Origin of the sequence: Catonella massiliensis (assembly GCF_016651435.1) — a bacterium.
Lineage (GTDB): Bacteria > Bacillota > Clostridia > Lachnospirales > Lachnospiraceae > Catonella > Catonella massiliensis.
This window is the reverse complement of sequence record NZ_JAEPRJ010000001.1, coordinates 1,901,823-1,959,493: the sequence shown is the minus strand read 5'-3', so window position 1 is coordinate 1,959,493 and position 57,671 is coordinate 1,901,823. Positions and strand designations below refer to the sequence as shown.

49 protein-coding genes (1 of these 49 only partly in view) are annotated in these 57,671 nt (G+C 41.3%); 46 read left to right on the top strand and 3 right to left on the bottom strand.

What is annotated here, in order from left to right; genetic code table 11:
- The 14 genes from JJN12_RS08845 to JJN12_RS08780 all read left to right on the top strand — a co-directional run.
- Positions 1 to 649, top strand: partial view of a TPM domain-containing protein gene (locus JJN12_RS08845; RefSeq protein WP_208429339.1) — the 3' portion only. The gene continues 191 nt to the left of window position 1, outside the view; only the last 649 of its 840 coding nucleotides appear in the window; the start codon falls outside the window, past its left edge; the stop codon is at positions 647 to 649.
- Positions 650 to 787: 138 nt separating this feature from the next.
- On the top strand, positions 788 to 3,400 hold the full coding sequence (locus JJN12_RS08840) for a translation factor GTPase family protein (protein ID WP_208429338.1): 2,613 nt from the start codon (positions 788 to 790) through the stop codon (positions 3,398 to 3,400).
- A gap of 14 nt (positions 3,401 to 3,414) precedes the next feature.
- A complete protein-coding gene (locus JJN12_RS08835) occupies positions 3,415 to 4,491 on the top strand; it encodes a hypothetical protein (RefSeq protein WP_208429337.1) in 1,077 nt (358 codons plus the stop codon).
- A gap of 12 nt (positions 4,492 to 4,503) precedes the next feature.
- Positions 4,504 to 5,862 carry a TPM domain-containing protein gene (locus JJN12_RS08830; RefSeq protein WP_208429336.1) on the top strand — a complete coding sequence of 453 codons (1,359 nt, stop codon included), beginning with the start codon at positions 4,504 to 4,506 and terminating at the stop codon, positions 5,860 to 5,862.
- Between the two features lie 214 nt (positions 5,863 to 6,076).
- Positions 6,077 to 7,009, top strand: coding sequence for a cysteine synthase A (cysK, locus tag JJN12_RS08825; RefSeq protein WP_208429335.1), 933 nt, complete (start codon positions 6,077 to 6,079; stop codon positions 7,007 to 7,009).
- A gap of 274 nt (positions 7,010 to 7,283) precedes the next feature.
- The gene (locus JJN12_RS08820; RefSeq protein ID WP_208429334.1) at positions 7,284 to 8,423 is read left to right on the top strand and encodes a DUF4317 domain-containing protein; all 1,140 of its coding nucleotides are present in this window, start codon (positions 7,284 to 7,286) and stop codon (positions 8,421 to 8,423) included.
- A gap of 39 nt (positions 8,424 to 8,462) precedes the next feature.
- Positions 8,463 to 10,325: an O-antigen ligase family protein gene (locus JJN12_RS14205; protein WP_208429333.1), complete on the top strand. Its 1,863-nt coding sequence runs from the start codon at positions 8,463 to 8,465 to the stop codon at positions 10,323 to 10,325.
- Positions 10,306 to 12,192: a polysaccharide biosynthesis protein gene (locus JJN12_RS08810; RefSeq protein ID WP_208429332.1), complete on the top strand. Its 1,887-nt coding sequence runs from the start codon at positions 10,306 to 10,308 to the stop codon at positions 12,190 to 12,192. The genes JJN12_RS14205 and JJN12_RS08810 overlap by 20 nt, the downstream gene beginning before the upstream one ends.
- A gap of 4 nt (positions 12,193 to 12,196) precedes the next feature.
- Positions 12,197 to 12,580 (top strand): hypothetical protein, encoded by a 384-nt coding sequence (locus JJN12_RS08805; protein WP_208429331.1) that lies wholly within the window; start codon positions 12,197 to 12,199, stop codon positions 12,578 to 12,580.
- Positions 12,581 to 12,955: 375 nt separating this feature from the next.
- Positions 12,956 to 13,669 (top strand): response regulator transcription factor, encoded by a 714-nt coding sequence (locus JJN12_RS08800; protein WP_208429330.1) that lies wholly within the window; start codon positions 12,956 to 12,958, stop codon positions 13,667 to 13,669.
- Positions 13,659 to 14,942: a sensor histidine kinase gene (locus tag JJN12_RS08795; protein ID WP_208429329.1), complete on the top strand. Its 1,284-nt coding sequence runs from the start codon at positions 13,659 to 13,661 to the stop codon at positions 14,940 to 14,942. Before JJN12_RS08800 ends, JJN12_RS08795 begins: the two co-directional genes overlap by 11 nt.
- A gap of 12 nt (positions 14,943 to 14,954) precedes the next feature.
- Positions 14,955 to 17,105, top strand: coding sequence for a hypothetical protein (locus tag JJN12_RS08790; protein WP_208429328.1), 2,151 nt, complete (start codon positions 14,955 to 14,957; stop codon positions 17,103 to 17,105).
- Positions 17,105 to 18,022, top strand: a complete 918-nt coding sequence (locus JJN12_RS08785; protein ID WP_236013750.1) for an ABC transporter ATP-binding protein — start codon at positions 17,105 to 17,107, stop codon at positions 18,020 to 18,022. Before JJN12_RS08790 ends, JJN12_RS08785 begins: the two co-directional genes overlap by 1 nt.
- A 2-nt stretch (positions 18,023 to 18,024) precedes the next feature.
- Entirely contained in the window at positions 18,025 to 18,897 is an 873-nt protein-coding gene (locus JJN12_RS08780; RefSeq protein ID WP_208429327.1) for an ABC transporter permease, read from the top strand.
- On the opposite strand, the gene JJN12_RS08775 is transcribed toward JJN12_RS08780, so the two are convergent.
- Positions 18,866 to 19,675 carry a hypothetical protein gene (locus tag JJN12_RS08775; protein WP_208429326.1) on the bottom strand — a complete coding sequence of 270 codons (810 nt, stop codon included), beginning with the start codon at positions 19,673 to 19,675 and terminating at the stop codon, positions 18,866 to 18,868. The two genes, JJN12_RS08780 and JJN12_RS08775, sit on opposite strands and share 32 nt — an antisense overlap.
- A 324-nt stretch (positions 19,676 to 19,999) precedes the next feature.
- On the opposite strand from JJN12_RS08775, the gene JJN12_RS08770 reads away from it, so the two are divergent.
- From JJN12_RS08770 to JJN12_RS08635, 28 genes are all read left to right on the top strand, one after another.
- A complete protein-coding gene (locus JJN12_RS08770; RefSeq protein ID WP_208429325.1) occupies positions 20,000 to 20,806 on the top strand; it encodes a cell wall hydrolase in 807 nt (268 codons plus the stop codon).
- 172 nt (positions 20,807 to 20,978) lie between these two features.
- Entirely contained in the window at positions 20,979 to 21,689 is a 711-nt protein-coding gene (locus JJN12_RS08765) for an RluA family pseudouridine synthase (protein ID WP_208429324.1), read from the top strand.
- Positions 21,689 to 24,226, top strand: a complete 2,538-nt coding sequence (locus JJN12_RS08760; RefSeq protein WP_208429323.1) for a hypothetical protein — start codon at positions 21,689 to 21,691, stop codon at positions 24,224 to 24,226. The genes JJN12_RS08765 and JJN12_RS08760 overlap by 1 nt, the downstream gene beginning before the upstream one ends.
- A 10-nt stretch (positions 24,227 to 24,236) precedes the next feature.
- Positions 24,237 to 25,376, top strand: a complete 1,140-nt coding sequence (gene glf, locus JJN12_RS08755) for a UDP-galactopyranose mutase (RefSeq protein WP_208429322.1) — start codon at positions 24,237 to 24,239, stop codon at positions 25,374 to 25,376.
- Positions 25,376 to 26,392 carry a glycosyltransferase family 2 protein gene (locus tag JJN12_RS08750; protein ID WP_208429321.1) on the top strand — a complete coding sequence of 339 codons (1,017 nt, stop codon included), beginning with the start codon at positions 25,376 to 25,378 and terminating at the stop codon, positions 26,390 to 26,392. Before glf ends, JJN12_RS08750 begins: the two co-directional genes overlap by 1 nt.
- A 15-nt stretch (positions 26,393 to 26,407) precedes the next feature.
- Positions 26,408 to 27,028 carry a methylated-DNA--[protein]-cysteine S-methyltransferase gene (locus tag JJN12_RS08745; RefSeq protein WP_208429320.1) on the top strand — a complete coding sequence of 207 codons (621 nt, stop codon included), beginning with the start codon at positions 26,408 to 26,410 and terminating at the stop codon, positions 27,026 to 27,028.
- 10 nt (positions 27,029 to 27,038) lie between these two features.
- The gene (locus tag JJN12_RS08740) at positions 27,039 to 27,308 is read left to right on the top strand and encodes a hypothetical protein (RefSeq protein WP_208429319.1); all 270 of its coding nucleotides are present in this window, start codon (positions 27,039 to 27,041) and stop codon (positions 27,306 to 27,308) included.
- Positions 27,309 to 27,404: 96 nt separating this feature from the next.
- A complete protein-coding gene (locus tag JJN12_RS08735; protein ID WP_208429318.1) occupies positions 27,405 to 27,767 on the top strand; it encodes a hypothetical protein in 363 nt (120 codons plus the stop codon).
- 144 nt (positions 27,768 to 27,911) lie between these two features.
- Positions 27,912 to 29,054, top strand: coding sequence for an exonuclease SbcCD subunit D (locus JJN12_RS08730; RefSeq protein WP_208429317.1), 1,143 nt, complete (start codon positions 27,912 to 27,914; stop codon positions 29,052 to 29,054).
- Between the two features lie 3 nt (positions 29,055 to 29,057).
- The gene (locus JJN12_RS08725; RefSeq protein WP_208429316.1) at positions 29,058 to 32,243 is read left to right on the top strand and encodes an AAA family ATPase; all 3,186 of its coding nucleotides are present in this window, start codon (positions 29,058 to 29,060) and stop codon (positions 32,241 to 32,243) included.
- 9 nt (positions 32,244 to 32,252) lie between these two features.
- Positions 32,253 to 33,752 (top strand): glycerol kinase GlpK, encoded by a 1,500-nt coding sequence (glpK, locus tag JJN12_RS08720; protein ID WP_208429315.1) that lies wholly within the window; start codon positions 32,253 to 32,255, stop codon positions 33,750 to 33,752.
- Positions 33,753 to 33,915: 163 nt separating this feature from the next.
- A complete protein-coding gene (gene gmk / locus JJN12_RS08715; RefSeq protein WP_208429314.1) occupies positions 33,916 to 34,536 on the top strand; it encodes a guanylate kinase in 621 nt (206 codons plus the stop codon).
- 50 nt (positions 34,537 to 34,586) lie between these two features.
- Entirely contained in the window at positions 34,587 to 34,838 is a 252-nt protein-coding gene (gene rpoZ / locus JJN12_RS08710; protein WP_208430366.1) for a DNA-directed RNA polymerase subunit omega, read from the top strand.
- 103 nt (positions 34,839 to 34,941) lie between these two features.
- The gene (priA, locus tag JJN12_RS08705; protein ID WP_208429313.1) at positions 34,942 to 37,167 is read left to right on the top strand and encodes a replication restart helicase PriA; all 2,226 of its coding nucleotides are present in this window, start codon (positions 34,942 to 34,944) and stop codon (positions 37,165 to 37,167) included.
- Positions 37,168 to 37,249: 82 nt separating this feature from the next.
- Positions 37,250 to 37,777 (top strand): peptide deformylase, encoded by a 528-nt coding sequence (def, locus tag JJN12_RS08700; RefSeq protein ID WP_208429312.1) that lies wholly within the window; start codon positions 37,250 to 37,252, stop codon positions 37,775 to 37,777.
- Complete coding sequence (gene fmt / locus JJN12_RS08695; RefSeq protein WP_208429311.1) at positions 37,777 to 38,703, top strand: methionyl-tRNA formyltransferase; 927 nt, start codon at positions 37,777 to 37,779, stop codon at positions 38,701 to 38,703. The genes def and fmt overlap by 1 nt, the downstream gene beginning before the upstream one ends.
- Positions 38,704 to 38,705: 2 nt before the next feature.
- Positions 38,706 to 40,064, top strand: a complete 1,359-nt coding sequence (gene rsmB / locus JJN12_RS08690) for a 16S rRNA (cytosine(967)-C(5))-methyltransferase RsmB (protein ID WP_208429310.1) — start codon at positions 38,706 to 38,708, stop codon at positions 40,062 to 40,064.
- A 1-nt stretch (position 40,065) separates the two neighbouring features.
- Positions 40,066 to 41,115, top strand: coding sequence for a 23S rRNA (adenine(2503)-C(2))-methyltransferase RlmN (rlmN, locus tag JJN12_RS08685; RefSeq protein WP_208429309.1), 1,050 nt, complete (start codon positions 40,066 to 40,068; stop codon positions 41,113 to 41,115).
- Between the two features lie 100 nt (positions 41,116 to 41,215).
- The gene (locus JJN12_RS08680) at positions 41,216 to 41,938 is read left to right on the top strand and encodes a Stp1/IreP family PP2C-type Ser/Thr phosphatase (RefSeq protein ID WP_208429308.1); all 723 of its coding nucleotides are present in this window, start codon (positions 41,216 to 41,218) and stop codon (positions 41,936 to 41,938) included.
- Between the two features lie 4 nt (positions 41,939 to 41,942).
- Positions 41,943 to 44,033 carry a Stk1 family PASTA domain-containing Ser/Thr kinase gene (gene pknB, locus JJN12_RS08675; protein WP_208429307.1) on the top strand — a complete coding sequence of 697 codons (2,091 nt, stop codon included), beginning with the start codon at positions 41,943 to 41,945 and terminating at the stop codon, positions 44,031 to 44,033.
- Positions 44,033 to 44,905, top strand: coding sequence for a ribosome small subunit-dependent GTPase A (rsgA, locus tag JJN12_RS08670; RefSeq protein ID WP_208429306.1), 873 nt, complete (start codon positions 44,033 to 44,035; stop codon positions 44,903 to 44,905). The genes pknB and rsgA overlap by 1 nt, the downstream gene beginning before the upstream one ends.
- 1 nt (position 44,906) lies before the next feature.
- A complete protein-coding gene (rpe, locus tag JJN12_RS08665; protein ID WP_208429305.1) occupies positions 44,907 to 45,581 on the top strand; it encodes a ribulose-phosphate 3-epimerase in 675 nt (224 codons plus the stop codon).
- Positions 45,544 to 46,233, top strand: a complete 690-nt coding sequence (locus tag JJN12_RS08660) for a thiamine diphosphokinase (protein ID WP_208429304.1) — start codon at positions 45,544 to 45,546, stop codon at positions 46,231 to 46,233. The genes rpe and JJN12_RS08660 overlap by 38 nt, the downstream gene beginning before the upstream one ends.
- 12 nt (positions 46,234 to 46,245) lie before the next feature.
- The gene (locus tag JJN12_RS08655) at positions 46,246 to 46,854 is read left to right on the top strand and encodes a hypothetical protein (RefSeq protein ID WP_236013748.1); all 609 of its coding nucleotides are present in this window, start codon (positions 46,246 to 46,248) and stop codon (positions 46,852 to 46,854) included.
- Between the two features lie 10 nt (positions 46,855 to 46,864).
- Positions 46,865 to 49,162 carry an ATP-dependent helicase gene (locus JJN12_RS08650; RefSeq protein ID WP_208429303.1) on the top strand — a complete coding sequence of 766 codons (2,298 nt, stop codon included), beginning with the start codon at positions 46,865 to 46,867 and terminating at the stop codon, positions 49,160 to 49,162.
- A 62-nt stretch (positions 49,163 to 49,224) separates the two neighbouring features.
- Positions 49,225 to 49,509, top strand: a complete 285-nt coding sequence (locus JJN12_RS08645; protein ID WP_208429302.1) for a hypothetical protein — start codon at positions 49,225 to 49,227, stop codon at positions 49,507 to 49,509.
- A 6-nt stretch (positions 49,510 to 49,515) separates the two neighbouring features.
- Entirely contained in the window at positions 49,516 to 50,157 is a 642-nt protein-coding gene (locus JJN12_RS08640; RefSeq protein WP_208429301.1) for a DUF1836 domain-containing protein, read from the top strand.
- Entirely contained in the window at positions 50,154 to 51,227 is a 1,074-nt protein-coding gene (locus JJN12_RS08635; RefSeq protein WP_208429300.1) for an endonuclease/exonuclease/phosphatase family protein, read from the top strand. The genes JJN12_RS08640 and JJN12_RS08635 overlap by 4 nt, the downstream gene beginning before the upstream one ends.
- A gap of 210 nt (positions 51,228 to 51,437) precedes the next feature.
- Here JJN12_RS08635 and aguB read toward each other — a convergent pair whose 3' ends face one another.
- Together aguB and aguA are read right to left on the bottom strand one after the other, a co-directional pair.
- Complete coding sequence (gene aguB / locus JJN12_RS08630; RefSeq protein WP_208429299.1) at positions 51,438 to 52,310, bottom strand: N-carbamoylputrescine amidase; 873 nt, start codon at positions 52,308 to 52,310, stop codon at positions 51,438 to 51,440.
- Positions 52,310 to 53,446, bottom strand: coding sequence for an agmatine deiminase (gene aguA / locus JJN12_RS08625; RefSeq protein ID WP_236013747.1), 1,137 nt, complete (start codon positions 53,444 to 53,446; stop codon positions 52,310 to 52,312). The genes aguB and aguA overlap by 1 nt, the downstream gene beginning before the upstream one ends.
- Positions 53,447 to 53,715: 269 nt before the next feature.
- On the opposite strand from aguA, the gene JJN12_RS08620 reads away from it, so the two are divergent.
- The 4 genes from JJN12_RS08620 to JJN12_RS08605 all read left to right on the top strand — a co-directional run bounded on the left by JJN12_RS08620 (position 53,716) and on the right by JJN12_RS08605 (position 57,622).
- Complete coding sequence (locus JJN12_RS08620; protein ID WP_236013746.1) at positions 53,716 to 55,065, top strand: DegT/DnrJ/EryC1/StrS family aminotransferase; 1,350 nt, start codon at positions 53,716 to 53,718, stop codon at positions 55,063 to 55,065.
- A gap of 58 nt (positions 55,066 to 55,123) precedes the next feature.
- Positions 55,124 to 55,402, top strand: coding sequence for a helix-turn-helix domain-containing protein (locus JJN12_RS08615; RefSeq protein WP_236013745.1), 279 nt, complete (start codon positions 55,124 to 55,126; stop codon positions 55,400 to 55,402).
- Positions 55,403 to 55,606: 204 nt separating this feature from the next.
- Positions 55,607 to 57,085 carry an ATP-dependent Clp protease ATP-binding subunit ClpX gene (gene clpX, locus JJN12_RS08610; RefSeq protein ID WP_208429298.1) on the top strand — a complete coding sequence of 493 codons (1,479 nt, stop codon included), beginning with the start codon at positions 55,607 to 55,609 and terminating at the stop codon, positions 57,083 to 57,085.
- 99 nt (positions 57,086 to 57,184) lie between these two features.
- Complete coding sequence (locus tag JJN12_RS08605) at positions 57,185 to 57,622, top strand: hypothetical protein (RefSeq protein WP_208429297.1); 438 nt, start codon at positions 57,185 to 57,187, stop codon at positions 57,620 to 57,622.
- The last annotated feature ends 49 nt before the right edge of the window (positions 57,623 to 57,671 follow it).

The window sequence follows — 57,671 nt, the reverse complement described above, 5'->3', positions numbered from 1 at the left end:
AATCAGCGAAAGACAGCAGATAGATGTTGCCATTTTGACTGTTAAAGATGAGACAACAGAGAGCGGTATTACTGCCTATGCAGATGACTATTACGATGATAATGGTCTTGGATATGGAAGTGGCAGAGACGGTTTAGTCCTGGTTATGGATTATGGCTCAAGAGCCTGGGCTATCTCAACAAAGGGAAAGGCAATCAGCATATTTACAGATGCAGGACAAAAGTATATGACGGACAAGTTCCTGCCATATCTTAGTGACGGCGATTCATACAAGGGATTTGAGACTTATGCGGATCTTTGCAACCAATTTATTGAGCAGTACAAGACAGGAAGTGCCTATGATGTAGGTAATCTTCCAAAGACTAGAAATCTCACCATCATAATAGGAGGCTCTGTTATTCCTGCACTTCTTCTTGCGTTTGTAGTCTGCTACGGTATGACTTCCCAGCTAAAGACTGTACGTAAGCAGTATACAGCAGATAACTACGAGCTGAACAACAGCTTTTATGTAAACACTGCTGAAGATTTCTTCCTCTATAAGAGGCTTTCAAGAACCAGAAGAGAATCTTCAAGTTCATCGGGAGGAGGAAGCAGTACACATACAAGTAGCTCAGGAAGTACGCATGGTGGCAGCCACGGCTCTTTCTGATTATTGGATAATATTGTAATAAAGTCACTTGATAAATCTTATAAAAATCTCTATGATATTCATAGGGAACTATTAAAGTAAAGGCCACAGAAGTTCGTCTGTGGCTTTTATTAATAAATATGATTTTAGAAGGAAGTTATGGGACATATAGTTTTTGGAATACTGGCACAGGTAGATGCAGGAAAAACTACGCTTTCGGAAAGCCTTCTGCTTTCTGCAGGAGTGCTTAAAAAGGCAGGAAGAGTAGACAAAAAGGATGCCTTTTTAGACAATTACGAGCTTGAAAGAGAAAGAGGAATTACCATTTTCTCTAAGCAGGCTGAGTTTCAGGCCTTTGGTAAGGACTTCACCCTTCTTGATACACCGGGGCATGTGGACTTCTCTGTAGAAATGGAGAGGGTGCTGTCAGTCCTTGATGTGGCCGTACTTGTAATAAGTGCCTCTGCAGGTGTGCAGTCTCAGGTGTCTGCCATTTGGAAGCTTCTTAAGCACTATGATATCCCTGCTTTTATATTTGTAAATAAAATGGACCAGCCTGATACTTCAAAAGAGGAGATACTAATCGAGCTAAAGGAAAAGCTTGATTCCAATATAATTGACTATGCGGATGCTAATAGTGATAAAGCAGGGTATGAGAAATTTTTGGAAGAGGTTTCTCTTACTGATGAGACGGTGCTTGAAGCCTATATGGAGACAGGGAGCGTAGATTTTACAGACATCCAAAATCTTGTAAGAAACCGTAAGTTTTTCCCTGCATTTTTCGGTTCAGCCCTTAAATATGAGGGAGTTGATGAGTTCCTTAAAAGCTTTGCAGCTCTAGTTATTCCACCTGTATACGGTAATGAATTCGCTGCAAGAGTCTTTAAGATAGCAAGGGATGATGCAGGCAACCGCCTCACCTATATGAAGCTTATGGGCGGAAGCCTATCTGTCAGGGAGATGATAGGAGATGAAAAAGTCACAGGAATAAGGATATATTCAGGTGAGAAATATGAAAGCCGTGACAGAGTAGAAGCAGGAGAGGTCTGCGTAGTTACGGGACTGAAAGGTACTAAGGCAGGGAAAGGCCTTGGATGGCTTTCAGGGACTGAGGTAGGAAGCGTGCTTAAGCAGGTAATGAGCTACAAGGTAGAGCTTCCTGAGGATGAGCCTGCCCATGTATTCCTGCCTAAAATCAGGGAAATCTCAGAGGAGATACCCGAACTATCAGTAAAGTATTCTGAAGAAAAGAAGGAAATTACTATATCTCTTATGGGAGAGGTGCAGACCGAGGTTCTTAAACACTTAATAAAAGAAAGATACAATGTGGATATAGGCTTTGGAGAAGGACATACCCTCTACAAGGAGACTATAGCTGAGACAGTGTACGGAGTAGGGCATTTTGAGCCACTGAGGCACTATGCTGAGGTGGAGCTTAGGCTAGAGCCTGCTGAAAGAGGAAGTGGGCTTAGCTTTGCTTCTGAGGTAAGTGAAGATGAGCTTAGCCTTAACTACCAGAGACTGATTCTTAGCCATCTTGAAGAAAAAGAATACAAGGGAGTGCTTACAGGCTCTCCTATTACAGATATGAAGATTACCCTTGTGGCAGGAAGGGCACACCTTAAGCACACTGAGGGTGGAGACTTCAGACAGGCCACCTACAGGGCGGTAAGGCAGGGGCTGATGCAGGCAAGCTCAGTTCTTCTTGAACCTGTGTATGACTTTAAGCTTGAAGTGCCGGAAGAAGCCATAGGCAGGGCGATGACAGACATAGTTAAGATGAATGGAAGTTTCACTTCACCTGAAAATATATCCGGAAAGGCTGTGCTTACCGGCAAGGTACCTGTATCGGAGGTTAAGAACTACGTCCTAGAGCTAAGAGCCTATACAAAGGGAGAGGGAATTCTTACGCTTACTCCGTCTGACTATGAAGTCTGCCACAATGCGGAGGAGGTCATAGAAGCTATAGGATATTATCCTGAAGCAGACATTGAAAATACAGCAGATTCGGTGTTCTGTTCACATGGAGCGGGCTTTGTAGTGCCTTGGAATGAAGTTATTAACTATATGCATCTTCCTTATTTTGGAGATACAAAGGAGGAAGAGAGTGAAGAAGAGGCATTTTTAAGATATGCAAACAGGCTCCCAAGCCAGGTGGGAAGCGATAGAGGAGAGGTCTTCCTTGGAACTGATGAGATAGACAGTATACTTAAGTCTGCGGTCTCTTCCAACAAAAAGAAGGAAGAAGAGTCTGCCAGAAACCGCTGGAAGGGCAGGGGCAGGACAGATGAATGTCCTGAGGTTTCGACTAATACAAAGAGGGTTAAAAGCAGTATAGGTAAGGATGATTACCTCTTGGTAGATGGCTACAATATCATATTTGCCTGGCAGGAGTTAAAAGAGCTTGCAGATATAAATATCGACAGCGCAAGGGACAAGCTCATAGAAAAGCTTGCCAATTACCAGGGCTACAGGGGATGTAAGCTCATCCTTGTATTTGATGCCTACAAGGTAAGAGGTGGCAAAGAAAACGTAATAAAGCAAGGTGACATGTGGATTGTATACACCAAAGAGGCTGAGACTGCTGACCGCTATATAGCAAAGGCGAGCCTGGAGCTTACAGGCAAAGGTCTGGTAAGGGTGGCTACATCTGATGCACTTATTCAGATGATAATATTTGGAAGCGGAGCGGTAAGGACTTCAGCAAGAGAGCTTGAGGCTGAAGTAAAGTATGTGGAAGGACAGATTTCAGAAAAGTTAGAAAAGATGTAGCAAGGGAGAAAGTTATGGATTTAATAGAATACAAGTGCCCCAACTGTGGTGGTGCCATAAGGTTTGACACCGCAGCTCAAAAGATGAAGTGTCCGTATTGTGACACTGAATTTGATATGGATACCCTAAAGGATTATGATAACATCTTAAACGGTGACGAGAAAGAGACTATAAACTGGTCAGCTCCTAAGGGGAGCTGGGAAGAGGGAGAAAGAGACGGGCTTTCCGTGTATTCCTGCAACTCCTGCGGCGGAGAGATAGTGGGAGATGATACCTTGGGTGCAACCTCCTGTCCTTTTTGCGGCAATCCTGTAGTGATGACAGGTAAGTGGGAAAAGGGGCTGCGCCCCGACCTTGTTATACCATTTAAGTTAGATAAGAAGCAGGCTAAGGAGAAGTTTTACAATTTTCTTAAAGGTAAGATATTGCTTCCGAAGATATTTAAGGATGAAAACAACATAGAAGAAATAAAGGGGCTTTATGTGCCTTTTTGGCTCTATGATGCGGCTACCAACAGCAGATTCAGGTTCAAATGCAAGAAGATAAGGTCCTGGAGTGACAGCTCTTATACCTACACAGAGACTAGCAATTATGCTGTTACCAGGGCTGGTGAGTATGCCTTTAGGGCGGTTCCTGCAGATGCATCAGTGAAGATGGATGATACTCTTATGCAGTCCATTGAGCCCTTTGATTTGCGTGAGGCCGTTGACTTTCAGACAGCATACCTTGCCGGATTCCTGGCGGATAAATATGATGTAAGCTCAGATATGCAAAAGACTGTAGTAAATAATAGAATCAGAAATTCGGTAGAGCAGGCATTTAGAAATACAGTCACCGGTTATAACTATGTAACAACTGAGCAAAGCTCTGTAAATATAAATAACACATTAACCAGGTATGCTCTCTATCCGGTGTGGGTATTTACAACCAGGTGGAAAGATAAGCCGTATATCTTTGCAATGAACGGTCAGACAGGCAAGTTTGTAGGCGACCTTCCTCTTGACAAGGTACTTAGGGCAAAGATATTTGTAGGTGCAACTGCCTTACTTACGCTTATATTTACCATAGCACATTTTGTAACACGCTTGTAGGAGGAAAAAGAGTTGGGAAATATTTATAATAATAAAGCACGTGGCTTAGTACGTGGCAGGCTTTGCCTTCTTCTCTTTCTCCTTGCTTTTATCTTCTCTTTGACAGGTCCTTCGAAAATGTCAGGTATGAAGATTCTTGCGGACACAAAGTATAACGCTAAATATCCGAGGCTTGTAGATAAGGCAGATGTACTAACGGATGAGGAAGAGAAAAAGCTGCTTAAAAAGCTAAATAAAATAAGTGAAGAAGAGAAGGTGGATGTAGTCGTCCTCACTGTAGAAAATGAAGCAGGAAAGGATGTTACAGCCTTTGCAGATGATTTCTATGATTACAATAATTATGGCTTTGGCCATAAGGGAGACGGCATTATCCTTGTAGTTGACTATGGCTCAAGAGACTGGGCGTTATCTACAAAAGGTAAGGGCATATATATATTTACCGATGCAGGGCAGAAGTACATATCAGATAAGTTTGTCAAGTATCTCTCAGATGGTGAAGCGTATGAAGGGTTTAAGACCTATGCCAACCTCTGTAAAAAGTTCATCGAGCAGTATAGAACAGGTGCAGCCTATGATGTGGGCAATATGCCTAAGGAAAAAAGTGAAACTCCTACTGAAGATTACAGTCAGAGGAGGAAGGCTGCCAGAATGGTGGATAACGCGAAAGTGCTGTCACTTGAAAATAAAAACATGTTAAATTCAAAGCTTGACTTGGCAAGCTCTGCCAGAAATGCAGATATATCTATTCTGACGCTTAAGAACGAGGTTAATGACAATAACATACTCTCCTACGCAGGGAAATACTATAAGGACAATAACTTTGGACTCGGTGTATCTAGAGACGGGGTGCTGCTTGTAATGGACTTTGGTACAAATACCTGGGCTATATATACAAATGGCAGGGCAGTAAATGCAATTCCTGATGAGGCGAAAGAGTATATGACAAATGACTTCTTGCCTGTCATTAAAGAAGGAGATACTTACACCGGTTTTATACGCTATATTAATTTATGCGACAAAATGCTTGCCAACTATGACAGCGGTTTGACCTATGATGAGGGACTTGTTCCAAAGAAAGAAAAGTTATCAGACGTTGTAAAGGATTCCGTCCTGCCGGCCCTCTTTTTCTCACTCATTATATGTATTATCCTTACCAGACAACTAAAGACAGTAAAGCCTGAACTGCAGGCAAATAACTATGCAAGGCAGGACAGTTTTTGTCTAACTGACGCCGAGGATCTATTCTTGTATAAGACTCTGTCTAAGACAAGAAGAAGCAGGTCGAGCTCGTCAGGTTCATCCAGGGGAGGCAGCAGCACTCATAGAAGCAGCTCCGGAAGTATTCACGGAGGAAGCCACGGAAAGTTCTAAGATATCCTGATACCGTGTTATTCTACAAAATACAGACAGCATAACCGAGCCTCACTGATGATAATAACCAAAATAAGATAATCACAAAAAACTCTGTTGACATTGTAAAATAAATGGGGTATGATAGTTATCAGAGATTAAACCTATAAAACAACTAGGCAATATAGGAATTAAACAATATAACATAAGATTATGAATTTGGGAGGAAAAAAACATGGCAACATACAAGAAAGTTACAGAACTTATAGGAAAGACACCGCTCTTAGAGCTTACTAACTACGAGGCTAAGCATAAGCTTAATGCAACCATACTTGCTAAGCTTGAGTACTTCAATCCAGCGGGCTCAGTAAAGGATAGAATCGCTCTTAGCATGGTTGAGACAGCAGAGAAGGAAGGTAAGCTTAAGCCCGGCTCTGTCATCATAGAGCCAACAAGCGGAAACACAGGTATAGGACTTGCATCAGTAGCAGCATCTAAGGGCTACAGACTTATCATCGTTATGCCTGATACCATGAGCGTAGAGCGTAGAAATATAATTAAGGCTTATGGGGCTGAGCTTGTACTCACAGAGGGAGCACTAGGCATGAAGGGCGCTATAGCAAAGGCTGAAGAGATTGCAAAGGAGACAAAGAACAGCTTTATTCCTGCACAGTTTGATAACCCTGCTAATCCTGAGGTGCATAAAAGAACTACAGGCCCTGAGATCTGGCAGGATACAGATGGCAAGGTGGACATCCTGGTGGCTGGTATAGGTACAGGCGGTACCATTACAGGAGCGGGTGAGTATCTTAAGTCAAAGAATCCTAATGTCAAGGTTGTTGCAGTTGAGCCTACAGGCTCAGCCGTACTTTCAGGCGGTGCTCCGGGACCACATAAGATACAGGGTATAGGTGCAGGATTCGTTCCTAAGACACTTAATACCGGTATTTATGATGAGATTATTCAGGTAGAGAACGAGGAAGCCCTCGATACAGGAAGAGAAATCGCAAAAACTGAGGGAGTTCTTGTAGGTATATCCTCAGGAGCTGCTGTGATTGCAGCAAGAAAGCTTGCCGAAAGACCTGAAAATAAGGGAAAGGTTATAGTAGCGGTGTTACCTGACACAGGAGACAGATACCTCTCAACAGCACTTTTCTCAGAGGCTTAATATAATAAAACAAGTGTCACAGGTATAAAGTTTGATTGATGCCTGCTTGCAAGAGAACTTATTATCCTTTGACACAGACATAATTTAACAATCTGCCTTAAATATGGAAAAACTAAGAGCTTTATTATTTACTATTCTTTCTGCGCTAACAGCGGATTGAAAATGTATCTAATGAAGCTCTTTATTTCTGCGTAATTATTTGCTATAATAAGAAGATGTGAAAAAAGGCTCATTTACTTTATCGTAAGTATAATAGCCGTAAAAAGGTGAGAATATGAATAAAACAGAAGTATCTGAGATACGTAAGCTCTTTGGCAAAGATGGATACCGCATCGATAGCCTGGCAGCCTGCTATGTCAGCATAGAGAAGGAAAAAACCTTTGTGCTAAAAGAGGCTCTTAGCAGTCTCTCAGAGGAGGAGCTGCTTTCGCACTTAAGTATCTTCCATAAGTGCCTGGGAGGAACTCTTGGTAAGAATCTTATAAATATGGAGTTTCCGCTTGAGGCAGAGTTTGGTGAAGGGCAGCAGAAGTTCCTTTTAGAGCTTCGTGACAGCGGACTAAAAGATGAGGAGAAGCTTGAAAAGTTCTTTGACCTTATTATAGCTAACTATCCTAGCAGTGATAAATACTACATAGTTGCAATCCACGGCAACTATGATGTACCAGGGAAAGGAAAAGACGGTGAGACCTTAGAAGATGCCTCTGATGTCATTTACGAGTATATACTCTGTGCCATCTGCCCGGTTAAGCTCTCAAAGGCAGCTTTGGGCTATGACTCAGATGCAAACCGCATAGGTGAAAGAGTGAGAGATTGGGTGGTAGAGGCACCTGACAAAGCTTTTTTATTCCCTGCTTTTAATGACAGAGGACCTGATATTCACAGTCTCCTCTACTATACAAAGAAGGCAGAGGAGCTATACCCTGACTTCGTGGAGGCAGTGTTTGGGACAGTATCACCGCCTTCACCGGTGGCACAGACCGAGACCTTTAACTCTCTTATAACTGAGACTCTTAAGGACGAGGTAAGCCTTGAGATAGTACAGAGAGTGCAGGAAAATATAGCGGAAGTAATAGAGCTAAACAAGGAAATACCTGCTCCTGTTGAGCTTACCTCTTATGAGGTAAAGGAGCTTCTGGAGAAGAGCGGTGTTGAGAGGGAGAAGCTTGAGCATTTTGAAGACACCTTCAATGAGGTAGCCGGAGAGAAGGCTACCATAATAGCCAACAACCTCCCGGTGGTCAAACAGCTTAGTATAAAGGCTCCTGACATCGAGATAAAGGTTAAGCCTGAGAGTGCCTCCCTTGTGAAGCACAAGGTGGTTGACGGAGTTCTATCGATTGTGATTCCTGTAGGTGAAGGAGTAGAAGTAAATGGAATCACGGTAAAGCACGTAGACAATGAAATAGAGTAAACAACCCATAAAGGGAATATATATCTTTGGAGGAGAAAAGTGGATTACAGATACGGTTATAAGAACAAGAAGGAAGAAGCCGGAATGGGAAAGAAAATCAGCCTTTTTCTGTTGGGGATAGTGATAGCCTTCATCCCCCTTATAGTAAGGGCTGCTGAGCATTCTACCAACCTCACACAGTTTCCATGGTTTGGAGGTGGAGATGAAAGTCTTGATGTCTTCCTTATAGTGAAGGGGCAGGCACTTACCATAGTTGCAGTACTTATGCTGTTTGCCCTTGGTGCCAAGCTGTTTTTGGACGGCAAGAAGATAAAGCTGCCTGTGTGGATGTATGCGGTATTTGGATATGCTGCACTTACAACCATTTCAACGCTTGTATCAAAGTACAGAAGCTTTGGATTTCACGGAATGTATGAACAGCACGAGACGCTTTGGGTTATCCTTGCCTACTGTGTTGTACTGATATATGCTTATGTATATGCCAGTGACAGCTATGGTATTAAGTTTGTAAGGGGAGCACTTGCGGTACTGGCAGTAATACATTCTTATATAGGTATTACCCAGCTTATCGGTGAGGATTTCTGGGGAACAAAGCTTGGACGCTACCTTATTATTCCAAGCAGCTTTGAAGGAGCAGAGCAAATCAGAGAGAACCTTAGCTTTACATTTTCAGGCTCAGGTAACCACCAGGTTTACCTTACGCTTTACAACCCTAACTACGTAGGCTCTTATGCAGCTTTAGTATTCCCTATATTCCTTGTGCTTGCTGTATTTTCAAAGAAAATATGGAAGAAGGCTTTCTGGGGAATCATTACCATAATCAACTTCCTTTGCGCTATGGGTTCAGGCTCTAAGACCTTCCTAGGTGCTTTTGCGGTATCCGCTGTATTTGCTATTATTCTCTTCAGGCAGAAGCTTAAGAAGGGATGGCCTATTATGGCTGGTTTTGCCGTTGTCATCATTGCCTCTGCGGCAATATACTTTAACTACATAGGCTTGAACCTTCTTACCTACCTTAAAAATTCTTTAGCAATGCAGAAAAACGATTATCTGCTTGAAAAGGTAGAGCTTAAAAATGACCATGCGGAAATCACCTACAATGGTGTCACATTTTACATAGGCTATGACGCCTCCGGAGAACAGGCAACTGTATACTTCTCAAAGGCAGACGGAAGCAAGATAGACTACCAGACTAGCGATGACGGTTCCCTTGTATACTTAAAGGATGATAAGCTCAAAGACCTTAGCTTCCAGTATATGAAGCCTGCAAGTGATGATGTAAAGGGATATCTCATTAACTGCAATACTCCAAAGGGTTCATTTGCATTTATGAATACCGGAAACGGATACAAGATATATACCGGCGGTGGTAAGCTTGATGATATCTACAATGCTCCTGCGGCCATAATCAAGGATCACGATTCTTTTGCCTCAGGACGTGGATACATATGGTCAAGAACCTTCCCTGTATTCTTCAATCATCTCTTGCTGGGAAGCGGTGCGGACACATTTACCATAGCCTTCCCTCAGAATGATTACATAGGAAGGCTTAATGGTGGCTTTGGCAGTATGATTATCACGAAGCCTCATGACCTTTTCCTTCAGATTGGAGTTCAAAGCGGAGGCCTGGCACTGCTTTGCTTCCTTGCCATTGCTATTATGTATATAGTACAGACCTTTAAGATCTACTGGAAAAGAGACTTAAACGGTGAGACAGAGACTTTTGGAGTCGCTATATCACTGGGCATTATAGGCTATCTCTTTGCGGGAATCTTCAATGACTCCTGTGTTGCCCTTGCACCTCTTTACTGGGTGTTCCTCGGTGTTGGCTATGGAATCAATGCTTATATTGCTAAAAAGGATAATGTGGGAAGTGAAACCAATGAGGGAAAAAATAGTTAACTTTTACGCTAAAAACCAGCAGTTTATAAAGAGGACTCTAATCATCCTATACGACCTTGTGGTCGTATGGGTTGCGGGAGTCCTTGCTTTGCTTTTAAGATTTGACCTTAGCTTTAGCAAGATACCGGTATATTTTACCGAGAATATGCAGAGTGTACTCCTTTTAAATATGATTGCAACAGTTCTCATTTTCACTCTGAATCACCTCTACACAAGCCTTTGGGCTTATGCCGGCGTTGTAGAAATGCAGAGAATCATTATTGCTGTTATTGAGGCTACGGCAGCAGAAGTGGTTATAGCTTTGATAAAAGGACAAAAGGATGAGGCCTTCTTTCTCCCAAGAACCTACCATTTCCTATACTTCTTCATACTTTTACTTCTGACTGCGGGAATTCGTTTTCTCTACAGAACGGTGAGGATGCAGATAACCAGCAGGGCAGCTACAGGAAATGTGCAGACCTCGAGGGTAATGCTTGTTGGTGCAGGAGAGACAGGACATATGGTTATAAGAGATGTACTCTCAAGTGCCAGCGTGATGAAGGAGCTTTGCTGTATCATAGATGATGATAAGAACAAGGTGGGAAGCTATATAAACGGAATCAAGGTGGTCGGAGACAGATACTCCATCCCTGAAAATGTCCAAAAGTACAAGATAAACGAGATAATTATAGCCATACCATCTGCAAGCAGAAAGGAGCTTAGCGAGCTTATAGGTCTTTGTACCGACACGGGCTGCAAGCTAAAAATCACTCCGAGCGTAACTGAGATTATGGAGGGCCACGTATCAGCGACTCTGCTTCGAGATGTGAGCGTAGAGGATTTGCTTGGAAGAGAACCTGTAAGTGTTGAGCTTGACCTAGTTATGGGCTATGTGAAAGACAAGACGGTACTTGTGACAGGCGGAGGCGGCTCCATAGGAAGCGAGCTTTGCAGGCAGATAGCGGGGCATAAGCCAAAACAGCTCATTATAGTAGATATATATGAGAATAATGCCTACGACATAGAGCTGGAGCTTAGACATAACTTCCCTGAGCTTGACCTGGTTGTGCTAATAGCCTCTGTGCGTAACTTGGACAGGCTTGATTCCATTTTTGCAAAATACAGGCCAAATCTTGTCTACCATGCGGCTGCACATAAGCATGTGCCACTTATGGAAAATAGCCCGAATGAGGCTATCAAAAACAATGTTTTAGGCACATACAATACTGTAAAAACTGCCGATAAGTACGGTGTGGACAGATTTGTGCTCATATCTACTGACAAGGCGGTAAATCCAACCAACGTAATGGGGGCAAGCAAGAGAATCTGTGAAATGATAATACAGACCTTTGGCCACCATTCAAAGACAGAGTTTGTGGCAGTAAGGTTTGGTAATGTGCTTGGAAGCAACGGGAGCGTGATTCCTCTCTTTAAGAAGCAGATTGAAGCAGGAGGACCAGTTACAGTTACCCACCCTGACATTATAAGATACTTTATGACTATACCTGAAGCAGTTTCTCTTGTACTTCAGGCAGGAGCCTATGCTAGGGGTGGAGAGATATTTATCCTTGAAATGGGCGAGCCTGTGAAGATTCTTGACCTTGCAAAGAATATAATCAGGCTCTCAGGCTTTGTGCCTGATAAGGACATTAAGATAGAATTCACGGGACTAAGACCTGGAGAGAAGCTATACGAGGAGCTTCTTATGGAGGAAGAGGGGCTTAGGGATACAGATAACAAGCTCATTCACATAGGGCGGGCAATCGATATGGATGAAGAGAAGTTTAAGGCAGAGCTTGAAGAGATTATAAAGCTTGCCTTTAGTGAGCCCTCAGGCGAAAGAATAAGAGAAGAAATAAGGAAAATTGTACCTACATATAAAGGATGAAAAGATGCCAAAGAAATTATTTAAGAAAAGAAGATGGAGAGCAAAGGCTAAATCAGACCATGGTGGAAAAGGAGGGCTTAGTTTTTCCTCTAAAATAGTCTCTACAGACGGAGTTATCTGCCTTGTGCTAGGGATAATCTGTCTGATTATGCTGATTGCAGCGGTTGTCATATCAACTCTTGCCAGAGGAGCAGCTGATATCTATGTGGGAACCATAGGTGTGATTGGATTTGTGATTTCGCTTACCTGCTTTATTATCTCACTAAAAACCATGAATGATGAATATATAGCAGAAACCATACCCAAAATAGCTGTAGGAATCAACTTCCTGGCACTTTTAATCTATCTTGGACTTTATGCTTATGGCTTGTTCATTGGAATGGTATAGAATGTTCACAATTTGTTAAAATTAATTACAAACAGGCTTCATATTTGTACGGTATACTCTAGACATCAGTTAAGGAACAGCAGATAAGTTCCAAGCTGAATACAAATTTGCTAGATTCCCCAATTTGTATAGATTTACTTTTTTCATTTGCAGGTTGGTGACTCCCTGTTTACCAACCACTCCTCTCTTTTTTATAAGGATAGCGTTAGCTGTCCTTATTTTTTTTGGCTTAAAATATTAAGGTCAAAGAAATTGTAAGAATTATTTAATACATATATGATAGAAAGATGATATACTCTAGTATAGGTCGGAATTTTTTCATGTTTAAAACTAATCCGGATAATCAATGAATTTAACAAACACAGGAGTAGATATATGGATACTAAAGCAAAGATTCTGGTAGTAGATGATGATAAAGAAATAGCTGATTTGGTGGAGATTCACCTTGTAAGTGAAGGCTATGTAGTTAGAAAGGCAAATGATGCTGTTACAGGACTTGCTATGCTTAAGGCGGACGAAGATATTTCACTTGCCATATTAGACATCATGATGCCCGGTATGGACGGTCTTTCTATGGTCAAGAAGATTCGTGAAACCAACAATATCCCTATCATTATGCTCTCAGCCAAGTCTACAGACCTAGACAAGATAGTGGGACTCGGCAATGGTGCAGACGACTATGTGACCAAGCCGTTTAATCCGCTTGAACTCACGGCCAGAGTTAAGGCAAACCTTAGAAGATTTACAGAGTTTAACGCAGAGAAAAAGGGTGGCGGTGCCGCAGATGATGAAATCATCGAAGTTGGACCGCTTTATATCAATAAAAGCACAAGAGAAGTAAGGACATACGATAAAGAGGCAAAACTTACTCCTATTGAGTACGACATACTCTGCCTTCTTGCAAGTAATCCGGGAAGGGTATTCTCTACTGATGATATATTTACAAGGGTATGGAATGAGAAGGCATTTGAAGGCAACAACACAGTTATGGTTCACATCAGAAGACTAAGAGAAAAGATAGAGATGGACGCAAGAAATGCTAAAATAATCAAGACAGTATGGGGAGTAGGATACAAGATTGAAAAATAAATTGTTTCGCAGTGTCAGAATAGAAATAGTAACCTATGTAATAATAAGTCTGATACTCTCTTTGATAACGACCCTGCTTATTACTTTTGGATTATTTATGCTGAGAGATTTTATAAAGAGAGATTCACAAAACCTAAACAGCCCGGTACAAAGTGCGGGTACAACTGCATCCGTACAGGGTGATGCCTCTCAAATGGACAATGTAGAGAAGGATATAAGAGTAAATGAAAATATCAAGACTATAAACGGCCGTACTGACGATAATATTCTCAGCCGTTACCAGGAGGATGTAAGGATTAAACTCTCTGAAAGCCGTAGATTTGCGGGCTTTATTGTCATTGAAATGATAGTCTGCTTCATCTTCTTTTTTTCTATATATTTTGTCTTTTTTACAAAGAAGATAGTAGACTATTTTGAACAGATAGACAGGGGGATAGAAGAATTTTCGGAAGGAAACTTCGACATTGAATTCGAGGTAAGAAATGAAGATGAGCTATCCAATATGGCACGTAACCTTAATAGAACAACAGGAGAGATAAACCGTATTCTTGCAAAGGAGAGGGACGAGGAGAAGAGCAGAAAGGAGTTTATTACCTGTATAGCTCATGACCTGCGTACTCCACTGACCTCTGTAATCGGCTATCTCCAGCTGGTTATGGCAAAGGCTCACGCGAGCAGGAGTAATGAGGAGCTTCAGATAAAGAATGAAGAATATGTAAAAATTGCTTATGAGAAGGCAATCAGGCTTCAGGGGCTGATAGAAGAGCTATTTTCATTTACAAAGACAGATTCAACAGAGCTTAGGCTTCATCTTACTGAAATAGATGTGGTAAAGCTAATGGAGCAGCTTGCGGATGAATGTTATCCAAGTCTTCAGGAAGCGGGACTCGCTCTTGAATTTAAGACCTCTGCTGAGGTCATTAAGATAGAAGCAGATGGAGAGCTTATGGCAAGGGCAATAGCGAACCTGCTTACCAACGGCATAAAATATGGTAAAGACGGTAAGAAGATTATCATTGACTTGTACAGAGAAAATGAAAACAGCGATTTACACATTAGAATAATCAACTATGGAAGGCTGATTCCTGAAAAGGATATAGACCATATTTTTGATAAATTTTATAGGGTTGAGGATTCGAGGTCCCTGCAAACCGGAGGGGCAGGGCTAGGGCTTGCTATCACGCAGAATATAGTTAAGCTTCACGGAGGCTGTGTCAATGTAAAAAGTGACCTCTCCGGAACTGTATTTGAAATAGTATTGCCTGCAAAATAGGAGAATAACGGCGTGAAAAAAGGATTGTTTTATGTCTTATCCGTATTATTTCTTTCAATTATTTTAATGACATCAGCAAAGGCAGAGGGTAAGGTAAGAGGGTTATCTGTAGAAAAGAGTGCAGAGACGAGAGGAGTCTCTTCGATTGGAGACATTGATATAGAGTACGGTGTAGCCGGCTATATCCGCGTATCCTCTACGGTAAGAGTTAAAGTAAGTATAAAAAAAGCCAAAGAAGACTTTAATGGAAGTGTATATCTAAAATATTATGCTATTGGGGACAATCCATCTTCTTATAGTGAGGAGATTAGCATAAAAAAAGGAGAGAATGCGGAGGTTTATTTCTATCCTTTTATCAACAACTCTGACCCGAGCTTTAGAGTATCATTTATGGATAGCACCGGAAAAGAACTTGAGAGCTATGAAGATGATATTGATGTGAAAGATGCTGATGGGGCGTCGGAGATAGTTGTTGCGAGTTTTCTTTCAATGGATGCTGACGCAGTCCTACCCGGCAGCGAGAATTTTAGAGTTAAAAGAATATATCTTAAAGAAGATGATGTTACAGGAGATTACCGGGCACTTAGTTCCTTTGACCTTGTGATAAGGCCGGATGATTATGAACATGTCTTTAAGGCGGATACGGTGGATATTCTAAAAGAAAGAGACAGACAGGGCGGTGTGAGTATAAACGAGAGTGAGATGTCTGAGTTTAATATTAAAAGGCTGTATTTGGCAAGGGAAAATCAAAATGACTGGGTATGGAGAGTTGAGAGAGTTCTTGTGCCTGTTCTTGACAACCTGAATATAAAGTCAGGCAAGTATATAGCAATTATAGTCATATATATAATAGTTGTTAGCCCTGTGACATATCTAATATTGGCACGTAGAAAAAAGAGAGTACAATACTGGATATTTGTACCGGTATGGGCAGTTATTTTTACTGTTATCATCTATATGGCGAGCACAGACAGCCGTATAGACGGTATCTACATGAACTATGTATCTGTGCTTGACCTAAGAGAAGACAAAGATAATGAAAATGTTTCGTTCTCAGTAACAAACTCATCCAACACGCCATATACGCTTGAGGTTAACAATGAATATAAGGTGGACAGCCTGTATGGAAGCTTTACTGAGCCAGCAGAAAAAACAGTAAGCAGAACAGTCTATAACATAGAAAATAAGCATGCTGGAACTGATATTAATGTGCTAGAGTCCGCTGCCTTTGATACCTTGTACTTAAGGGCGAGGGGAACACCTAACATAGTTACAAAAAGCGCAGGGAAGTTCTATAGGGACAACACTGTATTAAAGGGAGAATTTACCAATACTCTTGGCACTGACTTAAGTAAGGTATTTGCTGTATATGATGACGAAATCATATATTTGGGTGATGTGCCAAAGAATGAGACCAAGAGCTTTTCAGCAGAAAAAGAAAGTGTTTATCTTAATGATCTGACTGGAGGTCTTCAGGACTCAGTATATCTAAACAGGATATTTGACTTTGCTTATGAGGGAGAAAACCCCAAGCTTCAAGCACTCATGACTTCTGTACTTGATAAAGTCTCCATACTTGGACATAGTAATCCTGCCTTTGTTGCTCTTGCAAATAACCGTCTTAGCGGGGAGTTCTCTTCTGATGTGAACACTGCTAAAGGCTACACACTGGTAGTGCTTCCGGCAGAAAAAACAGTAGACACAGGTGTAGAGTATGATAACTTCGTGAATTCTATAGGTAAACTTCCTATGTACATGTACGATAAGAGCTACAGTTTTTCAAATGATGCACTGGTAAATAGAAACTCTGTTGATATTACCTATGATGTGGATATCAAAAAAAAGGTGAGGGACCTCAGGCTATTTGCCAGATACAAGGAAGAGGTAAACCCTTGCAGGGTATATGCCCTCAACAAGCTGACAGACAGATATGATGTGGTTTTTGAGCCTGATGAGGATTATATAAACAGAATTAAGGAATATGTAAATACCGGTGGGAAATCAGGCTTTAACAAAGGTAATGATCAGGAATGTTATATGGGTGATGCCTATGTAAAGGATGGCAAGCTGACTCTGCGTTATGAGATAGACCAAACTGCCTATGATGAGATATCTTCATTTACCATACCGAATATACCAAAGATATCAATGGAGTATGAATAATGATAGAGATAGATAATTTAGTCAAAAGCTTTGGGAAGACCAAGGCACTGGATGGGATTTCACTGAGAATCGGAGATAGTGAGATATACGGCTTCGTAGGGGCAAACGGCGCAGGCAAAACTACTACCATGAGGATAATATCAGGTCTTATCCCTGCTGATTCCGGGAAGGTAATAATAAACGGACTGGATAGTGTAAAGAATATCAAGCAAATTAAAAGCAAAATAGGCTATGTACCTGATTACTTTGGCGTGTACGATAACCTAAGAGTCACAGAATATATGGAGTTTTTTGCGGCAGCCTATGACTTGACCGGGAGAGAAGTAGAGAAAAGATGCCTTAGGCTTTTGGATGAGCTTGGGCTAGGAGATAAGCCTGACTTCTTTGTCGACGACTTATCAAGGGGGCAGAAGCAGAGACTGGGGCTTGCCCGTGCCCTGGTTCACAATCCTGACATTTTAGTTCTTGATGAGCCTACATCGGGCATGGACCCAAAGGGAAGAATAGAGACAAGGGACATACTAAGAAGGCTCAATGAAGAAGGTAAGACCATCATCATAAGCTCTCATATTTTACACGAAATATCGGAGCTTGTTACCGGACTTGCAGTTATAGAAAAAGGCAAAATTGTTATGAGTGGAAGCATAGAAAGCATTGAAACAAAAATGCACATAGAAAATCCAATCATAATGAAGGTTATAAAAAATGCTGACATTGCAGCTGAAGTTCTTAAAGAAGATGAAGAAGTGCTTAACCTCACAATAACAGAAGATAATGAGTTTTACATAAGCTATGGCGGTTCTGATGAGGATGAGGGATATCTTCTTAAGAGACTTGTGGAAGCTGGTGTTATGATAACTTCTTTTTGCAGGAGAGGACACGACCTTGAATCTGTATTTATCAAGATAATGGAGTAGTTATGGGAAGATATAGAACAAATGCTGTATATACAAAGGAGCTAAAACAGTCTGTTAGAAATATAAAGTTTCCAATAACGGTGGGGCTTTATTGCTTTATAGTGGCTTGCATAGGGCTGTTTACTCTTGTAGCAATCTCGGCTTACGGATATCCTATTTACAGTACATACACGATTAAACAAGACTTTATTACATTCTATTCAGTCTTATTTGGGCTGGAATTCGCGCTGGTTATATTTGTAGTCCCTGCCATAACCGGAGGTGCTATCTCAGGGGAGAGAGACCATGGAACCCTTGATTTGCTGCTTGCCACAAACCTTGGACATTACAGGATAATAATGGGTAAGCTGATATCTGTAGTCAGTAAATTGCTGATTTATGTGATATCAAGCCTGCCTGTCCTTGCTCTTATATTTACTATGGGCGGAGCAGGACTTACAGACCTTATGATGTATATGCTGCTTATATTGCTTACTTCCCTATACATAGGGAGCTTTGGTGTACTTATGTCTGTGATATTTAGAAAAACAAGCACTGCTATGGCCGTAACCTATATATGGATAATGTTCATTGCCCTGGGTACAATCTCGGTAGCCCTAATGAGTAATGCAATAGTGCCTTCAAGCAATAACAGCCTAAGCCCTGTATTACTTCTTAATCCTGTCATCACGCTCTTTTCATTGCTTGATGCCCAGATAGGTTTGCCTGAGATTGTAGGCAGTTACATCAAATTTGAGAACAATACTTCTTTCGTTATGAATAACTGGCTTATGCTAAGCATTTCTGTTCAGTTTGTTGTTACTGTGATAAATGTACTTCTTGCCACCCATTTTTTAAATCCTTTTAGAGGGAGAGCGAAGAAATATGTTTCATAAAATTCTTTGAAAACTCTGTTTTATCGTATATGCTTTCATATTGTGCTGTGTTTAAGTCGTCTATGTAGTTTTGCTCATAGTTTTTAGTAAAGCCCTTATCCGCAAGGTGGTCTACAGCCTTGTTATAAGCTATGGCTGCCTTTACCTCATCATCATATCTTCCGACTATTACAGCGCCTCTTATATTTATCTTTACCACGTATACCGGCTTCGGATATTGCTTTTCCATCCTGACGCCGGTATATCTGTTTATTATCTTTATATTTTCATACCTAAAGTCCAAATCATCCCCATTTACAAATACATAATCCCTGCCTGCAACCGCAAAGTTTCTTATGCCATAGCGGCTTAGTATATTTACCTGCATACCGTAGTCTGCTACAAAGAAATGCCTTCCTCTTCTAAGTATCTTGTGATTGGAATAGTAGAAGAGTTCGTCTGCTGAGAACTTCATTATATCACTGGTAGAGAGGTAGTATTCAAAGTATCTTTTTCTTAAGTATATAGGATTTTTCACATATAGACCGTTATCACGAAAGTTGATTATAGTCACCCATTTTTCAAAATCAAGGGTAGCGGATTCGTCATAGTCCTCTATGGTCTTGCGGTTTTTAGTAGAAGTTAGTGCTATAGCCTCGTTATAAGCGGAATTTGCGCCCTTTTCACTGTCAAAGCTGCCTAGGCTTATATGCTTATTTTTATACGTAAAAGAAGCAACAAAACGTTCATTTCCTTTTGAATCAACTCTTTTATATACTCCCCTTAGTGAATTTTCCACCTAAAAACCTCCTTTAAAAAGAAAATACCCCTTTATAATATTACCATGGTTAAAATTCCATGTCAAATGAAAATAAAAAAATCAATTCTATAGGAAGTACAAATTTATACTAGAATATAGCTATCATTAGTGAGAAAAGCACAAAATTAAAAGATTGTATAAAATGTAACTTCGTCAATATAAACAAAAAAATGGTTTTTTATTGACAAATCCTAACTACACACTTATACTTACGAACATAGTTTATGTAATAATTCTGTAACATATTCGCAACATATACATAATCTATTAACTAGTAAACATTTTCACAGTAGGAGAACCAATATGAAGAAAGAGTTTAAGTGGATAATTTTAAGTATGTTAACTGTCTGCTTATCACTAAATATGTTATCAACAGCGAACTCATATAGTGCTAAAGCAGAAAATAACGAAGTTAATGAAATCGTCGTAGCTGACGGTGAGGCTGATAAGACTCCTTTATCTGACCTTAAGTCAGCAGAGGAGGAGGCAAGGGAGGCAGCAGAAGTAGCAAGGCTTGCAGCAGAGGCTGAAAGACAATCAAGAGAAGCTGCAAGAAAGGCTGAGGAAGAAGCTGCAAGAGTAGCAGCAGAGAATGCAAAGAAGGAAGAAAGGAAGAAGGCTGAAGAAAAGAAAAAGGAAGAAGAAGCTAAGAAAAAGGCCGAGGAAGCAAAGAAGAAAGAAGAGGCTGATAAGAATGCTTACAATATCAAGATGAGTGCAAAGGATAAGGAAAACCTTTACCGCCTTGTACAGTCTGAAGTAGGCTATATGGATGAAAAAAGTAAAATCTATGTTGCGAGCGTGGTACTTAACAGAGTTAAACATAAAAGCTTTCCTAACACAGTCACAGGAGTTGTTCTTGCACACAATGAAAGAACGGGCGTTTACCAGTTCTCACCGGTTAAACCCGGCGGAAGATTCTGGAGATGTAAGGTATCTGACTCAACCAGAAAGGCTGTAGACAAAGTCCTTAAAAATGGTGACTATTCAAATGGAGCAATTGCATTTGTAGCAAAGAGATATACTACCTACAGGGCAGCGTCCTGGTTTGACAATACACTTCATCATTTATTCCACCACAACGGACAGGACTATTACAGATACAGATAATAAATAAAGGACTTACAGCTAGATGCTGTAGGTCCTTATTTTAAAACCTTACAATAATCTTAAGATGAGTGATAAGTGAAGCATTTTATGTTATACTACTACTTAGTTGTATCAGTTTGGCTGAAAGGAAGCAGTTAGACCGTCTTGTGGTAGGATTGCTTACAGGTAAGTTATGGTATCAAATGTTGAAATTCTATATGAAGATGATGATATCATCGTATGTATAAAACCAGCAGGGATGCCCTCTCAGGGAGATAAAAGGGGCAATAAAGACCTTGTAAGGGAATTAAAAAAACATATAGTAGTAGAAGCACTAAAGCATAAAATAAAGCTTGCAGGTGAGCCTTATGTTGCTGTGGTACACCGCCTTGACAGGAATGTAAGGGGTATAATGGTATATGCCAAGACTAAGAGGGCTGCGGCAGGACTCTCAAAGCAGATAAACGGGAATAAGTTTGCTAAAATATATATGGCGGTAGTAAGCTTTGACCCAGATAAGGAAGAGCCTCAGATAGGCGTTAGAAAAAATAAGGTAAGTTACCTCCTGCATGATAAGGTGAAAAATGTATCTACTGTTGTAGATGAGGGGACAAAGGAAGCTGAAAGAGCAGAACTTAATTATGAGGTTGTTAAGGTGACCGGAAACAAAGCCCTTGTCAGGGTGGAGCTAATAACAGGAAGACATCATCAGATTAGACTGCAGATGTCGGATGAATTTAACGGAATAGTTGGTGATACCAAGTACAATGACGATTACAGGAATATAGATGGCTGGTCAGGGCTTTCCCTTGAGGCAGTTATGCTTTCATTTATCCATCCTGTAAGCGGTAAAAAGTTAAGCTTTTCAACATCAGCAATAGGAAAAGAGTTTGGAGAGATTTAATGCAGAAAATTATATATAAACTGATAATAATGATACTCCTCTTTGTGCTGTCAGCGGGGTATTTTATAAGTAATATAAAGGAAACTTCCTACTCGGAGAGGACGGAGACAACAGAGATGTCTGCGGCAAGTTTCCCTACTGTATATATGCTAAGAGGTGGTAAAAAGATTAATCTCCTACATGGCTATGGGCAGGAAATTGATGCGCTTGGAGTAAGGCAGGAAATCACTCCGCTTGAGAACAACAAAAGCATAGACTTTTTAATCAATGACTATAATAACAGCATTGTCAGGGTAGAGTATGAGGTAAAGGATAAGATAGACAATATTGTTATAGCAAACGGAGAAATGAAAACTCCTGAGATAGATGATGAAGGCAAGAGGAAGATGTCTATAAGGCTTGATTCGGAGCTGTCAAAGGATACTGAGTTTGCCCTCAAATTAAGGCTTGTTAATGAGGATGGCAGAAAGTTTATATTCTTTACTACCATTAAGTTTACAAGAGGAGATAAGTTTGCGGATAATTACAGCTTTGCAGAAAAATTTTCGAATGCTGCCCTTAGTAAGGCTGATGAAAAAGCGATAAAGCCGTATCTTGAAACCAATGCAAGTATGGATAATATGAGCTATGCCCGTGTTAACATCCATTCCTCTTATGAGACTGTGACCTGGGGGAAGCTTGTAGTTGAACGTCTTACAGAGCCGGTAGTTACAGTCACCGAGAACTCGGAGAACATCACGGGGCTGGTGTATAAGTACATTGCAAAGACAGCTGGAGAGGTTCCAAATTACTACTCTATAAAGGAATACTACAGGGTAAATAAAGTAGAGAAGGTTACGTATTTACTGGCATTTGAAAGAGATGTGGAAGAAATCTACAACCCTGAAAAGACCTCTGTGGCAAGGAGCCAGCTAAAGTTTGGCATCACAGCTAGTCCTGATGTTGATTTCAAGATGGATGCCAAAAAAGAATATATTGCATTTGAGAGGGAGAGAGACCTCTGGTACTATGAAACGAAAAATAATAAGATGAAGAGAGTTTTTTCGTTTTTTGGTGATGACTTCTTGGATGAAAGAACTTATTATGACAATCATGCTGTCAAGGTGCTTAGAATGGAAGATAACGGAGACTTATACTTCATAGTGTACGGATATATGAACCGAGGCGTATATGAAGGAAGAACAGGCATAGTTCTATATAAGTATCTAAGGGCTGATGACAGGATTGAGGAGCAGGCATATATACCTGTAAGCCTGCCTGCACAGTTCTTTGAAGAGGGGATATCAGACTTCAGCTTTGTAAGTACGGAGCAGTTTTTCTATTTTTCACTCTATGATAAGATATATTCGTACAGTCTGATAAAGAGGAAACTCTCTGTCCTTGCTGAGAATATATCGGGTGGTTCATATCTTGCCCTCTCGGAGAATAACCACATAGTATGGCAGGAAACTACAGATGCCACAAAGGTTAAGAAGCTTATTATTATGGACCTTGAGACCAGAAGAAGAACTGAGATAAATGCGAGTGATAAGACGGTGCTTAGGCTCCTTGGGAAAATCTCAGGTAACTTTGTATACGGCGTAGCCTACAAAAAGGACATTGTAAACGGAAAAGACGGTATCATCAACATTCCTTACAAGAAGCTAATCATATCGGATGTAACTGGTAAAACACTGAAAGACTATGAGAAAAAGAAGATTTACGTAACAGGTATAGACATAGTAAATGATACTATAGAGCTTGAAAGGGTTAAGAAGCAGGGCAGTAAGCTTGTTAGGATAAAGACGGACCACATTCTAAATAATATAGATAAGCCAAACACGGAAGTAATGGTGGTGGATAGAAGAACTGATAAATATTTAACAGAATACTATCTCACCCTGCCTTATGGACTCAAGCTTGAGAAGATTCCTAAGGTAAGCAGCTCTACCTTAAATACCGTTATCACTAGAGACCTTACCATAAGGCTCGGAGAAAATGGAAAGGAAAGTAAGGAGAAATATTTTGCCAACGTGGCAGGAGAGTTTAGTGCTTCTTCCTATAAGGCGGCAGACATGATAAAGGTAGCTGACGAGGGTATGGGCTATGTGCTTGATATTGCAGGAGGCCTTGTCTGGGAACGTGGAAGAGTGAGTGCATCTGCAAAGGCTGAAGATGTGGATGTGGACTATGTATATGAGGAAGATGACAGCGTACATTCTGCGATAAGGCTCTTCCTTACAGCAAAGGGAATATATATTTCTACTGAGGATTTAAATAAAAAGGGAACTATTATGGATATCCTTAGGTCTCAGTCTGAAATATCCCCTATCAATCTGACGGGAGTTGATTTTGACAACATCCTATACTACATAGCCAAAGGCAGCCCTGTGATTGCAATGAAGGATGGAAAGACCGCTGTACTCCTTACTGCCTATACGCCTCAGAAGATTGAGGTTATGAATGCAAAAACAGGTAAAAAGAGCCAGATGGAGCGAAAGGAAGCGGAGAAAATGTTTAAGGCGGCAGGCAATGCCTATATATCCGCTCTTAACTAGGAGGTTAAAAATGTATGATATTATAATTGTAGGTGCCGGTTTTGCAGGCGCTGTCTCTGCAAGAAAGCTTGCAGAGGCCGGTAAAAAGGTACTTGTTATTGAAGAAAGAGACCATGTAGGTGGGAATGCCTTTGACGAGGTTGATGAGCACGGAGTACTTATACACACCTACGGCCCTCATATTTTCCACACTAAAAGTAAGGAGGTCTACGACTTTCTTGGAAGATTCACCAAGTGGCTGCCTTATCATCACAAGGTAGTGGGAAATGTATATGGCAGGTACATTCCGATTCCGTTTAACTTAAACAGCATAAGGTTGGTATATGATAAGAAAAAGGCAGAAAACCTCATAGACAAGCTGATAAGTATCTACGGAAGGGAGGCTGCCATACCTATCCTTAAGCTTCGTGAAAATGAGGATGAGGAGATTAGAGAGCTTGCTGACTATGTGTACGATAATATCTTTGTGAAATACACAGGTAAGCAGTGGGGAGTGAAGCCAAATGAGATAGACCCTGCTGTTACGGCAAGAGTTCCTGTCATCCTCACTGAAAAAGACGGTTATTTCACAGATGAGTACCAGGCAATGCCGGGGGAGGGCTACACTGAGCTTTTTAAGAAAATGCTTGACCACCCTAATATTGACATAAGGCTTCAGACCTCAGCAAAGGACTGCATCAAGCTTGAAGAAGGTAAGATTTTCTTTGAGTGCACTGAGTTTGACGGAGATGTGATATTTACGGGAATGACTGATGAGCTTTTTGACCTCTGCTTTGGTGCCCTGCCTTACAGGTCATTAAGGTTTGACTTCAGCTACCACGATATAGACTCTTTCCAGCCTGAAGCGGTGGTAAACTATACGGTTGATGAAGATTACACGAGGATAACTGAATTTAAGAAGATGACAGGACAGAAGGTAGAGGGAACGACAATAATGAAGGAATATTCCCTTGACTATGCACCTGATACGGAACTTTTGCCTTATTATGCTATCTTAAATGATGAGAATAAGGCCCTTTATGAAAAATACGCAAATCTGGCAAAGGAATATAAGAATCTACATCTCCTTGGAAGGCTTGCAGAGTACAAGTATTACAATATGGATGCAATTACAGAGAAAGCCCTAGAGCTTTGTGAAAGGATGGTATAATGAAAGTATTAAGTGTTGCAATACCCTGCTACAATTCAGCAGAATATATGAGCCACGCTATAGACACCCTGCTTACAGGAGGGGAAGATATAGAAATCATAGTGGTTGACGATGGTTCTACAAAGGACAATACCCTTGAGATAGCCAAGGAATACGAGAAAAAGTTCCCTGGCATAGTAAAGGCTATTCATCAGGAAAACGGTGGACATGGTCAGGCTGTAAATACAGGCTTACTTAACGCTACAGGCGTATTCTTCAAGGTGGTTGACTCTGATGACTGGGTAAATACTGAAGCCCTTGCCAAGGTGATGGACTTTTTGCGCTCTGTAATCAGAGGCAATAAGACTCTAGACATGCTTATCTGTAACTATGTGTATGAGAAGGTAGGCTGTGAACCAAGTACAATGGGATATGCCAACTGCCTCCCTGAGAATCAGTTTTTTACCTGGTCTGATATTGGCAGGATAAGGAATTCTCAGTACATACTTATGCACTCTGTATTCTACAGAACTGCTCTACTTAAGGAGATAGGACTTAAGCTGCCTGAGCATACCTTCTATGTGGACAATATATTTGTGTATTATCCTCTTCCTTTTGTAAAGACTATGTACTATATGGATGTTGACCTTTACAGGTATTTTATAGGAAGAGATGACCAGTCTGTCAATGAAAAGGTGATGATTGGCAGGATAGACCAGCAGATTAAGATAACTAAGATACTCATAGGCTCACATGATTTGTCTAAGATAAAAGAGGGCAAGCTAAAGAAATATATGACGAACTACCTTGCTATGATGATGACTATATGTACTGTATTTCTCATCAAGTCAGGAAAGCCTGAGAACCTGGAAAAGAAGAAGGAAATCTGGAGATATCTTAAGACCAAGAACCCTAAGATGAACCGTATGATAAAGCATACCCTCCTTGGTGCTATCATGGGAATGCCTGGAAAGGGTGGAAGAAAGATTATTATCTGGGGCTATGAGGTGGCTAGGAAGATATTTAAGTTCAACTAAAAGGAAATTAAGAGGATGAAAACCAGAGAAGAAGTGGCAAGCTTTGGGCTTACATTTCCCGATACATATATGGAAATGCCCTTTAAGGATACTAACTGGCAGCTAATCAGAGTAAAAGAAAGCAAAAAAGCCTTCCTTTGGATATATGAAAGAGAAGGCTTCATAAATCTCAATGTAAAAGTCTCTCCCGAGTGGAGGGACTTTTGGAGAAATGCCTTTAAGTCAGTGGTAGCAGGCTGGCATCAAAATAAAGAGCATTGGAATACCATTATCCTAGACGGCTCTATCCCTGATAAGGATATAAAGAACATGATAGCTGAAAGCTATGCCATAATAACAGATTCTCCGACTAAGCGTATATATGAGGCTGTAAAGCAGATACCTAAGGGGAAGGTGGCGACCTACGGCCGTATAGCAGAGCTTGCAGGAGATAGGAAGATGGCAAGGGCAGTAGGCAATGCCCTCCACAAGAACCCTGAACCTGATGTCATCCCCTGCTATAGAGTCGTAAACGCGGAAGGGAAATGCTCAGGCTCCTTTGCTTTCGGCGGTCCTGACGCACAGGCAAAGAGGCTAAGAGAAGACGGGATAGAAGTCGTGAATAATAGGGTGGATTTAGAGAAGTATGGATGGTGAGGTGGATTCAATGATTTATTTTACATCTGATTTGCATTTTTATCATAAAAATGTGATTAAACATGCTAATGGACCATATAGTGACGAAGATGAGATGAACAAGAGTAAACAGGTAAGAGGACTGCCTTTTGATGCGGTACTTCCGCCAGTAACCAAAAGAGAGGACTTTAGAACGGCGTTTACGGCTTTACGTGAAGAAGCTGTCGATGTACCTGAGATGTCTCTTGAAGAGATCAACGCTGAAATATCTGCTGCAAGAGCTGAGCGTAAAAGGGGGTAGTCAGTGAAATTTGGTATTCCACTTCAAAGCATACAGACAGGAAATTGCAACAACTTGTTGCAATTTCAAAGAATACCAATCAAGTAGGGAGATACTATGTCTTTAGTTATTTTTTTAGCGCAAAACTTAGCAAAAATAAATGGTAAAATGTGCGTTGTTGAGCCGGAGAATATGGGAGATTTTTTGTATGATTTCAAAGATAGCTTTGAAAATTACAATTATTACTATAAATTTGAACCATACAGAGAAACATACATTGATAATGAGAATATAAGAATGATAAAAATATTTTCAATCTCTATAACAAGATGGGTAGAAAACTGTAAAATTGAGGAAAGTAAATTGATTGATAAATATAATCTCAGTTTCACTAAAATAAAAAAATATGCAAAAAAAATAACTGAGCTTTGCGACTTTGCGATAAACAATGGGTATGGGCTGCTTGGGAAAGGAGACTAGCTTATTTAGTAACAACAATGGTCTAAGTACCAATTACAGGGAATTGAATTTGTGACACCACTGGTGTCACAAATTAGTTTAACTAATCATCTGCTTATTATGTCAAGCTGCTAAACAATCACAATATCGGATTGGGGGGTTACAATGAAATTTTTCCACATTTCAGATCTTCACATAGGGCTTAAGCTTATGAATAAGGACCTGAGTGAAGACCAGAAGTATATATTAGATGAGATAGTAAAAGAGGTTAGAGATAAAAAGCCGGATGCCATAGTCATAGCAGGGGATGTGTACAACAATTCGGTGCCCTCCTCTGATGCGATAGAGATATTTGATGGCTTCATATCGAAGCTTGTGGCGGTGGCGCCTAAGATGCATATTATGGTTATTAGCGGGAACCACGACAGCGCAGTCCGCATCAATCAGTTCAGGAAGGTGCTTTCAGGCTACAACCTGCACCTTATCGGACTTCCGCCAAAAAGGGCAGATGAATACATTGAAAAAGTGGTACTTGAGGATGAATACGGGAAGGTAAACTTTTATCTTCTCCCTTTTGTGCGTCCGTCTTTTGTAAAAAATGTATTCGGTCTGGATGAAAATGAGAATAATCTCTCCTACAATGAGGCACTCCACAGGCTTATTGAGAGGGAAAACATAGACGAAGATGAAAGAAATGTACTGGTTAGCCATCAGTACTATCTGCCCCTTGGTAAGAATCCTGAGGAAGTAGAGAGGATGGACTCTGAGATTAAGTCGGTAGGAAACATAGACCTTGTAGATGCTGACATTCTTGAGAGATTTGACTATTCAGCCCTAGGTCACATACATAAGCCTTGGAAGCTGATAGGAGACTGCCACAGATACTGTGGTACTCCCCTTGCCTGCTCTGTAAGTGAGGCAGGACAGGAAAAGGGCATAGTTATGGTGGAAATGCTTGAAAAAGGCAGGATAAATACTGAGGTTCTTCCGCTTAAGCCTCTTAGAAACATCAAGGTAGTTAGGGGCAGGCTTGAAGAAGTCTTAATGATGGGATCCGAGGACTATGTGACAGTTATTTTAACTGAGGATGATACTACAGATGTAGACGCAGCTGACAGAATAAGGGAGAGATTTCCAAACCTCTTAGAGATAAGAAGGGAGGCTGCAAAGAAGGTAAACAGTAAGAGCCTTACAGAGATTTCAGACGAACTAAGCGAGATAGATAATTGTAGAGCATTTTTAAGTGAAATGAATGCTGAAGAGGAGAAAATTCTCATCGAGATAATAAACGGCTTAAAGGGGGTGTAGTCTATGAGGCCTAAAAAGTTAGTTATGCAGGCTTTTGGCTCCTATGGCAAAAGGACGGAGATAGACTTTACTAAGCCTGTGCAGAATTTATTTTTAATTACAGGGGATACGGGAGCAGGCAAGACTACCATCTTCGATGCCATTGTCTTTGCCCTCTTTGGAGAGGCAAGCTCCGGCAATAACAAGAAGTCTGGAGAGGAGCTTCAGAGCCAGTTTACAGACTTTGTAAGTGAACCCTTTGTAGAATTTACCTTTACCGAAAGACTTGGAAGTGCTGAGGAAGAATTTAAGGTTAAGAGGATACCAAGGCATAAGAGGCCTTACAAGAGAGGGCGTGAAGGTTTTACTGATGAGAAGGAAAAGGTATCCCTATTCTACTCTGATGGGGAGGAATATTCTCAAAATCTGAAAGAAACCAATGCGAAGATAGAAGAGATAGTGGGGCTTACAAAGAGCCAGTTTATGCAGGTCTCGATGATAGCACAGGGAGAATTTATGGAGGTGCTAAGAGGAGATGATAAGCAGGCCGTGTTTAGAAAACTCTTTGGCACTGAGATATATAAAGAACTGACTGCGCAGTTAAAACTTAGAAGCGATGCTAAGAAGGCTGAGCTTAAGGACTTTAGCTCCAAGTGTGAACTGCTGATTGGTGGGATCAGGCTGCCAGAGTGCGTTATAGGGGATTATTCTGCCCTTAATATGAAGAAGGATGTTGATATTACCGACATTGAAAAGGCGGCAGACGGGCTTAAGTGCCTCTGTGACGAACTTGGTATCATCCTTGAACATAAGGAAAAAGAAGACAAAGAGGCCTTCTTAAAAAGAGATAAGATAAACAGGGAGCTAACTGAGGGAAGGCAGCTTTTGGGCTTCTTTGAAAGTCTTGTTAGGGCTGAGACTGAGGTAAGAGGACTGGAGGCTAAAAAAGAGGATATCCTTAAGAAGGTTAGTCTGGTTAAGGAGATAGAGGCTGCCTATGAAGCACAGTCCCTTTATGCAGGCTTTAAGGAGTCTGAGAAAACCTATCAAAATGCAGTAAACGAACTGGAGATAAACAAAGAAAAGCTGCCTGAACTAATCTCTGCCTTTGAGAATATAAGCTTAGCTGAGAAGAAGGCTAAGGAAGAATTATCTACAGTTGTAGAAAGATTTAATACGGTATCTGAAAAGGTAAGGGCAGCTTTAGAGCAATTTAAGAGCCTTAAAGAGAAGAATAGAGAAAAGGGGATTAAAGAGGCTGAGGGAGAGAAGTTAGCAAGTGCAGTGGAGGAAGCAAAAAAGAGGCTTGTAGAATTTGAGAGCCTTGAAAAATCCTGGACTGAGGCTCTAAAGGAGGTGCCAAGCCTTGAAAAAAGAGGACTGGTGGCTGAGACTAAGGCGAGGACTCTTGCCAAGGTTCTTAGTGAACTAAAGAGCCTGATAGAGGGCTTTGATAGTCTAAAAAATGAAAAAGAAAAGTTAAATACATTAAAGGCAGCCTATGAGGCTGAGCTTATAAGCTTTAAGGATGCTGAGGACGAACTGATTCCTAAGAGGAGGCTATTTTATGAGCTTAGGGCAGGCCTGCTTGCAAGAGACCTCCTTAAGGAGGGAGAGCCTTGCCCTGTGTGTGGTTCCCTCTCTCATCCTTCACCCTGCTTACTTCCTAAGGGACAGGAGGAGATAAGAAAAGAGGATATTGAGAGGCTTGAAGAAAGGGTGTCAAAGCTAAAAGACAGTGTAAACACAAGGCTTTCAGAATATGAAACCTCTAAGACCAGGACGGGTGAGAAGGAAGAGCATTTAAGAGCTGATAAAGAAAAGCTGATTACTCTGGTAAATGAAGAGCTATTTACTGACACCAAGCCTTGTGAAGAAGTAGAGCTTAATGAGCTTAAGGCTGAACTTGAGGCATTTTCAAGGAAGCTTATAAAAGAGCAAGGCGAAGTAAATGCTAAGGTTAAGGAATTAAAGCTTATAGAGGAGAAGCTTTCTACAGCTGAAGAAAAGAAAATCCTTCTTAAAAAAGAAGAAGAAGCTGTAAAGGAAAAAGAAAGTGAGACAGCCAAAGAGGTTGCAGGTCTTTTATCCCTTATAAAGGAGATTGAATCAGGACTCGAATTTAAGAGTAAAGAGGAGGCTGTAGCAGCTAAAAAGACTGAGGATGAAAGAAGGGTAAGGGCTGAGAGTCACGCTAAAGAGGTGGAGGAGAAGAGCGAGGCCTCAAAGAGCTTAAAAGAAAGGACGGAAACCCTTATCGCGAAGCTTGAGACAGACTGCCCTAATCTTCTATATAGCTGTCAGGCTAAGAGGGAAGACTATGAAAAAGCCCTTGTCCGGTTTGGCATCTCTGAGGAAAGGTGGTCCCTCCTTGTAAATGAGTATAAAAAAAGCGATAGGGAGAGATTTCAAAATGAAATAAATGCCTACGAGGGCAATATGAAGGCGGCTCTTGGGATGGTCACAAACCTCAAGGAGGCTGTAAAGGATAAGGAAAAACCTGATACCCAAAGCTTAGAGAAGGACTTTGCTGTGGCGGATGAGGCATATAATCTTCTCCATACAGAGTTGGAAGAGATAAGGGCTGACTACAGGACTGACAGTGAAATCCAAAAGCAGCTTAATGCTTCGCTAAACGGAAGGGGAGAAGCGGCAAGGGAATACGGCATTATAAATAGTCTCTACTCAAGGCTCTCAGGCAATGTGACCGGAGGCAGGATGGATATAGAAACCTTTGTGCAAAGACAGTATCTTGAGAAGATTCTTATCTCTGCCAACAAGAGATTTAGCTCTATGACAGGAGGACAGTTTGAGCTTAGGACTTATGAGATAGAGAAAGCAGGAGTAGGTACTAACAAAGGACTAGACCTTATGGTATACTCATATATAACAGGTAAAAGCAGGGATGTGAGAACCTTGTCAGGCGGAGAGTCATTTCAGGCAGCCCTCTCTCTTGCCCTTGGTATGGCAGACCAGATACAGGCAAGAAGCGGCGCGGTACGTCTTGACATGATGTTTGTGGATGAAGGCTTTGGCACCCTTGATAACAATGCAAGAAATGAGGCTGTGAAAATCCTTAAAAACATGGCAGGAGGCTCAAAGCTTATAGGAATTATTTCTCATGTCAATGAATTAAAGCAGGAAATAGAAGAACAGCTAATAGTGACAAAGGACGAGAATGGAAGTAAGGCCAGGTGGCAGCTAAGCTAAGGAGGTATTATGGGGAAGTATTTGATGGCACTAGACCAGGGGACAACAAGTTCAAGGAGTATACTATTTGACAAGGGTGGAAATATAGTATCCAGTGCGCAAAAGGAGTTTACGCAGATATACCCTGAGCCGGGACTCGTTGAACATAACCCAAGGGAAATCTGGTCATCACAGTTTGCTACAGCTATAGAAGCTATGGCTAATATAGGCGCAGGCTGTGAAGACATTGAAGCAATAGGTATTACCAATCAAAGGGAGACAACTGTGGTCTGGGATAAGGAAACAGGTGAGCCTGTGTACAATGCCATAGTATGGCAGTGCAGGCGTACAGCGCATATGATAGACGAGGTGGTAAGAAAAGGCTATGGAGACTATATCAGAGAAGCTACAGGTCTCATTCCTGATGCGTATTTTTCAGCGAGTAAGATAGCCTGGATACTTGACAATGTAAAGGATGCGAGAGCAAAGGCTAAGGAGGGTAAACTCCTCTTTGGTACAGTTGATACCTGGCTTATCTGGAATCTTACAGGTAAAAAGGTGCATGTGACAGACTTTAGCAATGCTTCAAGAACCCTGCTTTATAATATACATAAACTCGAATGGGATAAGGAAATACTTAAGATATTTGATATACCTGAGAATATGCTCCCTGAGGTAAAGCCAAGTTCCTACGTATATGGAGAGACAAAGTCAAGCCTCTTTGGTGGGAGCATACCTATAGCAGGTGCTGCGGGAGACCAGCAGGCTGCACTTTTTGGACAGTGCTGCTTTGAAAAGGGAGATGTGAAGAATACCTTTGGTACGGGAAGCTTCATCCTTATGAATACGGGAAGTGAGGCAATTAGCTCAAAATCAGGACTTCTTACAACTATAGCAGCCAGTACAGGTGACAAGGCAGAATACGCCCTTGAGGGCAGCGTATTCGTGGCAGGAGCATCTATCCAGTGGCTTAGAGACGGCCTTAGGATGATTAGGACTTCTGCTCAGTCAGAGGACTATGCCTTAGAAGTTGAAGATGCTGACGGAGTATATGTAGTTCCTGCATTTACAGGTATGGGTGCACCTTACTGGAATCAATATGCAAGGGGGACAGTATTTGGTCTTACAAGAGGAACCTCAAAAGAACATCTTATAAGGGCAACCCTCGAGTCCATAGCCTATCAGTCAGCCGATGTATTTAGGGCTATGGAGGAGGATGCGAAAGTTAAGATTAAGGGGCTTAAGGTGGACGGAGGTGCTTCTGCCAACAACTTCCTTATGCAGTTTCAGGCTGATATTATGGATACCTATGTAAGAAGGCCTAAGTGTGTGGAGACAACTGCCCTTGGGGCTGCTTATCTTGCAGGGCTGGCAACAGGCTATTATGAAAACAAAGAAGAGATAAGAAAGAACTGGCAGCTTGGAAGGCTATTTGAGCCTCATATGGAAGAGGGAAGGAGAGAAAGAAAACTAAAAGGCTGGAAGAGGGCTGTAAAATGTACACTTGACTGGGCGAATGAAAAGGATTAAAATGATGTGTTATGACATACAAAAAAGCGGATTATAAATATTATGCAAGGACCTTGCAAAGCAAAGCCTTAGAAATCCTGTATCAATGAATGTCAAATTATTAGAATCGCTGGTGGAAGTTAAATACTTTGCCCAAAATTATGTTATATAAAGGAATAAGAGTATGAAAAAGTTAGGTGTGCTTTCTGTAATCTCAGGATTTTCAGGAGTAGGTAAGGGAACTATAGTTAAGAAACTTGTGGCAGAAGAGGACTATGCACTCTCTATATCAGCTACATCAAGAGCACCAAGAGAAGGTGAAGTTCATGGAAGGGAATATTTCTTTTTGACAAGAGATGAATTCCATAGTATGATAGAGAGCGACGGTCTTATAGAGTGGGCTGAGTATGTGAACAATTTCTATGGTACTCCAAGAGAGTACGTAGAAGAAAGGCTTGCAGAGGGTAAGGATGTTATCCTTGAGATAGAGCCGCAGGGAGCGCTCAAGATCAAAGAAAAGTATCCTGAGGCTGTGCTCATCTTCATAGTTCCACCAAATGCTAAGGAGCTTGAAAACAGGCTTATAGGCAGGGGAACAGAGGAGGCCGACACTATAAAGAAGAGGCTTAAGAGGGCGGCGGAGGAAACAGAGTATATAGATAACTATGAGTACATAGTTGTAAATGATAATCTGGATGATGCCGTAAGAGACATCCACCATATTATTCAGGCGGCTTCGCACAAGAAGGACAGAGCGGGAGGATTTATAGAGGCTTTGACGGATGACCTGAAAAAGAGCTTTTAACTTATAGTAAAGTAATATAGCAAATATAGAAAGGAATAATAATCATTATGATGTTACATCCATCTTATTCAGACCTTATGGAAGTTGCAAACAAAGATGTGGAAGAGGGCGAGAGCAAGTTAGTAAATAGCCGTTACTCCATAGTGCTTGCTACAGCAAGAAGGGCAAGACAGATAATTTCAGGTTCTGAGCCTTATGTTGCAGCGAATGAAAAGAGCAAGCCGTTATCAATTGCCGTTGATGAGCTTTATCACGAGAAGGTAAAGATTGTAGGTGGTGAGGAAGCGGAAGAAGAGGAATAATTAGAGAGTTTTAGTATTTTATGAGGGCCGTTGCAGAAGGAATCATCCGGGATGCGACTGCCCTTTATGTGTATTATGGTTAAAATGAATGGAGGTGATTTTGGTGTACGCTGAGGTTGTGGTAGGAATATCTATAGATAAGCTAGACAGGACATTTTGTTACAGGATACCGGAGAGCTTTGGGAACTCTGATGCCCTCATAGGCACCGAAGTCATAGTTCCATTTGGAAGAGGAAATAGAGAAACTAAGGCCTTTGTGGTTGAAGTAAAAGAAGATACCGACATAGATAAAAGCCTTGTAAAGGATATCTTAAGGAAGTCCGAGACAGGAGTTCAGATAGAGGGTAAGCTGATAAAGCTTGCCTACTGGCTTAAGAGCAACTACGGCGGCGCTGTAAATGAGGCGCTTCGCTCAGTACTTCAGGCACCAAGGAAGATAGAAAGAATAAAGGAGAGGACTGTATCTCTTCTTAAAGATAGAGAAGAGGCAGAAGATATCCTCAGGGAATTTGAAAGAAAAAAATATACGATCAAAGCAAAAATCCTAAGAAGAGCGATAGAGAGCGACTTTAACTATGAGAGGTTTATAAAGGAGGAGAAGGCCACCTCCTCTGCCTTCAATTCGCTGGTAAAAGACGGAATTATAGAGATAAAGGAAGAATTACTATACAGAAAGCCTGTAAAGACAGGAGAGAAGAATTCTGATAAGGTCGAGTTAAATGTCGAGCAAAAAGGGGCGGTTGACAAGGTTGTAGATGACTATAGGAAGGGAATATACGGAAGGTATCTCCTTTTTGGTATTACCGGCAGCGGCAAGACTGAAGTCTATATGGAGATAATGGAGGAGGTCATAAGCCAGGGGAAACAGGTTATCTTCCTGATACCGGAGATAGCGCTTAGTTTTCAGATGGTGGAGAGGCTGTCTGCGAGGTTCGGAGAGAGAATCTCCATTATGAACTCAAGGATGTCGCAGGGAGAGAGATATGACCAGTATTTAAGGGCAAAACACGGAGACATAGATATAATAGTAGGTCCAAGGTCAGCCCTTTTTACCCCATTTGAACATCTTGGACTAATCATAGTGGATGAGGAGCATGAAGGGAGCTACAAGAGCTCTAAAACTCCAAGGTATCACGCAAGAGAAGTGGCACTTTATAGGGCGAAGGAGGAAGGAGCGGCTATAATACTTGGCTCTGCAACTCCAAGCCTTGAAGCTGTGAAGCTGGCTTCCGATAAGGAGATAGAGGTGCTTATGCTGTCAAGTCGTCCAGCAGGGGCCATTCCTCCCGAGATTGAGGTTGCTGACCTTAGAGAAGAGCTAAAAGAGGGCAATAAGTCCATTATCAGCAGGAGGCTTTCAGAGCTTATAAAAGACAGGCTTAATAAGGGTGAGCAGACCATATTGTTTATCAACAGAAGGGGGTATGCAGGCTTTATTTCCTGTAGAAGCTGTGGTGAAGCCATCAAATGTCCTCATTGTGACGTGAGTCTTACCTTTCACAGACCCGACAGGCTGGTCTGCCATTACTGCGGCTACGAGGAAAAAATGCCTGATAAATGCCCAAAGTGTACTTCGCCGTATATAGGTACCTTTGGACTTGGGACGGAAAAGGTAGAGGAAATAGTAAAAAAGGACTTCCCAAATGCCAGGGTGCTTAGGATGGATGGGGACACGACTACAGGGAAAAACGGCCATGAGGCTATACTTGAGAGCTTTAAGAAGGGTGAGGCTGATATCCTCATAGGAACCCAGATGATAGTAAAGGGGCATGACTTTGAGAAGGTAAGTCTGGTTGGCATACTGGCTGCTGACTTATCACTGTTTTTAGGGGATTTTAGAGCAGCGGAGACTACCTACGAACTCCTTGTGCAGGCAGCGGGCAGGGCAGGAAGAGGTAGATATAGGGGGAAGGTGGTCATCCAGACCTACAATCCTGACCACTATGTGATACAGGCTGCGGCAACAGGCAATTATAAGGACTTTTATTCCAAGGAAATAAGATATAGGAAGCTTGGAGAATATCCTCCTGAAACCCATCTCCTTGCAGTTATTCTCTTTGCCGCAAAAGCTGAGGAGGTAAGTAAGGGGGCTGAAATTCTTGCGGGATTTTTAACAGAGAAAAAATCAGAGAGCTTTGTGGTAAATGGGCCGGTATGGGCGTCTATTCCAAAGCTTAGGGATATATACAGAAAGATAATCTACATAAAGTCGCCTGATAGAGATGAACTGGTTAGGCTTAAGAACCTGCTTGAAGACTATGTAAAGGAGAGCTCTGATTTTAGCAAAGTCAGCGTGCAGTTTGACTTTGAGCCACACGGCAATCCATAAACTTTACATAGGCTATAAGATAATGGTATAATAGCGGGTATGATATAGATAAATATAAGAGTTTAAGATAAATGGAGGAGTAATGGCACTTAGAAATATAAGAACGGTTGGAGATGAAATCCTTGCAAAGAGAGCCAGAGAGGTGAAGGAGAATACCCCAAAGATACAGGAGCTGATAGATGATATGCTTGAGACTATGTATGATTCTGACGGAGTAGGTCTTGCAGCCCCTCAGGTGGGTGTGCTAAAGAGGATATTTGTTATTGACTGCTCAGAAGAAAGAAACCAGCCTTTTGTATTTATTAATCCTGAAATCATTGAGACTTCGGGTGAACAGACAGGAGCAGAGGGCTGTCTTAGCGTTCCCGGCAAGGCAGGTATAGTAACCAGACCGAGCCATGTAAAGGTAAAGGCGCTAAATAGGAACTTTGAAGAGTATATAGTTGAGGGAGATGAGCTTTTTGCAAGAGCTCTAATCCATGAAAATGAGCATTTGGACGGACATTTATACACTGAAAAGGTTATTGGCAATGTGTATAATGCCGGAGATGAAGAGGCTGAAAAGGCTGCAGAGATAGCGGCAGGACTTCCTGTCGATGAGGAGAACTAATGAAGATAATATTTATGGGAACACCTGATTTTGCGGCGGCTTCCTTAGAGGCTTTGATAGCATCAAGGCACGAAATACAGGCTGTAGTTACACAGCCTGACAAGCCTAAGGGAAGGAAGGGAGAGCTTACTCCGTCTCCTGTGAAGGTCATTGCCAAGAGAGAAGGGATAAAGGTATATCAGCCACTAAAGGTAAGGGATGAAGAGTTTGTAAAGACTTTAAGAGCTTACAATCCTGACGTGATGGTAGTGGTAGCCTTTGGACAGATTATACCTTTAAGCATACTAAAGATGCCAAAGTTTGGCTGTGTAAATATACATGGCTCACTGCTACCTAAGTACAGAGGAGCTGCTCCTATACAGTGGGCTGTACTTGACGGAGAAAAGGAAACCGGAATTACTACCATCCTTATGGATGAGGGCATTGATACAGGCGATATCCTGCTTAAAAAGACAATTAAAATAGATACGGATGAGACTTCAGGAAGCCTCTTTGACAAGCTTATGGCACTTGGAGCAGAGACTATACTTGAAACCCTTGATGAGCTGGAAAAGGGAAGCCTTACCCCTACAAAGCAGGGTGAAAGCCCTACGGCTTATGCTAAGATGCTTACCAAGGCTATGGGACTTATCGACTTTACAAGGCCAGCTAAAGAACTTGACTGCTTTGTAAGAGGAATGAATCCTTGGCCTAGTGCCTATACCCTGCTTTCAGGCAAGACACTTAAGCTGTGGAAAGTAAGGGCTGTAGAGGGAAGTGGCAAGGCAGGAAGTGTAATAGATATAGACAAGGAGAGCTTTACCATTGCCTGTGGAGAAGGTGCCATAGAGGTGCTTGAGGTACAGCTTGAGGGTAAAAAAAGAATGAGTGCAGGCGATTTCCTAAAGGGAAGCACTCTTAATATAGGACAGGAACTTGGTGTATAATTATGGCTGTTAATGAAAGAGAAGTAGTGCTTGATATGCTCCTCTCCCTAAGGGAGGGTAAGCTTAGCCACACTATACTTAAAGATACTCTTGATAGTTACCTCTATCTTGATAAATCATCAAGGGGATTTATTACAAGGCTTTATGAGGGAAGCATTGAAAAAAGACTGTATCTTGATTTTATTATAGACGGATATTCAAAAACCCCTGTAAAGAAGATGAAGCCTATTATTATGCTTCTCTTAGAAATCTCTGTCTACCAGCTCTTTTTTATGGACAGGGTACCTGACAGTGCCGCTATCAACGAGGCGGTCAAACTGGCGAAGAAAAGAGGCCTTACGGGACTATCGGGCTTTGTAAACGGAGTCCTTAGAAATATAGCAAGAAATAAAGAAAATATAGCATTACCAGATAAAAACAAAGACTTGATCCAATATCTTGAAATAAAGTATTCCACCCCTAAGGCAGTAGTGGAGCACTTTATAAACGATTATGGCAGTGAGAAGACAGAGGAGATATTAGAGGCATTTGAAGAGAAGAGGCCTTTGGTTGCAAGAGCCACAAAGAACAGGGAAGAACTTATTAAAAAGCTTGACGCTGAAGGGGTTAGAGTAAGTACTGATACAATTTTCCCTGAAAGCCTTAAGATACTTGAGTTAGACAGTCTTAGCTACCTTGAGAGCTTTGAAGAGGGAGACTTTGTGCTTCAGGATGAAAGCTCACAGTTCATAGGTAAGATAGTAAGTCTTCCTAAGGGGGCGAGAGTGCTTGACCTCTGTGCTGCGCCTGGTGGGAAAAGCCTGTTGTTTGCAGGGATGGAAGAGGTAGATGAGATAATCTCCTGTGACATCACTGAGAATAAGACAGAGCTTATTGAGGAAAATGTAAGACGGATAGGGGCTTCTAAGATAAAAACAAAGATGAATGATGCCTCTTTGTGCAATCCTGATTTTGTGGATGGATTTGACCTTGTTATCTGCGACCTGCCTTGCTCAGGACTTGGAGTTATGGGTAGAAAAAGGGATATAAAATACAATGTAACAGAGGATAAGATAAGAGAACTTGCCAAAATTCAGAGGACAATCTTAGAAAACGCTGTAAGATATGTAAAAAAGGGCGGAAGGCTTATATATTCCACCTGTACGATGACGAAGGCTGAGAATGAGGAAAATTTCACATTTATTTCAGAATTTAAAGGCTTTTCAGCGGTGGATTTTTCGGATAAAATAAGAGGGTATGTAGATAGATATAAAGACGGCAAAAGACTTGTAAATGAAGCTAAAAAAGGCTTTATAAGGCTGATTCCGGGGGAGCTTGGAACAGATGGATTTTTTGTTTCAGAATATATGAGGGAAGAATAATTTGACAGAAGGAAGAAAAGATATTGTAAGCCTTGATTTTAATGAGCTTCAGTCTCTAATTACGGAGCTTGGAGAACCCAAATTCAGGGCGAAGCAGGTGTATGAGTGGATACATAAAAAGCTGGTAAAAAGCTATGACGAGATGACCAATGTTCCACTTAAACTAAGGAATAAACTTGAGGAAAGACTGCCATTTACTGAGATTACAGAGGTGGCTAGAAAAGACTCAGCCTCAGGAGATACATCCAAGTTTGTATTTAAGCTATATGACGGCTATGTGATTGAAAGCGTACTTATGAAGTACAGATATGGCAATTCAGTCTGTATTTCGTCACAGGTAGGCTGTAGAATGGGCTGTACCTTCTGCGCTTCTACCCTGCTTGGACTTTCAAGGCAGCTTGCACCATCTGAGATGTTATCACAGATTTATACCATTCAGAGAGAAACAGGCGAAAGAGTGAGCAACATAGTTGTGATGGGTACAGGAGAGCCACTTGACAACTTTGACAACCTGCTTAAGTTTTTGGAGATGATTACAGATGAAAATGGCCTAAATATAAGCCAGAGGAATATTACAGTTTCCACCTGTGGACTTGTCCCCAATATAAAGAAGCTGGCAGACAAAAATCTTGCTATTACTCTTGCGATTTCCCTGCATGCGCCTACGGATGAAGACAGAAGAAGGATAATGCCTATAGCTAACAAATACACGATTAAAGAGATACTTGAAGCTACGGACTATTACTTTGAGAAAACAGGTAGGAGAATATCCTACGAATACAGCCTGATAGACGGTGAAAATGATACTCCTGAGAATGCTGAAAAGCTGGCGGCGCTTCTTAAGGGAAAGAACTGCCACGTAAACCTCATACCTATTAACCCTATAAAGGAAAGGGCTTACAAGAGTTCAACTCCAGGAGGAGTGCTTAGATTTAAGAAGATACTTGAAAATAAAGGAATAAATGCTACTATTAGAGAGGAGATGGGACAGGATATAGATGCAGCCTGTGGACAGCTTCGAAAAGAATATATGGAGAATGAGAATAAGTAAGCTGTAATTGCTGTGGGGAAGAAAGGAGTTTAGTTGCAGCATTACTTTATTATACGGTGAAGGCATAATTGTCTTGTGAGTATAGAAGGGAGACACATAGATGAAAACATTTTCTGAATCCAGAGCCGGAAAAAACAGAAGTGTTAATCAGGACAGTTTACTATGTGAAGAAGGGGCAGTCGGTGAACTTTCCAATCTGTTCATTGTGGCAGATGGGATGGGAGGTTACAATGGGGGTGACTTTGCTTCAAGATTCTGTGTAGACAACGTAAAAGATTACATTCTGAAGAATAACGGGGGTTCGATAATATCCACTATAAGGTCAGCTATAACGGCGGCTAATGAGGGGATAAGGGAAAAGACCAAAGCAAACGAAGAGCTAAAGGGTTGTGGTACTACGATTGTACTGGCTACCATTAAGGACGACATTTTATACATTGCAAATGTTGGTGATTCAAGGCTCTATGTGATTCAAAACGGGGCTTTGTCTCAGATAACCGAGGATCATTCGGTAGTTGAAGAGATGATAAAGAGTGGGTTAATAAAGAAAGAAGAAGCAAGGTTTAATCCACATAAGAATAAGGTTACCAGAGCGCTTGGAGTTGAGCCTGATATCGAGGTAGACTTCTTTGAGGTAAAGCTGACAAAGGGAGACCGGATTTTCTTATGCTCAGACGGTGTTTCCAATATGATGGATGAGAGGACGTTGGAGGAAATAGCGGGAGCTGACAAAGAATTATCGGAAATTTGCAAAAAACTAATAGAAACTGCTGTAAACAATGGCGGAAAAGACGACGCAACAGTAGTAATGATAGAGGTGTAAAAATATGTTAAACAAAGGTAGATTAATCGGAGAACGTTATGAAATTATCAGTCTGGTCGGTTCAGGCGGAATGGCTGATGTGTACAAAGCAATGGATACCAGGCTTGGCAGACAGGTAGCCATAAAGGTGCTTAAAGAGGAGTATAGCTCTGATAAGAACTTTGTGTCCAAGTTTAGGGCAGAGGCTCAGGCTGCTGCGGTGCTGTCACATCCTAACATAGTAAATGTCTATGACGTAGGAGAAGATGAGGGCCTTCACTATATCGTAATGGAGCTTGTTGAGGGTATAACTCTTAAGAAGTTTATTGAAAGAAAGGGCAAGCTTGAGCTAAAAGAGGCTGTGGGCATTGCCATTCAGATAGCACAGGGTATGGAGGCAGCGCATGCCAACCATATCATACACAGGGATATCAAGCCTCAGAACATTATTATCTCAAAGGAAGGCAAGGTAAAGGTCACAGACTTTGGTATAGCCAAGGCTGCTACCTCCAATACCATTGCAGCAGGACAGGCAGTAGGCTCGGTTCACTACATCTCTCCTGAGCAGGCAAGAGGTGGATATTCAGATGAGAAGAGTGATATATATTCACTTGGAGTTACCCTTTATGAAATGATATCCGGCAAGATGCCTTTTGCCGCAGATAATACTGTATCAGTAGCTCTTTTACATATCAATGAAGAGGCTGTGCCTCTTAGAGAGCTTGATCCTGAGGTACCTGTAAGCATAGAAAAGATTGTTCAAAAATGTATGCAGAAGAAGCCTGAGCGCAGATATCTCACAGCTACAGAGCTAATTGCCGACCTCAAGAAGGCAATTGCTGAACCGGAAGGAGATTATGTCAACTTTTCTCAGGCGGCAGTTACTGATTCTCCTACTATAAACATATCAGGAGAGGAGCTTGAGACCATTAAAAAGGGCAGATATAATAACACTAACAGGGCAGGTGAACCTGTCAAAAAGCGTGAACCACGCAACATCCGTGAGCTTCCTGAGGATGATGAGGAGACCATTGATCCTAAGATGGAAAAGCTCATCCTTTTTGGAGGAATTGCGGCTATTGTGATTCTTGCTATCGTGGTTATAGTACTTTTGGTAAAGGGCTTCAACCTCTTTGGGGGTAAAGGTGGAGATTCATCGCTTATTTCTAACAGCCAAAGCCAGGCAGCATCACCTTCGTCAATAGCTTCTGAGACTGCATCAAAATCAGCAGTTATAACAGTTCCTGCACTTAAGGGACGTACACGTGCAGAGGCAATTTCCATCCTTTCAGATGCGGGTATTACTAACTACAAGTTTGAATCTGAGAGCTCAAGGGAATTTGAAAAAGAAACAGTCATGGATGTAAAGCCTGCTGAAGGGTCTGAGATTAAGAAGGATGACGAAGTTATTATCACAGTCAGCAAGGGTGAGGATACAAGCAGTGTTCCTGATATAAGAAATGCTACCAAGGACAGTGCAATAGCTACTCTTGAAGGCTTGAAATTTGTGGTTAAAGTAGAAGAGAAGGCAAGCGATACAGTTGATGAAGGAAGCGTTATAGATACGATTCCTGCTATAGGTTCAGCTGCCAAAGAGGGTGATACTATTACAATCCTAGTTAGTACCGGACCTGAAAATAAGCAGACTCTTGTACCAAACGTAGTAGGGAAGAGTGAAGCTGATGCAACCAATGCTCTTAGCAGTGCAGGATTTAAGGCTTCTATAGCGTATAAGGAAGATGACAGCGTCAAAAAGGGACTTGTTATAAGCCAGAGCATACCGGGTGGCAATGAGGCACAGTCCGGAAGCACCATCACACTTAGTATAAGCAAGGGACCTAAACCTGTTTCCTATACTTATTCAGCTTCGCTTACCATAGATGAGAATCCTTTTGCAGAAAGCGGAGAGAGTGGAGACATCGAAGTAAGGATGGATCAGGATGGAAAGACATCCACAGTCTACTCAGGAACACTTAGCTATGACGACTTCCCGCTTCGTATCGAGGACATAATTGGTTCAAGTGACAGTGAAGCAGTCTGCTACCTTATTGTAAATGGTGAGGTATATGATGGCAAGGTATGGCGTATCAAGAATTGGAGTAAGGCTGCGAACTAATGGAAGGCAGAATAATAAAAGCAATTGCGGGCTTCTATTACGTACATAATGGAGAAGAAGCCTATGAATGCAGGGCTAGAGGAATATTTAGGAATAAGGGTATCAAGCCGCTGGTGGGAGACATTGTGGAGATTGAAGTCTTGTCTGATGAGGATAAGAAGGGTAATCTCATAGAGATAAAGGAGAGAAAGTCTTTTCTTATCCGTCCTGCCGTGGCTAACCCTGACCAGGCCCTTATAGTATTTGCAGGGGCTAAGCCTGCACCCAACCTCAATCTTCTTGACAAATTTCTGACGATGATGGAGATAAAGAGGATTCCTGTTGCCATTGCAATAAGCAAGAGTGACCTCGTAGATGAGGCTAAGCTTACAGAACTTAGAGAGATTTACTCTCCTCACTATAAGGTGATTGAAATAAGTGTAAAAGAGGAACTGGGGCTTGATGAGGTAAAGGATTACCTTGGGGGCAAGTTTACAGTGCTTGCAGGGCCTTCAGGAGTGGGCAAGTCCACGCTTACCAACTACCTTGCGCCTGAGGCCAATATGGAGACAGGGGAAATCAGCAGGAAGATAGAGCGTGGCAAACAGACCACAAGACACGCAGAACTCTTTTACATAGGAGAGGGTGGTTATATCTGTGATACACCGGGCTTTGGGAGCCTTGAACTCTTTGATATAGATAAGAGGGAGCTTAAAGACTATTTTCCTGACTTTGAAGACTATGTAAAGGACTGTAAGTTTAACGGCTGTATCCACATAGGAGAAAGAGACTGCGGTGTGAAAACAGCCCTCTCTGAAGGAAAGATATCAGAAAGCAGATATAAGAACTACAAGTTGATTTATGAGGAATTATCAAACAAGAGGGGATACTAATATGGAATACATACTTTCACCTTCAATACTTGGGGCAGACTTTGGTGAGCTTGCCGGGCAGGTAAAGATAACAGAGGAAAACGGTGCTAAATACCTCCACCTTGATGTGATGGACGGTAGCTTTGTGCCAAGCATATCTTTTGGAATGCCTGTGATTAAGAGCCTTAGAAAATACAGTAATCAGGTATTTGATGTACATCTTATGATAGAGAGTCCTGAAAGATATTTAGAGGATTTTAAGGCGGCAGGGGCTGATATTATTACAGTGCATGCAGAGGCTACAAAGCATTTGCACAGGACAGTAACCAAGATAAAGGAACTGGGCCTTAAAGCGGGAGTGTCTATAAATCCCGCCACACCTCTTTCTGCTATCGAGCTTGTACTTTCTGAAGTGGATATGGTGCTTATAATGAGTGTAAACCCGGGCTTTGGAGGTCAGAAGTTCATACCTTTTACCATAGACAAGATAAGGAAGCTAAGAGAAATGGCTCCTGATGTAGACATCGAGGTAGATGGTGGAGTAAATCAGGATAACATAGGGGAGCTTGTAAAGGCCGGAGCCAATGTTCTGGTTGCAGGAACGGCTGTGTTTGGCGGAGATATAGCTACAAATACCAAGAAGATGATTGAGAGGATGTATGAAGAAGGTACTAATTATAACAGGGGGACGAACTGACACAGGACTTGTAAGAGAGGTGTACGAAGAGTATAAGCCTGATGTTGTTATAGCTGCTGACAGGGGAATGATGGCTTCAAGGGAGATTGATATCGTTCCAGACTATGTAGTCGGAGACTTTGACAGCGGTGAGGCAGAGGTAGTCAAGTATTTTAAGTCTCTTTTTGAGACTCAGGGTAAGCCTATAGTCAAGGCGTTTAATCCTGAGAAAGATGAGACTGATACCGAGCTTGCCATATCACTGGCTCTTACCCTGAGTCCCAAGGACATTGTGCTTCTTGGTGCTACCGGGACAAGGCTTGATCATACCTTAGCCAATATTGAGCTTTTGTATAAGCCCCTTGCTGGAGGAGTTAACGCAAGGATAATAGATGAACACAATGTAATAAGCATACATGATAAAGATATAAACATGAAGAGGACAGAGGCTTTCGGGGAGTATTTTTCTCTGATTCCTTTTACTGAAACTGTCAAGGGACTTAGTATAAAGGGGGCCAAGTACGAGCTTGAGAACTTCATTCTAAGTTCAGGAAGCAGTCTCGGTGTAAGTAATGAATTTGAGAAAGACAAGGTTAAAATAAGCTTTTCGTCAGGGATAGTTATCTTGTTTCAGACAGATGACAAGAGGCTGGTGCTTAAAGGAAAGCTGTAAAACGGGGGTATTATGAAGAGGGACTTACAAGATATGATTCACGAGCTCACCTACTATCTTGAGCTCATAATAGCTATAATTATGAGTATTATTATTGCTGTAATGACATTTAAGCTTTTGGCTGTAGCAGTTCCTGACTTTTTTGTAGGAGAGAAAATAGAACTGGGATTTTTCCTTGAAAAGGCAATGATGTTAGCGATTGGTCTTGAGTTCGTAAAGATGCTTTGTAAACATACTCCGAGTACAATCATTGATGTACTCCTCTTTGCCATAGCTAGGCAGATGATAGTTGAGCACACTACTCCTCTTGAAAATCTAATTACCATAGTGGCTTTGGCAGCCCTGTTTGCTACAAGGAAATATCTTCTCTGTAATTTTGATGAGACTGAAAAACGAGTGTACAGAGGAAGTCAGAAGACAAAGATTACCAACCACATGGCAAGAATAAATATTCCTATCGAAGAGGGGGATACTCTTGCTAAGGTGGTTACAACTGTGCTTAACAGGGAAGAGAGAACCATAGCCATAGGTGCCTGTGTATGGTACAATGATTTTGCCCTAAGGATAGACAGCATGAATGGCGACAAGGTAACCAGAGTGGAAGTAATTAAGTCAGTGTAAAGGAAGAAAAATGAATATTCTTGATAATCTAAATCCGGAACAGATGAAAGCAGTGGTACATGAAAATGGCCCACTGCTCATTTTAGCAGGTGCCGGCTCAGGCAAAACCAGAGTGCTTACCAGGCGTATAGCCTATCTTATAAAAGAACATGGGGTAAATCCCTGGAATATACTTGCACTTACATTTACCAATAAGGCTGCAAAGGAAATGCGTGAAAGGGTGGATTCACTCATAGAAGAGGGTGCAGAGAATATATGGGTATCAACCTTTCATTCTGCCTGTGTTAAGATACTTAGAAGATTTATAGACAAGATTGGCTATGACAGGAATTTTAATATATATGATACTGATGATACTAAGGCGGTAGTAAAGCAGGTATTAAAATCCCTCAATATCGACAATAAAAAATTTCCTGAAAAGACCTGTCTTAGCGTCATATCAAATGCTAAAAATGAATTTACAGATGCGGAAGAATTTGCTGCGAATGCAAGCTATTCCGACAATGTCTACGCAAGGGTATATATAGAGTATGAAAAGCGTATGAAGAATAACAATGCCCTGGACTTTGACGATATACTGGTAAAGACTGTGGAGCTCTTTATACAGGATAAGGATACCTTAGAGTATTATCAGAGGAGATTCCGCTATATACTCGTTGACGAGTATCAGGATACCAATGTGGTTCAATTTAAGCTCTTAAAGCTCCTTGCAGCCCACGAGAATGAGAGGGGTGAAATAGAGAACAACCTCTGTGTAGTTGGAGATGATGACCAGTCCATATATAAGTTTAGAGGAGCTGATATAAGGAATATACTTAACTTTGAGAAGATATATCCTCAGGCTTTGGTTATAAAGCTTGAGGAGAATTACCGCTCTACAGGCAATATACTTGAGGCTGCAAACGGTGTTATAAGTAACAATTCAGAACGAAAAGACAAGAGGCTGTGGACGAGTAAAGAGAGCGGTGCTTCCATCTCTTATAAGACCTATGATACAGGGGACAGGGAAGCAGACGGCGTAGCCAATATAGTTATGAGGACTGTAAGTGAGGGAAAGGCAGCTTATTCTGACATTGCTGTACTTTATAGGACCAATGCCCAGTCACGTGCCATAGAAGAGAAGTTTGTATACAATAATATCCCATACAAGCTATATGGAGGAACCAACTTCTACAGCAGAAAAGAAATAAAGGATATACTGGCCTACCTTAAGGCTATAAACAATGTCACAGATGATACTCAGGTAAGAAGAATATTAAATGTGCCTAAAAGAGGGATAGGAAGTACTACAGAAGAAAAAATAGCGGAATATGCAATAGACAAAGAAATCTCATTTTTTGAGGCCTGTATGAGGGTACAAAGCATACCGGGACTTAGCAGGGCTGTGGCCAAGGTAGAGAAATTCGTGGCATTTATAGAAGCAAAGGTAAGGGAGTTTAGACACTGTAAGAGCCTTAAGGAAGAGCTTGAGACTCTGATTGAAGAGATAGGCTATGTGGAAGAGTTAAAGCTTGAAGGAACTGATGAGGCAAAAGGCAGAATCGACAACATAGATGAGCTTATCAACAAGATTGCAGTATATGAAATAGGCCTCGATGACTCCGACGAGAATAGGCTTTCGGGCTTCCTTACAGAGGTATCTCTTTTAACGGATGCTGACAACAAGGACAGCGAAAATGAGAATATGGATAAGGTCACTCTTATGACGCTTCACTCGGCTAAGGGCCTTGAGTTTAAGGTGGTTTTCATAGTGGGCATGGAGGAAGGATTATTTCCGGGCAAAATGTGCATTTACTCAGGTGATGAGAGTGAACTTGAAGAGGAGAGAAGACTCTGCTATGTGGGTATAACCAGAGCTATGGAGAAGCTTTACCTCTCAAATGCAGCCTCCAGAATGCTAAGAGGGGATATACAGTGGAACCCTCCATCAAGATTCATAGGAGAGATTCCTGAACATCTCTTATCTACAGGTGGTGACATTAGCCGTACAAGAAGCTTGAGGAATGAAAGTCTCTATGCAGGAAGCGGCAGCAGGTATTTAGAGAGAAATACCGTATCATTTACCCCTTCAAAGGATAAAAGAAATCTCTTTTCGGGAAATCCATATATCAATAAAGGATTTGGCAGTGAGTCTAAGACCTCTGACAAGGTTGGAGAGGGAGACAGGGTAAGCCACGCTAAGTTTGGAGAAGGAGAAGTCCTTGAACTAAATAAGGAAAATGATGTGGTGACGGTGAGCTTTGATAAAGAAAGCTTTGGCATCAGGAAACTAAAGCTTAGCATGGCAGGTCTTAAAAAAATTAACTGACAATAGTATTATTTTAAAAAATATGCTATACTGATATTATCATAAAGAAAAGGAGCAATATTATGGATAAGAAAATTGAAGAACTATTAAACACAGTGAAGCTTAATGCTCTCATTCACCCTGCAAAGAATGAAGAGACAAAAAAGGACAACCCTTATGTAGTTGCTCTTGTTATTGTAGGTGCCGTAGCGCTTATCGCAGCTATAGCATACGCAGTATATTACTTCTTTGTTCCGGACAAGCTTGTAGATTTTGAAGATGATTTTGATGATGTTTATGGGGATGAAATCTTCGATGAGCACGAAGCAGAAGCAGAAAAGGAAGAGAAGGAGAACGCTGCTAACTAAAGGGCAATGAACAAAAAAGACAAGAAGGAATTCATTGAGGAAGTAGCGAGTAGGATAAGGTCTCTAGATTATATCAAGATTGAGGATATACCGGAGATTGACCTTTATATGGACCAGGTTATTAAGTTTATGGATGACCATTTTGCATCGCTTAAAAGATATGACGGTGACAAGATGCTAACAAAGGCCATGATTAATAACTACACCAAAAACAAGCTGCTTCCTTCCCCTGATAAGAAAAAATATGGCACGGACCATATGCTGCTTCTGATTTTCATTTATTATTTTAAGAATGTATTGTCCATAAAGGATATCAATAGTATTCTTACACCACTTACCGAGAATTTCTTTTCAAAGCAGGATGAAGATGTCTCGTTAAGTGATATTTATGATGAGGTTTTTGAGGTTTGCAAAGGTGCTACAACCGATATTTCGAGATCGGTACTAAAGACGTTTGATAGGGCGAAGGACAGCTTTGAGGATGAAGAAGATGAAGAGAAGAGAAGGTATCTCACCAACTTTGCTTTCATTGCTTCGCTTTGTTTTGATGTGCATGTTAAAAAAACTATCGTTGAAAATATGATAGACAGAGGATTATTAGATTTTAAGGACGGTGCAAATAACGGAAGTAAAAAGGATAGACGATGAGCAAAACTCTTAAGATTTGCATTAGAGTATGTTTTACTATAATAATTATTCTGATGTTGGCTGTACTGGGATTGCTCGCTGTACTTACAATTACCGAGTACAAGCCAGGCAACATAGAGAAGCTCTCCTTAAAGGGACAGGCTTTTGATGAGGCAGGTCTTGCTAAAGAGATTAAGCTCCTTAGCTGGAATGTAGGCTACTGCAACCTTGGTGCTACTGCTGACTTTTTCATGGATGGAGGCACAAAGGTGGTAAGCCAGACTAAGGAAGAGATGAATGTAAACGTAAGTAAGATAACACAAGAATTAAGAGATGAAGGCGCTGATATTACCTTACTTCAGGAAGTAGATAGAAAGTCATACCGCAGCTACAATGTAGATGAAGAAGATGTTATTTCAGGTATGTTTCCGGACAGGCTGTCTTCGTTTGCATATAACCATAAGGCCTTATTTATACCTTATCCTATTCCACCGCTTAGGAATGTGGCAGCAGGGCTTATGTCGCTTAGTGGGCTTAAGGTTGAAAGTGCGGAGAGGATAAGTCTGCCTAGTCCGTTTAAGTGGCCTGGCAGTACCTGCAATCTCAAAAGATGCCTTCTCGCCCTAAGGCTTCCTATAAGCGGAAGTGATAAGAAGCTGGTTGTCATCAATCTTCATCTTGAAGCCTATGATGATGGGGCCGGTAGGGAGGCTCAGAACAAGTATCTTATTGAGACTATAAAAAAAGAGTATGAGGCTGGCAACTATGTAGTAGCCGGAGGAGACTTTAATCAGACATTTTCAGGAGTAGATGTAGGCAAGTACGAAGTAGGTGCCACAGGAGTATGGAAACCGGGTTTGTTTGATACAAAGGAGCTAAGAGATGACTTTAGCCCCTATATGGATGCTTCCACACCGACCTGCCGCTCTCTTGACAGAGCCTATGACAAAAATGACAAAAATTTCCAGTTTTATGTAATAGACGGGTTCATTGTTTCTAAAAATGTGGAGGTCATATCTCATAAAACATTGGGGCTTGGTTTCGAGAATTCAGACCACAACCCTGTGGAAATGGTAATAAAGTTAAAGTGATATTACAAAGCAAGGTTGATGGTTAATACAAAAATATAGACCACAGAAATCATATAGTTTCTGTGGTCTTTTTTTATTTGACAGGAAATTTCTCTGAAATTACCTGTCAAATAAAAATCTCTCCGAGGGATCGCACTGCGGCGGATATGTAGATGTCGCTCACGCGACCCGCCGCAGGCGGTGAATCCTGCGAAGCAGGATTCTTTCTTGCTATCTCACGATATCTCCATAGCACTCAGGTCTTCTGTCTCTCATAAGGCCCCATTCAAGCCTTGCGGAATTTATTTCATCCAGGTCAAAGCTGTGTACAAGCACAGTTTCGCTTGTTCTATCGGCGCTTTCTACCAGCTCTCCCGTCATATCTGTAATAAAAGATGAACCATAGAAGGTAAGGGATGAGGTCTGATTGTTGTTAGCCTCACAAGGGGTAACGTTTTCTGTGCCTATCCTGTTGGCGGCGGCCACAGGGATGATATTGGCAGCAGAATGTCCCTGCATGGTTCTCCTCCAATGTCCACAGCTGTCCGTATTAAGCACAGGCTCAGAGCCGATTGCAGTAGGGTAGAGGATGATTTCTGCTCCGTTAACGGTAAGGCTTCTTGCGGTTTCAGGGAACCACTGGTCCCAGCATATTCCTACACCAACCCTGCCTGCTGTGGTATCAAAGACCTTAAAACCGGTGTTTCCCGGTGTAAAATAGAATTTTTCCTGATAGAAGTGGTCATCAGGTATATGGGTTTTTCTGTATATACCAAGGAAGTTACCGCTATCAAGCATTGCTACAGTGTTGTAGAGTACATTGCCGTCCTTTTCGTATATGCTTATAGGGAGCACTGTACCGGTTTTTCTGCTTACATCAATGAAATGCTTTACTGCCTCATTTTCCATGACAGGCTTTGCAAATTCATAATAATCATATCTTCTTTCCTGACAGAAGTATTGCCTTTCAAAGAGTTCAGGAAGGAGGATGAGTTTAGCACCCTTGTTTACCGCCTCCATTACCAGGTCTTCAGCCTTTTTGATGCTTTCTTCAGGATTTACTGAGCAGCTCATCTGAACTGCAGCCACTGTTAGTTTTCTCATTATTTATCCTTTCTGTTCTTAGCAAGAGGAACCTGTCCTGTAATGCAGTGTATGTTGCCTCCGCCTACGAGTATGCACCTTGACTTGATTGGAACTATGTCTCGTCCGGAGAAAAGCCCCTTAAGCATATCCACTGCTTTACCGTCATTTTCATCACCAAAGGCAGGTACAAGCACATTTCCGTTTGTAATATAGAAGTTTACATAACTTGCGGCAAGCCTCTCGCCAACACTCCTTTCGGCTTCGCCTTCTTCAAAGTCATAGCCTTTTATATCCTCTTTGGTAACGAGTATAGGCCTTTTAGGGATAGGAAGCTTATGAACTCTTAACTTACGTCCCTTGGCATCGCATTCCCTCTCAAGAAGCTTTAAGTCTGCAAGGCTCATCTCATACTGTGGGTCTTTTTCATCATCTGTCCAGGCAAGGACTACTTCTCCGGGCCTTACAAAGGCACAGACGTTATCAACATGTTCATTGGTTTCATCATTATATATGCCGTATGGAAGCCAGATTATCTTCTTTGCTCCAAGATAGGTAAGAAGGACATTTTCTATCTCTGATTTAGTAAGCTTAGGATTCCTGCCATTACTTAGTAGACAGGACTCAGTTACAAGGATGGTACCCTCACCGTCTGAGTGTATGGAACCACCCTCCAGTACGAAGCCTTTATTATGTAAGTCATAGTAATCATAATTATATTTTTTGCAAAATGAGGAGGCAAGGGCATCATCATTATCATAGTTAGGCAAAAGCCCGTCTACATCACCGCCCCAGGCATTAAATACCCAGTCAACTCCTCTTATCTCTGTATCGTTTATAACAAATGTAGGAGAGGTGTCTCTTGCCCAGGCATCATCTGTATCTGCTATTATTACCTCGATATTTCCGCCAGGAGCGAAGTCATCTTCCCTAAAATAATCATAAAGCTCATCCCTATGCGCTTCATCACAGACTAAAAACATTTTCTCGTGTTTGATTATATTTTTTATTATCTTTGCAAATGCAGGCTTAGCTTCTTTGCCACTGTACGGAAAGCTTCCTGCTCTTGTTGGCCACACCATAATAGTTCCAAGATGCGGCTCGTATTCACCAGGCATATAAAATCCGTCTGAAGACGGAGTAGTTGATAGTATCATAATATCTCCTTGGTTAAATCTAATTTCGGGATTATTGTACCATTTACGGATAATTATTACCAGTATAATTAAAAAAAATAAAATAAACGGGTTATTTTTGTGATGTGATTTTGTGGAATTTTAAAAATTATACGCTTAAAAAGTAACAATAAGAATATGTATATTGTGATTTTTAAAAAAGTTTTTATATGAAAATTAAAGGGATACTTGAATATTTAAGGGTTTCAGTGTATATTTATTAATAATGTTCGGAGGCTTGGAGGTGCAAGATGGAACTTAAGAAATTTGACAATAGGATATGGCTGTCATCTCCAACCATGCACGGTGAGGAGCAGGCTTTTGTAAAAGAGGCTTTTGACACAAACTGGGTCACAACCATAGGTAAAAACCTTGACGAACTTGAAAACGGAGTCTGTAGATACCTGGGAGGAGACCTTCACGCCGCAGGACTTGCATCCGGGACCTCGGCACTGCATCTTGCATATAAGCTTGCGGGTGTAGGCGAAGGTGACAGGGTGTTCTGCTCGGATTTAACCTTTGACGCTACGGTAAATCCTGTATCTTATGAAAAGGGAGAACAGGTATTTATAGATAGTGATATAGAAAGCTGGAATATGAGCCCTGTGGCGCTTAGAAAGGCTTTTGAGAAATATCCTGATACAAAGTGCGTAGTAGTGGTTAACCTCTACGGGATGCCTGCAAAGCTTGATGAAATCAGAGCTATCTGCAATGAACACGGCGCCGTTCTTGTAGAAGATGCGGCAGAGTCATTCGGAGCGTCGTACAAGGGAAGAAAGACCGGCACATTTGGACATTACAACGTAATAAGCTTCAACGGAAACAAGATAATAACCACTTCAGGTGGAGGAATGCTTATTTCTGAGGATGCGGCATCTATAGATAAGGCGAAGTTCTTAGCTACCCAGGCCAGGGAACCCTATCCTTGGTACCAGCACGAGGAGCTTGGCTATAATTACAGGCTGTCAAACATTCTTGCCGGTATCGGCAGGGGTCAGCTGCTTCATTTGGATGAGCACAGGGAGAGAAAAAAAGAGATTTATGAGCTATACAAAGAAGGCTTAAAGAATCTGCCTGTGAAGATGAATCCGGTACTTGATGAAGCGGAGCCTAATTATTGGCTGTCCTGTCTCATTATAGATGAAGATGCAATGGCACCTCAGGACAGGAGCAGATTTAGACCGAATTATGCGGGAGACAGGAGCGGAGGAACCAATTCTTTTGCTGTAAGGGAAGCAGGCTTTTTAGATGAAGCCTTAAGCCCTATAGAGCTTAGGAAGAAAGAAAAGTACAAGGAAGTGGACTTTAAGGACAAGCTTTATCTAAAAGAGTCGGGCAAGTCCTCACCTGAGGAGATTAGGGATGTGCTTGCCGCTTACAATGTAGAGAGCCGCCCTATATGGAAGCCTATGCATTTGCAGCCTTATTTTAGAGGCAGGGATTTTATTACAGATAAAGGAAGCATAAGAGAACTTGGAGCTGGCTTTACGGATATAGGCTCGGATATATTTGACAGAGGACTATGTCTGCCTAGTGACATCAAGATGAGACCTAAGGAGCAGGAGGTAGTAATAGAAATAATCAAGAGCTGTTTTGACTAGAGAAATCATCTTACCTCATTGATGAATTTAGACTTGAATAATGAGGATATTAGTAACTTTGAAACCTGATAATAAGTTAGAAGAGGTGATTATTATTATTAGTTATGATGGGTTTTGGAAGGTTTTAAAGGAGAGAGGGATTTCGCAGTACAAATTGATTATGCAGCATGGCGTAAGTAATTCGCAGCTTAACCACATAAGAAAAGGCGGGCATATTACCACCGCAACTATAAACAAATTGTGTAAGCTGCTTGATTGTGAAATAGGTGACATTGTCGCCTATGTGCCTGATGGTGATGAAACCGAAGAAACAGATGAGGATGAAGGGATGCAGTAGCTGCATCTCTTTTTTTACAAGGACTGCGAAAAGCGTAGTTGTGGCAATCCTGTATCAATGGTTGTCAAATACTTTTGACAACCGCATCATCTTATAACATACTATTGAAATATGTATTTCAAAGAGTTATACTATAAGCATTGGATTTAGTGGGTATAGGGTAGCTTGATACCCATATTTAGTAATGATAGAAAAGGATAAAAGATGACAGAAGAAATTTGTTATATGTGCAGAAGACCTGAAAGCAAAGCAGGAAAGCTGCTGCACCTGCCACCCAATATAACTATATGCAACGACTGCCTCCAAAAGACAATCAATGCGTTTAACTCATATCCTATGGCGGATTATTTTAATATGAATGGCTTTACTCCGGATATGTTTAGCGGGGTAAATGGCGGTAATGGTGCTGATGTAAATAATAATGGGTACAATAAGGATGGTGTTGTTGCTACTGCTGACAATGATGGTGACAAACCTGTAGAAGGACAGGATGGAGATAAGAAGGACGATGGAAAGCAAAGTCCTCCTGTGTTTAGCTTTGGTTTCATGCCCGATATGTTTGGCGGACAGAGCAATCTAAAAAAGAAACCTAAGAAAAAGAAGCCTAAGGCAGAAATTGACTTTAACAATATCCCTGCTCCTCATATTATCAAGGAAAAGCTTGATGAATATGTTATAGGACAGGAGCTTGCAAAAAAGCAGATATCAGTTGCAGTATACAACCACTATAAGAGAGTAGCTGCGGAGAAGAACAGAAAAGAAGAAGATATTGAGATAGAGAAGTCCAATATGCTTATGATAGGACCAACCGGAAGTGGTAAGACCTACCTAGTAAGGAATCTTGCAAGACTTCTTCAGGTACCTATAGCAATAACTGATGCTACTACTCTTACGGAAGCAGGCTACATCGGAGATGATGTGGAGAGCGTACTAAGTAAGCTTCTTGCTGATGCTGACAATGATGTGGAGGCTGCAGAGCATGGAATCGTGTTTATCGATGAGATAGATAAGATAGCTAAGAAAAAGAATACTCACAGCAGGGATGTAAGTGGAGAAGCCGTACAGCAGGGACTATTAAAGCTCCTTGAGGGCTCTGAGGTAGAGATACCTGTGGGCGCAACAAGTAAAAATGCAATGGTTCCTATGGCAACAATCAATACAAGAAATATACTTTTTATTTGCGGTGGAGCCTTTCCCGATCTTAGCGATATAGTAAAGGCAAGGTTAAATAAGCAGGCGGCCATAGGCTTTAAGGCTGACCTAAAGGATAAGTATGACAAAGAGGAAAATATCTTAAGCAAGGTGACTACGGATGACCTAAGGAAGTATGGTATGATACCTGAGTTCCTTGGAAGGCTTCCTATTGTATTTGCCGTAGATGAGCTGAATAAGGACATGCTTATCAGAGTGCTGTCAGAACCAAAGAATGCTATACTTAAGCAGTATGAAAAACTTCTTGAACTGGATGAGGTTAAGCTTGAATTTTCTGAAGATGCCAAAGAGATTATAGCTGAGAGGGCGCTTGAGAGAAAGACAGGAGCAAGAGCGCTTAGAGCCATTATAGAAGAGTTTATGCTTGACATTATGTATGAAATACCAAAGGACAACAATATAGGCAAGGTTACTATAACAAGGGACTATATCGAAGGAAAAGGAAGCCCTGTTATAGAGGTTAGAACTTAATTAATCCATTAAATCTGAAAAAAGTTTTAAAAATGTTTGATTTTTGGCAAAATGTAACCGTTATTGCTTATAATAGGGGAATAGGCAGAGGAGGTATTTATGAGCGGCGTAGGCACCAAGAGAATTCATTTTTCCGAAGAATTTAGAACAAGCATAATAGCTATTGACGAATATAACAGCATTGATTTTTGTGGAAAACTTTACAATCCTTTCCTGAAGCAAAGTGTAGAGGTTAAAAGTTTTCAGCATCTTATAAAAGAAATTGATACACTTATGGATGAAATAGGATGTCCAATGAGTGGAATGGAGAAGAGAAGCTTTAAGAAAAGAACTCAGTCCGATGAGAGGGAGACCCGTATATCTGAAAAGGCACAGGTTCCAAGAGGAAAGGCTGCGACATTTGCCATCAGGATTCAGTACCGAAATAACGCAAGCTGGCAGGGAACCGTCAAGTGGATTGAAGGAGAGGCCGAAGAGTGTTTTAGAAGCATGCTAGAGCTTTTTTGGCTCCTTGACAGTGCGCTTGAAAGGGATTAGATATTGTTATAAGTAATGTCTTGTAATTTGTAAAATTATGTGATATACT

What these genes read in the sequence shown, in the direction of transcription:
- JJN12_RS08840 (WP_208429338.1), top strand. Translation starts at nt 788, where the DNA reads ATGGGACATATAGTTTTTGGAATACTGGCACAGGTAGATGCAGGAAAA.
- JJN12_RS08835 (WP_208429337.1), top strand. Translation starts at nt 3,415, where the DNA reads ATGGATTTAATAGAATACAAGTGCCCCAACTGTGGTGGTGCCATAAGG.
- cysK (WP_208429335.1), top strand. Translation starts at nt 6,077, where the DNA reads ATGGCAACATACAAGAAAGTTACAGAACTTATAGGAAAGACACCGCTC.
- JJN12_RS08820 (WP_208429334.1), top strand. Translation starts at nt 7,284, where the DNA reads ATGAATAAAACAGAAGTATCTGAGATACGTAAGCTCTTTGGCAAAGAT.
- JJN12_RS08810 (WP_208429332.1), top strand. Translation starts at nt 10,306, where the DNA reads ATGAGGGAAAAAATAGTTAACTTTTACGCTAAAAACCAGCAGTTTATA.
- JJN12_RS08805 (WP_208429331.1), top strand. Translation starts at nt 12,197, where the DNA reads ATGCCAAAGAAATTATTTAAGAAAAGAAGATGGAGAGCAAAGGCTAAA.
- JJN12_RS08800 (WP_208429330.1), top strand. Translation starts at nt 12,956, where the DNA reads ATGGATACTAAAGCAAAGATTCTGGTAGTAGATGATGATAAAGAAATA.
- JJN12_RS08785 (WP_236013750.1), top strand. Translation starts at nt 17,105, where the DNA reads ATGATAGAGATAGATAATTTAGTCAAAAGCTTTGGGAAGACCAAGGCA.
- JJN12_RS08780 (WP_208429327.1), top strand. Translation starts at nt 18,025, where the DNA reads ATGGGAAGATATAGAACAAATGCTGTATATACAAAGGAGCTAAAACAG.
- JJN12_RS08770 (WP_208429325.1), top strand. Translation starts at nt 20,000, where the DNA reads ATGAAGAAAGAGTTTAAGTGGATAATTTTAAGTATGTTAACTGTCTGC.
- JJN12_RS08765 (WP_208429324.1), top strand. Translation starts at nt 20,979, where the DNA reads ATGGTATCAAATGTTGAAATTCTATATGAAGATGATGATATCATCGTA.
- JJN12_RS08760 (WP_208429323.1), top strand. Translation starts at nt 21,689, where the DNA reads ATGCAGAAAATTATATATAAACTGATAATAATGATACTCCTCTTTGTG.
- glf (WP_208429322.1), top strand. Translation starts at nt 24,237, where the DNA reads ATGTATGATATTATAATTGTAGGTGCCGGTTTTGCAGGCGCTGTCTCT.
- JJN12_RS08750 (WP_208429321.1), top strand. Translation starts at nt 25,376, where the DNA reads ATGAAAGTATTAAGTGTTGCAATACCCTGCTACAATTCAGCAGAATAT.
- JJN12_RS08745 (WP_208429320.1), top strand. Translation starts at nt 26,408, where the DNA reads ATGAAAACCAGAGAAGAAGTGGCAAGCTTTGGGCTTACATTTCCCGAT.
- JJN12_RS08740 (WP_208429319.1), top strand. Translation starts at nt 27,039, where the DNA reads ATGATTTATTTTACATCTGATTTGCATTTTTATCATAAAAATGTGATT.
- JJN12_RS08735 (WP_208429318.1), top strand. Translation starts at nt 27,405, where the DNA reads ATGTCTTTAGTTATTTTTTTAGCGCAAAACTTAGCAAAAATAAATGGT.
- JJN12_RS08730 (WP_208429317.1), top strand. Translation starts at nt 27,912, where the DNA reads ATGAAATTTTTCCACATTTCAGATCTTCACATAGGGCTTAAGCTTATG.
- JJN12_RS08725 (WP_208429316.1), top strand. Translation starts at nt 29,058, where the DNA reads ATGAGGCCTAAAAAGTTAGTTATGCAGGCTTTTGGCTCCTATGGCAAA.
- glpK (WP_208429315.1), top strand. Translation starts at nt 32,253, where the DNA reads ATGGGGAAGTATTTGATGGCACTAGACCAGGGGACAACAAGTTCAAGG.
- gmk (WP_208429314.1), top strand. Translation starts at nt 33,916, where the DNA reads ATGAAAAAGTTAGGTGTGCTTTCTGTAATCTCAGGATTTTCAGGAGTA.
- rpoZ (WP_208430366.1), top strand. Translation starts at nt 34,587, where the DNA reads ATGTTACATCCATCTTATTCAGACCTTATGGAAGTTGCAAACAAAGAT.
- def (WP_208429312.1), top strand. Translation starts at nt 37,250, where the DNA reads ATGGCACTTAGAAATATAAGAACGGTTGGAGATGAAATCCTTGCAAAG.
- fmt (WP_208429311.1), top strand. Translation starts at nt 37,777, where the DNA reads ATGAAGATAATATTTATGGGAACACCTGATTTTGCGGCGGCTTCCTTA.
- rsmB (WP_208429310.1), top strand. Translation starts at nt 38,706, where the DNA reads ATGGCTGTTAATGAAAGAGAAGTAGTGCTTGATATGCTCCTCTCCCTA.
- JJN12_RS08680 (WP_208429308.1), top strand. Translation starts at nt 41,216, where the DNA reads ATGAAAACATTTTCTGAATCCAGAGCCGGAAAAAACAGAAGTGTTAAT.
- pknB (WP_208429307.1), top strand. Translation starts at nt 41,943, where the DNA reads ATGTTAAACAAAGGTAGATTAATCGGAGAACGTTATGAAATTATCAGT.
- rsgA (WP_208429306.1), top strand. Translation starts at nt 44,033, where the DNA reads ATGGAAGGCAGAATAATAAAAGCAATTGCGGGCTTCTATTACGTACAT.
- rpe (WP_208429305.1), top strand. Translation starts at nt 44,907, where the DNA reads ATGGAATACATACTTTCACCTTCAATACTTGGGGCAGACTTTGGTGAG.
- JJN12_RS08660 (WP_208429304.1), top strand. Translation starts at nt 45,544, where the DNA reads ATGAAGAAGGTACTAATTATAACAGGGGGACGAACTGACACAGGACTT.
- JJN12_RS08655 (WP_236013748.1), top strand. Translation starts at nt 46,246, where the DNA reads ATGAAGAGGGACTTACAAGATATGATTCACGAGCTCACCTACTATCTT.
- JJN12_RS08650 (WP_208429303.1), top strand. Translation starts at nt 46,865, where the DNA reads ATGAATATTCTTGATAATCTAAATCCGGAACAGATGAAAGCAGTGGTA.
- JJN12_RS08645 (WP_208429302.1), top strand. Translation starts at nt 49,225, where the DNA reads ATGGATAAGAAAATTGAAGAACTATTAAACACAGTGAAGCTTAATGCT.
- JJN12_RS08640 (WP_208429301.1), top strand. Translation starts at nt 49,516, where the DNA reads ATGAACAAAAAAGACAAGAAGGAATTCATTGAGGAAGTAGCGAGTAGG.
- JJN12_RS08635 (WP_208429300.1), top strand. Translation starts at nt 50,154, where the DNA reads ATGAGCAAAACTCTTAAGATTTGCATTAGAGTATGTTTTACTATAATA.
- aguB (WP_208429299.1), bottom strand. Translation starts at nt 52,310, where the DNA reads ATGAGAAAACTAACAGTGGCTGCAGTTCAGATGAGCTGCTCAGTAAAT.
- aguA (WP_236013747.1), bottom strand. Translation starts at nt 53,446, where the DNA reads ATGATACTATCAACTACTCCGTCTTCAGACGGATTTTATATGCCTGGT.
- JJN12_RS08620 (WP_236013746.1), top strand. Translation starts at nt 53,716, where the DNA reads ATGGAACTTAAGAAATTTGACAATAGGATATGGCTGTCATCTCCAACC.
- clpX (WP_208429298.1), top strand. Translation starts at nt 55,607, where the DNA reads ATGACAGAAGAAATTTGTTATATGTGCAGAAGACCTGAAAGCAAAGCA.
- JJN12_RS08605 (WP_208429297.1), top strand. Translation starts at nt 57,185, where the DNA reads ATGAGCGGCGTAGGCACCAAGAGAATTCATTTTTCCGAAGAATTTAGA.